The organism is Marinococcus halotolerans DSM 16375 (genome assembly GCF_000420725.1).
Classification (GTDB): Bacteria; Bacillota; Bacilli; order Bacillales; family Marinococcaceae; genus Marinococcus; species Marinococcus halotolerans.
This window is the reverse complement of the sequence record NZ_ATVM01000021.1, coordinates 1-50,457: the sequence shown is the minus strand read 5'-3', so window position 1 is coordinate 50,457 and position 50,457 is coordinate 1. Positions and strand designations below refer to the sequence as shown.

The window sequence follows — 50,457 nt, the reverse complement described above, 5'->3', positions numbered from 1 at the left end:
CTGCACCAGCTTCCGCAGCCGGTCGGTTTCACTGTCCTGCGGGCTAGCTCCGTAGATATTCGGACGGCCAATGGGCTGGTCGAGGCGATGCTCCTCGCCGTTCTGGACCCACTTGGCCCATTGCTTGATTTGGGACACATTCTTGATGCCGAAGGTATCCATAAGGGCCCGGTTGCTCCACCCTTCCTCCCACTTGAGCCGAAGGACTTCCCGTTTCACTTCTGCTGGATAACGTCGTTTCTTTTCTCCCATAAGAAAAACACCTCCATTTGTCGATCTTACTACGAATACGACGTGGGAGGTGCTTTTATCTGTCTCATTTATTTAGGTCACTTCAATGTAGTATTAACGATGATCTGGAGGTGTTTTTTTGACGGGAACCAATCGATTTTGTCCGGAAGATGTGAAGCGCGAAGTCATTCGCTTGAAATTGGAGGGGCAAACCTCCAACCAGGAACTCATGAAGCAGTTTGGGATTAAAAATGAATCCCAGATTAAAACATGGGTCCGGTGGTATAAACAGGGAGCCTTCCACCGCCTGGCCCAGCCGCCGGGAAAACAATATACCTTCGGTAAAGGGCCTGACGAGGGAACAGAAATCGAGCAGCTGCGAAAGAAAGTGGCATATTACGAAATGAGAGATGATCTGATGGGAAAGGCCAATGCCATCGAAAGGAGGTGGTTCCGGAAGTCATCGTCGAAGTGATGGAGACGAATAAACATCTCTATGGCGTGCAGGCGATGTGTGATGCCTTCGGCATTTCACGGGCCACCTACTACCGGTGGAAAAAACGTTCCCGTGAGATTCCTGCCCTCCACCAAATCATTATGGATATCTGCCGACGGTATCGCTATTGGCTGGGGCACCGCAAGGTGGCGGCTCTTCTCCGAAAAGACTATGGGATCAGGATCAATCGGAAAACCGCCCAACGCGTGATGCAGAAGTATCAGCTCCAATGCCAGGTCAAGCCGAAGAAACGGACCCGGCCGACGGGAGAAACCCATCAGACGGTGCCGAACCTCCTTCAGCAGGAATTTACAGCTGATCGTCCCAACCAAAAATGGGTTACGGACATTACGTACCTGCCATATGGAGAGAAGATGTGGTATTTATCTACGATCATGGATGTATACAATAATGAATTAGTGGCGTATCAGCTACGGGATACGCAAGAGACGAGTCTGGTGCTGGATACGTTGGAAGCGGCCTGTCGGGGCCGGGAGACCTACGGTCTCCTCCTGCACAGTGATCAGGGTTCCCAGTATACCTCACGCGCGTTTCAGCAAGCAGCCAAAGAAAAAGGCATTATCACAAGCATGTCCCGGAAAGGAAACTGCTTTGATAATGCCATGATCGAATCCTTCCATTCCTCGCTAAAGTCGGAAGAATTCAGCATCCGCGTACGGATGCCCCTTACATCTTCTATTATAGTCGAAAAAGTCGATTCGTACATGTATTATTATAATTACATACGACCATTTACCAAATTAAACGACCACAGTCCGGTGGAATTCCGGACGACGGCCGCATAGGTGTTTTTTTCTTGTCTCATTTCTTTGGGTCAGTTCAAATGAATGAACCTGCTTTTTATTATGAAGAGGACTGAGTATTTTCAGCACTCTGCAGCTGGTCTGAGCCGCTGTTTGAAGAACTGCTTTCAATAGCCGTGCTTTCTTCTTTTAATTCTTTTAATTCGCCGGTAGTTTCAAGCGTCGTCGTTTTTGCTTTCATCAACGTTTCTTTCAGGCTGTTCACCCGGTTGACGATTTCCTGGATATCTGTGCTTGCCGACTGGAGGAGCTCAGAATAATAATTTGATGTCTCTCTTAATGTAGAAATAATCGATTCCCTGTTCTCTGAAAGAAACTGGGATGTGCTGTTCAATGTAGAAGCTGTTTGTTTCGTTCCGCCTACAATAGGAGAACGGGTTTTACGGGTGCTGAGTAAAACAATAACGGAGACGACGCCTCCAAGGATTAAACCAATTTTGAGTGCTGTGTTTCCATTTTCCTCTGCCATCACTATCCATCCTTTCGGCTTTGCATATATTATTACCTATACCACATTTTACATGAATTTATTCTTTTTTACTTTATCTTATCAAAAAAAATCTACCTGTCTGAAAGCTATTGTGTTTTTTATCACATTTTCATAATTTTATGGTTTGTCAAACGAGTAATATAGGGTAAACTAATTGTCAGCAGGAGTATAACAGAAAGAAAGGGAGATGTTCGCATGAGAAAACCACAGAGACTTTCATTTGAAGACTTGATGGAAGCAAATAAAAATGAACTCAAGGGCAATAAGCAGGCACTTGATTCAATAGACCGCAGACTTGATGAAAAAAAATCCAAGGAAGTATATGTCCGCCCGGGCACTAAAAAACGAGCCAACTAATAGAGCTGCAGGGATGGCTGCCATCCGGATATGTCCATGCCATCCTTATATATTTCCTCTGTTAATTTTTTGAACTTTCTGTCAAATAAATCCAAAGGTATATCTCTATACAATAAAAAAACCGCCTTTCGGCGGCTTTTTTTCTCTATCTTACAGATCAGAATCTTCGAGAATGCGTTCAATTTGTTCTTTATGACCGGTCTCATCAGAAATAAGGTCTTCAAGTTTGTTTTGAAGCTCGATCATGTTCAGCTCTTCTGCCTGCTGGGCGCGTTTTGTATAGCGCTCAATCGTGTCTGCTTCAGCGTCACGGGCAGCTTCAAGCATTTCACGTACCTGGAACGTCTGCTTCACATCAGCAGGTTTTGTGGTTGGTGTGCCACCAAGCGTACGGATTTTAGAAGCAAGGTATTGAGCGTGGCCCTGCTCGTCACCGATTTCATCTTCAAACAATGGTTTGAGCATTGGTGTGTGAATGCCGGAAACCACAGCTGCATAGTTTGTATACATGATAGCTGCTGCATATTCGTGTGCTAAGTCGACGTTTAGGCCGTCGATTAATTCCTGTACTTTAGGATCGTTTTCTCTTACGCGTTCCATGAATAAATTCCTCCTGTCGTCTGTTTAGTGCAATTGATGTTTTCTCATAGTTGCAGCCTTCCAAAGTATAATTTACCCTTTTTCAGGCTGAAAAAACCTCTTTTTTATTTGAACAGGTACAGATATTCGCTGTAACCCTGCTCTTCAAGCTCATTGACCGGGATAAATTTAAGAGCGGCCGAATTGATACAATACCGTAAACCTGTTGGTTCAGGCCCATCCGGAAATACGTGTCCAAGGTGGGAATCTGCTTCGTCGCTGCGGACTTCTGTTCTCCTCATCCCTAAAGAATCATCAAAGTTTTCTTTAACTTCGCTTTCCTTTAATGGCATGGTAAAGCTCGGCCACCCACAGTTGGAATCAAATTTATCCTTTGAACTGAACAAAGGCTCTCCGGAGACCACGTCTACATACAGGCCTTCCTCTTTATGGTTCCAGTATTCATTTTCAAACGGGCGCTCAGTGGCGTCATTTTGAGTTACTTCATACTGCATCGGGGTTAAACGCTGTTTCAGTTCTTCTGTACTGTATTTTTTATTGGTGCTCATTCTGCTCACTCCAGTAATTGTTTATAAATCCTTCGCGGCCGGAGCCCTTCCGGTACATCATATAGTGAAAACGATTTTTGTGATGATAATCCTGATGATATTCCTCGGCCGGATAGAACACCCCGGCTTCCCTGATTCTCGTTACTACCGGCTTTTCAAACGGACCGTTCTCATCAAGCTCCTGTTTGGAGGCTTCTGCAAGCCTGTGCTGTTCTTCATCGTGGTAAAAGATATTCGTCGTATATGATTCCCCGCGGTCATTAAACTGACCACCCGGGTCTGTAGGGTCAATCTGGCGCCAAAATATTTCAAGCAGCCGTTCATAGGATACCACCGATGGGTCATATTTCATCTGGATAGCTTCTACGTGACCGGTAGTTTCTGAACACACTTCCCGGTACGTCGGATTTTCTGTATGACCGCCGGTATATCCCGACATAATGTCGTAGACACCCTCCTCCTGTTCAAAAGGGCCTACCATACACCAGAAGCACCCTCCGGCAAAGGTGGCAAGCTTCGTGTTTTGTTCTTCTGCCATGTTATTCACCCCAATCTCTCATGTACTGTTAATTATAACATTTCTTCATACGATTTCCTGTTTATGTGCTCACCCTGGACCTTCATTTGCTAATCTCATTCAATAAGAAAAGGCCAGCTTTCCAGCCGGCCTTTCGGTCTTATTTTGCTAGTTGTTTCAGCGATTCACGGTTAAAGGCCGGGATATCATCGGGTTGACGGCTTGTAACCAGGTTGTTGCAAACGACTACTTCTTCATCATGAAGCTTTGCCTTGGCATACTCCATGTCCGTCTGGATGGACTTAAATCCTGTCGCGTTACGGCCTTCCAGCGCTTTAGCTGTAATAAGCAACTGCGGGCCGTGGCAGATCGCAAATACCGGCTTGTCATGATCCATAAAGTATTTGGCAAAATCTACGAAACGCTGATCGCCGCGAAGCTGATCCGGAGAAAATCCTCCTGGAATAAGGAGAGCATCAAAGTCTTCCGGCTTCACATCTTCAATAGAAGCGTCAACGGTCACTTTCGCTTCTCCCTGTTTACCGGTTACTGTTTTGCCTTTTTCATTTTCGATGACGGTAAGTTCATGACCTTCTTTTTCGAATGCTTCTTTCGGGTCTGTGAATTCCACATCTTCAAAAAGATCTGTAAGGACTACTGCTATTTTACTCATCATATATCACCTTTCCTGGATATAATCTTTGATCACACAGATAAGTTTACCCAAGTCGCGGCTCATTCTAAACCTGACGGCTGTTTATTTTAAACCGGTCGGCAACCCTTTGCATCGAAGCGGCCTTTTCTTCAAATGACGGAGTAAATCCTACAGTCATAATTTCTTCAGCGCCGTAAGCTTTTTCAAGCCATTTGAGCTTTTCTTCCACCTGGTCTATCGTTCCAACCGCGTTATGATACCGGTTCTTTTGAAACATATCTTTTTCTTCGTCCATGTACGTAACGTCTTTAATCATTTCATACGACGGTATGCCGAGCAGACCAAGGCCTTTAGCCGTTACTGAAGAAACATAATCACTGACCGCTCTCCATTCTTCCGCCTGCTGTTCGGACTCTGCTGCAAGTGCCCAGACCGCCAGCATAAAATAGGGAGCCGGGCAGATGTCCGACGGCTGAAAATGTTCGTGGTAATAATCAGCTGCCTGAAAGCCTTCATCCGGGTTAATGAAGTGCGCAAAGCAGAACGGCAGTCCGTTTTCCGCTGCTGTTTTCGCACTGTCCCGGCTTGAGCCGAGAATCCAGACTGCCGGCTTCACCTGAGCACGTGGCGTTACCGGAGCGTAATCATACAGCCCTTCGTATTTATTTCCTTCCGGGGACAAAAAAGTAAGCAGCTCTTTCAGCTGTCCGGGATACCTGGCTGCATTTCTTGAGCCTCCTTCATGCAGCGCCCGGGTAACGTTCGGCATAGCTCCCGGCGCTCTGCCGAGGCCCAGATCAATACGACCTTTGTAAAGAGAAGCCAGCACCTCAAATACTTCAGCCACTTTAAACGCGCTGTAGTGCGGAAGCAGCACTGCACCTGATCCAATTTTCATTCGTGTGGTGCGGGCAGCCAGGTGGGCAATTAATACTTCCGGGGCGCTTCCGGCTATGTGCTTAGTTCCGTGGTGCTCAGAGACCCAGAATCGGTGGTACCCTAGTTCTTCAGCGATACGGGCATATTCTCCGGTCCAGACGAATGTGCTTTCCGGCGACTCTCCGTAGGGCATGATGGATTGATCAAGTATACTCAGTTTCATGGTTTCCCCTCTTTCTTTACTTGCGCTGATAATCCGCTTTAATTTCTCCCCAGTTATTTGTATCCCATTTATAAATCGGGTTGTCCCACGTATGCTCCCGCAGCCAGTTTTCCGCCCGGCGGATCTCTTCCCAAATTTCCCGGCTGTCCGCGTCTTCCACCAGCGTCGAATTTGCTTTTTTCTTTTCGACCCAGCCGATGGCTGTCGCTGAATCTGAATACACAGGCATTCCGCTTTCCTTGTCTTTTAAGTACCGGAGTGCATGCACGATCCCAAGGAATTCCGCTATATTGTTTGTGCCCTTTTTAAACCCGGGATGTGCGAACACAATCTCTTCTGTTTTCGTGTAGACGCCCCGGTATTCTACCGGTCCCGGGTTGCCGTGGGAACCGGCGTCTACAGAAATACTCTCTGTTATGTAGCTGCCATTTTCAGCTTCAGGTTTTGCAGCGGAATTGTTAAAAGCCGTCTCTGCTTCTTCATACGAAGAAAACGACTTAAACCTCGCTCCTTTGAACCCCTTGACCTGCTTTTCACATTCAGCCCAGGTGCTGTAAATGCCCGGCTTTTTTCCTTTCCATACTACATACCATTTCTTTTTCGCCATTTGTCTCTCTCCCTGAGGAAAAAAGAACGCCTCCCGCTCAGCAGAGACGTCCATTTCCTTATTCTTCTTTTGCAGAAAAACGCTGGAATACCGTATCCTTCTGCACCGGATAGCGCTCAAAGCCGCAAAGGTTATTGATGATGGTTTGATTTCTTACGACGGATAAAGATAAGTTCGTCGCAGCTGTGCCGTGTGAGTGATCGATATTTGTGAGCATGTATATGTGATTGTCACGCCCGTCCTTGAACTGAAGACGGTAATAATCATCAATCATATAATGGTCCGCGTCTTCCTTTTCCACGAGCTCTCCGTATTCCTGAATCCACTCCGGGACACTCGGCTGAAACCCGGTGGCAAGCACGACTTTATCCGAAAAACAGCGGAACGTTTTATCCTGCTGCCATTGACGGAGCTTCAGCTGATAGCCTCCCTCCACTGACTGAATATCTGACAGCTCCGTGGCGGCCTGAAGCACGACGTTTGGATCTTCACGTTCGATAGAACGATGATAAAGAAGATCGTATATTTTTTCAAGCGTGGGCTGCTCAATGCCCTTTCTCGCATGATCAAGCTCCGGCAGAGTTTCGAGCCTTGTTTTAATGTCAAGTGAACGAAAATATTCGACAAAATCCGTAGAAAAAATCTCGCGGGCGACCTTTGCGTCCTCAGCCTGGAAAAACTGTGGGGAACGGGTAAACCAGTTGAGCTTGTAATGAAAATGCTTCTGGTCCTGCAGGAGGTCATGGAAAATCTCTGCTGCACTCTGGCCGGAGCCAACAACCGTCACCTCGTCCCCGCTCTTCAGCTCCTCTTTGCGAAAGGAATAATCAGCCGCATGATAAATCTCATCATTCTTCTGCCTTTCAATATTAGGAGGAAGCATCGGCGCTGCTCCTGTTCCGACCGCTACATTTTTCGTATAAAAATATTCCTTTTCGCCGCTGCCCGTATTTTCCGTCGTAATTCTGTAGCAGGCATCTCCGTCCCAGCTGCTGTCAGCAACCTCAAGCACCCGCTGGCCGAAAAGACAATAAGGAAGCTGGGCGGCCACCCATTTTCCATAAGAATCGTATTCTCTTCTTGGCACCTTCAGCTGCTTATTAAAAAAGAACTGAAACATGCGGTTATGCTTGTGCAAATAATTTAACAACGTAAAACGGCTCGTCGGATCGGCAAAAGTCACCAAGTCAGCAAGAAAAGAAGAATTCAGCACTGTTCCTTCGAGCAGCATTCCAGGATGCCAGGCAAATTCATCTTTTTCATCTAAAAACACGGCTTCTATATCGTCCACTGGTTCAAGAAGGGCGGCCATGCCAAGATTAAACGGCCCGAGCCCAATTCCTGCTATATCGTAAAGTTTGTTTTCCACCCTGATCACCTCAAAATTAAGTGTTTCCGGCTTCAATCAAAAAGTCCAGCAATACCGCTGGACTTCCGTTCCGTATTGAAAGGCTGCCAGAAACCTTCGACTCTATACGAATTTCCAACTCTGTAATCAAGTTCTATTTTCCCTTCCTTTTTTGTTGTTAATCACCCAATATAATTACAAATAAGTGAAATTACCTTTAGGACGGAAAAACAGCTGAACAAACAGAATCAATGCAGCCGCTGCCGCTGTCCAGGCTACCAGGTTCACTTCCTGCCAGCGCTGTACAAAAATACCGGTAAACGCCCAGACAAACACCAGCGTATATAAAACGTCGCCCGTTTTTCTGTAAAATAAAATCACGGCTGCAGAAGCTGCTGCAATCGCAAGAGCAGTCCACCAGCTGCCGTCGATGATCCATCCGCGCACACCGTTCGCTGTAAGTACAACACCGATGTTCGTAATAGAAGCGACCGTAACCCAGCCAAAATACACACTGATTGGGACCAGCAGAAGCCCGCGCCGGGGACTCGTTTTAATTTTTATATAGATAACTCCCAGGCTGAGCCACAGTCCCAGAATTGCCGCCATGGTTCCGTAAAATATTTCATAATGAAATAAGAACAGCCACAGCACATTAAATATGCAGGACAGGATAAATGTATAGCCGATGCCAGCATATATATGCTCCTCCGTCGGTTTTGCGAAAAAAGCACGCAGCACCCATAAAATCATCAGCAGATAAATAACTCCCCATATCGAAAAAACGTACCCTGCAGGGGTAAATAATACATCGAGGCTGTCCGATATACTGCCGGTTGTCTGGCCGTTTAATGGCAGGGCGTTGGCAAGCCCGTTTACAGTAATGACTATCGCCAGTGCGAAAGCATTCAGAAGCTTAAGCTTCATGGAAGGAATGGAAAACATAAACACCCACCTTTGATTAAAAGACCTGGCCGCAGCTGCTTCAGCTGCATATATACTCTATGTTCATTTAAAAAATCCTCCGGCCGTTTTTGCCCGGAGGATTATTCGGTTTCTCTTTAGTTAATTTCTGCTGGCCTTGGACCCTTGCGGGCACCTTTATCCAGACGGTTAATGGTCGCCATATCTTCATCCTCAAGTGAAAAGTCAAACACATCGATGTTGCTTTCAATGCGTTCTGGCGTGACTGATTTTGGAATGATGATCGTATCATTTTGCAGGTGCCAGCGCAGGACGATCTGGGCAGGATTTTTTCCATGCTTTTCTGCAATTTTTTGAATGTGTTCGTCGTTAAGCACTTCTCCGCCCTGCATGATAGGGCTCCAAGCTTCCACATAAATGTTTTTCTTTTTGCAGTAATCCTTTAATTCATTCTGCGCCAGATAAGGATGACATTCTACCTGGTTTAATACCGGCTTTACTGTGCATTCGTTTAAAATTCTTTCCAGATGCTCCACCTCAAAGTTACTTACGCCGATCGCTTTTACTTTGCCGTCTTCGTAAAGCTTCTCAAGCGCCTGGTACGTTTCTACATAATCGTCATTTGCCGGCGTCGGCCAGTGAATCAGATATAAATCCACATAATCGAGTCCAAGACGTTCCAGGCTGGCGTCAAATGCCTTCAGTGTGTTTTCGTAGCCGTGATCAGAGTTCCATACCTTTGTCGTAATAAAGAGCTCTTCTCTTGGAATCCCGCTTGCTTTAATCGCGCGGCCGACTCCTTCTTCGTTTTTATAGATCATTGCCGTATCGATTGAACGATAGCCGGATTTCAGCGCATGTGTAACAGCCCGCTCAGCTTCATCATCACTTACCTGAAAAACACCGAAGCCAAGCTGAGGCATTTGCAGCTGATTGTTTAAAGTTACGTAATCCATTTTTGTATACCTTCTTTCTGTAAATGCTGTGACTATTACTGTATACCCGCTGTTCTTTAAATTACACCTGCAGGATTCACCGTTTTTTTACAAGACGCTGGAGATAATGCTTCCATTCCTTTACGCTTACCGGCTTATTGCTGCCGCTTGAAATGGAGATCTGTACCCCGTCCTCCATAAACGAAGCCGGAAAAGCTACATTGCCGATTGAAGGATTATCGGCACCGTTTACCAGCTGCCAGGGATGTTTATGCCTCGCAATCATTTGCTGGGCTGCTTTGTCCCCGGAAGCGGAAACAATCAGCCAGGCGCTCTCCAAATCCTCCGGTTCGACCGTTTTTTGCTTCCAGCCCACCTTATTTTCTTCCCACAGCTTTTTCAGCCCCGGGGAAAGCTCCGGTGCCACAATTGTAACGAGAGCTTCTGCCTTTAACAGCTTACCGGCTTTACGTTCTGCCACACTACCGCCGCCGATGATTACGGCTTTTGTTTTGTGCATACTCACAGCTAATGGAAGAAGAAAGTCAGACATGAATGCCTGCGTCTTTCTCAAGTGTTTCAGCGACCCGGGATTCAAGCACAGGGAGCAGCCGCTCATCAAAGCCTAAAAAGTCGCACCTTGTAAAATGCCCGGGTTTAGCTTGATTATAATGGGCTGCTGCTTCGTCCATTTCTTTGATGAGCAGGCCAACAAACATTAAATAGGGGAGAACGTACACGGGACGTTTACCTTCAGCCAGCTCTTTCATTTTCTCCTGAAAACCCGGCTCGGCAGCGGCAAGAAAAGCTGTTTCCACCCTCGAGCGGCCGGTGTGCTTCTCAAGCTCCCCGGCAATACGGTAAAAGTCTTCGATGGCTCCGGGATCTTTTGCCCCTCTTCCTACAAACAGGATGACTGCTTCTTCCTCCGGAACCCAGCCTTTTACACGGAGACGATCCAGAAGAAGATCGTTAATACGGTCATGAACACCAAAAGGGTCTCCGTACTGAATAGTTACTTCAGGGTGCATTTGCTGTACCTTTTCGAGCTCTTCCGGGATATCTTTTTTAATATGACCTGCTGAAAGTAAAAGCACCGGTACAACAGCCAGGGTCTCCGCTCCGTTTTCAATGCATTCCACAGCACTTGTGACAATATCCGGCTCTGCCAATTCCAGAAAGCAGGTCTTCTGCTCGTATTCCGGGAAAGCGGCTCCCGCTTTTTTTGTAAAAGCTTTTACCTGTTCATTACCTTCAGGGACTCTCGTTCCGTGTCCCACAAACAAAATAGCCTTCATTATGGTTCCTCCTTAAAGAATAGGGCTGAAGCACTTTTGAATAGAAGCGGTCACTGCCTGCGCTGAAGCCCCCGCTGTCATATCCACATGGATTCCATATTTTTCAGCTTGTTCTTTCGTGCGTTCACCAATGCAAACCACCGTTTTTTGTGACCACCATCGTCCAGCGTCTCCATTATACAGGCGGTTGATTTTTTCCACCGCAGTCGTGACAGCTTTTCTACATGGGAAAATCACTGTGTTAATGGAGTCATCCACCAACAGCCGCTCAAGTGTATGATCTGAAGAAGCGGCACTCTTTAACACATGCCCAATATCACTGCTGCCCTGAGGGGCGATCTCTTCTATCCACGCCTTACTTCCAATAGCATGAACATTCTCAGCAGATTTCCATTCCTCTTTCTGGCGCAGTTCGGGAAGAACACCATAGTCCTTCCATTTTTCTTCTGCCCGGTGGGTTGCAGCTGTAAGAATGCAGTTCACCTGTCTCAGGTCCAGACGCCAGTACTTTAGCTGGGCTATAAAAGCTTCAACGTCACTGGCTGTTTCAAATACAATTTCATCATAGGGAAGATCCTTTTGTAAGTGGATAAGCTCCGGCAGTGTTTCTTCCCATACAGGCCCCTCATACACCTCTGCACCCTGACTTTTCCATTCGCTGCTCCATTTGCTTGAGCCCGGTGTTGTCCGCACATGCCACATGTACCGGCCAAACAACGGGAGCTCTTCAAACCAGGTCGAGACCGGCCCTGCCTTAACGACATTGCCAACCAGCGTAATCGAAGGATTTTCAATCGCATGCTTCTGCACAATATCATTGATATCTGCCAGGGTGCCCTTAACTGTCCGCTGCTTTGAATAAGTGCCCCACTCGACTACCATCACAGCTGTATCCTCAGGCTTCCCTGCTTCTATGAGCCGTTTCGTAATAAAAGGAAGGTTTTTGACCCCCATGTAAAAGGCGACTGTATCAATGCTTTTCGCAAGCGGCTCCCAGTCCAGGTCCGGCTCTCCTGTTTCCTTCTTCGTATGGGCCGTAATTGCTGCAAAGCTTCCCGAATAATCCCGGTGAGTCACAGGTACACCGGCATAAAGCGGGGCTGCTATACCGGAGGTGATGCCGGGGACGATTTCGTAATCGATATCGTTTTCCTCCATGACGGCTGCTTCTTCCCCAACTCTTCCAAATACGCCGGGGTCGCCGCCTTTAAGGCGTACTACCCGTTTTCCCTCCCGGCTTTTTTCCACCATCATTTTCTGAATCACTTCCTGCCGGAGAATATGCTTTTGCGGCAGTTTTCCACAGTATATACGTTCCGCTCCAATCGGAGCCTGTTCCAGAAGAAGCGGGTTGACCAGCCTATCATAAAAGATGACGTCCGCCTGGCGGATGCATTCTGCTCCGCGCACGGTCAGAAGACCTTCATTTCCGGGCCCTGCTCCTACTAAATACACTTTCCCATCTGCCACCCAACTCCTCCTTTCCCTTTATCAAATGGTAAAAAAGGACACGGCTTAACAGCCCGCGCCCTCTACGTATCTTTCTTTATTGTTCTTCGATGTAATTCCAGTTCACTAAAGCGTCCACCACTTCCTGAGCGGATTCTTCAATGGATTTTTGTTCGGTATTTACCGTAAGCTCCGGGGTTTCCGGCTCTTCATAGGGCGCGTTGATCCCGGTAAAGGAAGGAATTTCTCCGGAACGCGCTTTTTTATACAAGCCCTTCGGGTCCCGTTCTTCACAGGCTTCGAGGCTCGCCTCTACATATACCTCGATAAATTCTCCCTCCGGGAGCAGTTCACGCACCTGGTGGCGGTCCTCCCGGTATGGGGAAATAAAAGCGGTACTGACAATCTGGCCGCTGTCAACGAACAGCTTTGCCACTTCTCCGATGCGGCGGATGTTTTCTGTCCGGTCCTCCGGAGAAAAGCCAAGGTCCTTATTCAGGCCGTGACGTACATTGTCTCCATCGAGTACATAAGTATGGCTCCCGCGCTCAAAAAGCTTCCGGGAGACGGCGTTTGCAAGCGTGGATTTACCGGATCCGGAAAGGCCGGTAAACCAGAGCACAAAGCTTTGATGCTTATTTTTTTCCTGACGTTCTTCTTTGGATACCGAGGCGTCGTGCCAGACGATATCGGTGGATTTAGACCCCATCGTTTTCCTCCTGTCGTTTATGAATTGGAAGTCTGGCTCTGCATGCCGCGGATCAATACTTCCACGACCTCCGGACGGCTGAACTCTTTTGGAGGCATTTCGCCGTTGGTCAGCATGGCACGCACTTTCGTACCGGAAAGAATGACATGATCAGCTTTGTCGTGCGGGCACGTTTTCGCTGTGGCCATGTTTTCACATTTCAGGCAGTAGAAGGAATGCTCAAAGAATCGCAGTTGAATGCCAAGTTCTTCAAACGTAAACTCGGAGAAAATTTCCTGGGCGTCATACGTGCCGTAATAGTCACCGACACCCGCATGGTCACGGCCGACAATAAAGTGGGTGCAGCCGTAATTTTTCCGCACCATGGCATGAAATATCGCTTCTCTCGGTCCTGCATAGCGCATAGCGGCAGGAAATACGGCTAAAAACGTCCGGTTTTCAGGGTAGTATTCGTCGAGAATCGTCTCGTAGCTTTCCATGCGCACATCGGCGGGAATGTCATCCGATTTTGTTGCCCCGACAAGCGGGTTTAAAAACAGGCCGTCCACGGTTTCAAGTGCTGCTTTTTGAATATATTCATGCGCCCGGTGGACAGGGTTTCTCGTTTGAAAACCGACCACGGTGTTCCAGCCGCGGCTTTCAAAGGCGGTGCGCGTTTCCTCCGGGTCCAGATAATAGTTTTCAAACTGCTCATGGCTGATTTCTTTTACCAGCGTAATTTTGCCGGAAGCATACGTGTCCGGCCGGTCGTACATCTTCTTTACGCCAGGGTGGGCTTCTTCTTCGGTGCGGTATACTTCTCGGGCTTCCCGCTTCTTGTCCGGAGTATAGAATCCTTCAAGTTCAATCGTACCGTACGTTTCTCCGTCAAAAACCAGGCGGGCTTCTTCTCCTGCTTTCAATTCCTCTGCTTTTTCCTTTGTGACCGGCAGCGTAATAGGAATACTCCAGACCGTGCCATCCGAAAGGCGCATCGAAGAAACCACCGAGCTGTAGTCGTCTTCGCTCATGAAGCCTTCGAGCGGACTGAACGCGCCGTTTGAAAGCAGCTCAAGGTCGGATAAAGCGACCTCATCAAGCTCAATTTGTTTTTGAATGGATGAAACGTCTTTGGTCAAATCTTTACGATTTACTAATTTTCCACCGTGTGGAGTGCTTAAAGCCATGATCATCGTCCCTTCTTCGTCTTAATTCATCAGCGGTGCAGGCCGCATTCTGTTTTTCCGCTTCCTGTCCACCGGCCGCTGCGGTGGTCTTCGCCTTCAAGCACTTTCGCCGTGCACTGTACACATCCGATACTTGGATAATTCTGCTCATGCAGCTCATTGTAAGGAAGATTGTTGTCTTCGATATAAGCCCAGACATCGTCCCACGTCCAGTGGATCAAAGGGCATATTTTAATGGACTCAAACCGTTTATCCTCGTTAACAAACTGCGTGTTGCGGCGGGTAAGTGACTGTGACCTGCGCAGGCCGGACATCCAGGCCCCGTACTGGCTCAATTCATTTTCGAGCGGCTGCAGCTTGCGGATACCGCAGCACCGGTCCGGATCTGTTTCCCACAGCCTCTCGCCTTCCTGGGCCGCCTGCTGTTTAGGCGACAGCTCCGGCTTCAGCATTTTAATGTTTAATTGCGGGTACCTTTCACGAACTGCGTCAATTACATCATACGTTTCTTTAAAATGAAACTGAGTGTCAAGAAAAGCGATGGTGGCATCTGGTTTCACCTGGCTGATTAAATCAATCAATACAATCCCTTCAGCCCCGAAACTGCATGCATATACTAAATCATCGCCGTATTCGCCGTAGGCCCAGCGAACAACTTCAAGCGCACTTTTTCCTTCCAGCACGTCATTATTCACTTGCTCCAACTCATTTGTCTGCAGGGAATCGTATACTATCATGCGCTTCCATCCCTTTCCCTTTAATATTGTACCTGTTTCTATAAAAAATGAAAATCTTATTTTAAAGTTCATGAAATCCTTAGTAAGTTTATCAGGTTTATTAGCTTATAGTATATTTTAGTGGGTACGTTTTGCAAAGTCAACAATACAAATCGTTTAACTAGGGATTGTTCCCGGCGAAACTCCCTCTTTCATTCTTTTTCCTGTTAGCATTAGCTTTCACATCAGTATATATGGCATAATATAAAAGACTCTTTCTTTTGAAAACAACATTGGTTCAGCGCACAATTTTTAGGAGGTTACGGATGAAATTTATCGATAATGAGGGCATAAATGACCCGAGAATCAATTTAGCCATTGAAGAATTTGCTTTAAAAAACATGGATCTCGACAAAGACGAAATGTATTTGCTTTTTTATGTGAATAACCCTTCCATCATTATTGGGAAAAATCAAAATACAATCGAAGAAATCAACACCGATTACGTAGAGAAGCACAACATTCAGGTAGTACGGCGTCTTTCCGGCGGCGGTGCAGTCTATCATGATTTAGGCAATTTAAATTTCAGCTTTTTAACGAAAGATGACGGGAACAGCTTTCAAAATTTCCAAAAATTCACTCAGCCTATCGTCGATGCTTTGAACAATATCGGGGTTCCGGCCGAAATGTCCGGGCGCAATGATTTACAGGCGAACGGGAAAAAAATTTCGGGTAATGCCCAGTTTGCCACAAAAGGAAGAATGTTCAGCCACGGCACCCTGATGCTCGATTCGGAAATTGAAAACGTCGTAGCTGCGCTGAATGTAAAAGACGAAAAAATCCGATCAAAAGGGATCAAGTCCATTCGGAGCCGTGTGGGAAATATCAATGAGTTTTTGGATGAACCATTGTCTGTAGAAGCCTTCAAACAGCTCATTCTACGTTATATTTTCGGGAGCGACGAAGATATCGAGCAGTACCGCCTTACCGACGAAGACTGGAAGGAAATCCATAAGATATCTAATGAGCGGTACAGCAACTGGGATTGGAACTACGGCAAATCCCCGGCTTTTGATATTCACCGCAGCAAAAAATTCGATGCCGGCATGCTCGACATCCGCTTCAACGTCAAAAAAGGCGTGATTCAGGAAACGAAAATATACGGAGACTTTTTTGGTACCGGGAACGTAGAGGATCTTCAGGAAGCGCTTCAGGGTACGAAGTATGAACGCGAAGCCATCTATGAAACATTATCGCAGTTTGACCTGTATACGTATTTTGGAGCAATTTCCATTGATGAAGTAGTGGACTTAATTTATTAATTCAGCTTCATTTTTTCGTAAAAATGGGAAATTACTCATTTTTTACGTGACCTTAGACCCTCATTTAAGTACCCTGACTCCTCTACAATTAAATACTAGAGACTAATAACCCGGAAAAGGTGAGTAAATAAAATGGCATTAACAGAAATTGGTATTGATCTTGGGACCGCGAATATTCTCGTTTACACGAAAGAAAAAGGCATTATTCTTAACGAGCCTTCGGTTGTAGCACTTCATATCGACACAAAAGAAGTCTACGCTGTAGGTACAGAAGCAAAAGAAATGGTTGGGAAAACTCCGGCTAATATCATCGCGACCCGTCCGATGAAAGAAGGCGTTATTGCAGATTATGACATCACCTCTGCCATGCTATCCCACATAATGAAAAAAATTCAAAAAGAATCAAGCTTTACTCTCCGCAAGCCGAAGGTCGTCGTATGTACGCCGTGTGATTCTACTTCCGTAGAACGCCGGGCCATCCGTGATGCCGTGCTTGGCTGCGGGGCTAAATCTGTTTCCTTAATCGAAGAGCCAATTGCAGCAGCGCTCGGTGCCGATCTCCCTGTTGATGAACCTAAAGCAAACGTCATCGTCGATATTGGCGGGGGCACGACAGAGGTTGGGATTATTTCCTACGGCGGCATTGTTTCCTCCCGGGCAATCCGCCGCGGCGGAGACCATATGGACGAGAGCATTACCCAGCATGTCCGCAAAGAATACAACATGCTGATCGGCGAACGTACTGCTGAAAATATCAAAATGGAAATCGGTTCCGCTATCCCGGACGGTGAAGTCCGTACGATGGAAATCCGGGGCAGAGATCTTGTAAACGGGCTGCCGAAAACCATCACCCTGGAGTCACCGGAAATTCACCGGGCTATCACAGAAACTCTCGATCAGATTTTAGAAACTATTCGTGTTACTCTCGAGCAGTGTCCGCCTGAACTGAGCGGCGACATCGTCGATCAGGGAATTGTTCTCACCGGCGGGGGCGCGCTTTTGAACGACCTTCAGGACTGGCTGAGCCGCCAGATTGTAGTACCGGTTCACCTTGCCTCTTCCCCTCTTGAAGCTGTCGCGATCGGCACCGGTAAATCGTTGGCAATGATCAACAGTCTGCAGAAAGCCTCCATGTAATAAACAAAAATCGTCCTCAGGTTTTTATGCCTGTGGGCGATTTTTTCAGAGTGTTGATTAACTATTATTACCAGAAGCATCTCCAACATAGGCTTCTGGTTCTTTTTATGTAAAATCTGGAGATTTTTTCTTATCTTCGGTATTTATGCATGCAAAGAGTCTTATGCTGCTTCAGTTTTTGCCCGGTGGAGTGCAATTTTCTTCAAATTTTAAATGCTTGCGGTGAGGTGAGATTGAATTTGGACATACTTCTCTCCACGAAACTTCGCATATCGATAGCCATGGAGTTCTTTCGCGTCCGCAAAACTCCGTTCCACCGTCGTGTTACGAAGGCGAAACACTATTTGTCCTTCCGGCGTCCGACGATTCTTTGCCACATGTTCTTTATGTTCCTCCCAAATGTGGCGGGTGATTACACACGGGTCGGACTCGACTTGGATAGGCAAGATTCGCGTAGAGGACACTCTTTACAATCCTGTATACAAGATCGATACTGTTGATAACCGTTCCGATCCGTCGTGCGGTACGTAAGCATACAGCCCATGGGACAGATATACATATTTCTTTCCGGTACATACCTAAACTTCCGTTTCGGAAGTGCTTTGGACGTTGGCGAGGGGCGACGATAGGAAATAACCGCAAACAAAGCTTTTTCTCTCAACTTTTTGCATAGGTACCCGGTGTAATATCCCGCATCCGGAAAAGCACGAGGGGAGGACTAGATGGCCGACCCATGGTCGGCGAATAATGAGGTAGAGAAATCTATTCAATAAAAGAAAAATCAATCTTCGTGTCTACAGTTCGCAGGAAGTGATCTTTAGGAACGAGCTCCTCAACAGTCGTGACAGTGGAAACATGTCGTCGGTTCTGCCATTGGCCCATCAATGAAATCGACTCCTTTTTTCTTTTATCATACGACGATTTCGGAAGAAATCAAGAAAAAAAGCCGCCTAATGGCGACTTTATCAACAGCCTGATTTGTAATTATACAGCGTGATATGTGTGTTTCACTTAATTTTACGTTGTCGCGCCAAAAATGAACCGGCTTCCAGCCCAGCAGTTCTTTTGCTTTATCGCTGTTCAGTAAACTTTCAAATTCGCCGAGATTTTCTTTGATCGGCACGTTTGGAAATTCTGCTTTCATTAAATCACGGCTGGGAATATCCATACTTGTGTCGTCACCGGCAAGATTCAGCTCAACTGCACCAAGTCCCTGCTTCTCTACCGCCAGGCGGCATGCTGCAGCAGCATCTCTTGTATCAATGTAACTCCAAAGAATACGGTCCCGCTGGGAAGCATCATGGATAAAGGAAGGGAAATTCTGATACATAGGAGGAACAATCACGTTTCCAAGACGGAAACTCACTACCTGCATGCCAGTGCGGCGATGCATCATTTTGGCTGTTTCTTCATTCACTATCTTAGAAAGACCATAAGAATCCTCCGGAAGCTGCGGATGCGCCTCGTCAATAGGCACATATTGCGGATCGAATCGTTCTTTCGCAAAGCATATGCCGTAAGAAGATTCACTGGAAGCCAGAACCGCATTTTTTATCCCGAGCCCTGCTGCTGCTTCCAGCACGTTATAGGTGGCCAAGGTATTGTTGCGGAACGTTACTTCATTTGGATGCGAATAGGCGACTGGAATTGCTGCAAGATGCACCACTGCGTCAGCACCTTGAAGCGCCCCGTATACTTCCCCGAGATCGGTCAGATCTACGATTACCGTATCACAGATATTTTCCTCCGGGTTTTTCACGTCCGCATTCAGTACTTGATAGCCATGAGATACAAATTCTTTTAACACCCATGTGCCGAGCAGGCCGCTTCCACCTGTTACTACAACTTTTTTCATCACTATTCCTCATTTCTTTAAAAAAATTAAAGCGCTTACACAAGCAGTGCTATTATAACAGATAAATGAATCAGCTACTTCATAGAATCAATTTCATGCTTATAAGAATTCAGAGTGTTGATTAAGTAAATAAGCATATTTATTCTATTCCTTGTATTTTCTCCTTCGTTTACCGGCGGAAGCCTGCATGCTCGTCTTCAGCTGTTTCCCATGCCTGCTGTATAGGTACAGCAGGCATGGGCCTGGGTTTCCTCATGCTCTCAGGGCCTGTCCAGAAAGTCATTGGACTGGCCCTGAGATACTGCGCTTCGATCCCACCGGTGTCACTGCCGGACACTGCAGAAAAAATAAACTTTTTTATTGGAAAACCTTTCGTGCTCTTATGTTTCGTAAATAAGCGTTTCCCTATGTTATAAGATGCTGGAGCTGTAGAAGGGGCGACTCCGGGAGGAGATAGAACGATTCCTACTGCTTCCCAAACGATCTTATTGGGAAGCAGTAGGAAGCATGAGCGGAGCCAGCCAGGGTGTTACAATTCTTGAAAAGCGTTCTTTGCTTTCCAAGAATTTGGCTGCGCGAAGCCATGCTCTCCTTGTAAGAAGGGCAGGTTAGCGGAGAGAGTTCCCTCCGGAAAGCGACCCTTCGAAGACGGAAGCAGCTAACTGCATACTTCTTCAGAAATAATCACTTTATAAACAGCCTGGAAAAATCGCCCACAGGTTTTATGCCTGTGGGCGATTTTTTATATCCGACATTAATTTTTCCAATGCTTACTACTGTATCTGTTTTTGCAGCCAGGGATGCAGGTGGTCCAGCAGTTCATGGGACAGGTTGTCATTCTGCTGCTTTAAGTACCTGCGCTTCGTTTTCATGATCGAGAACTCTTCTGGCTGATGCCTGAGAATGTGGTTCATCTCTTCGACTACATAAACTTCGACCGGCCCGCTCGTATGCTGGGCAATCGCACTGACGTCTTCTGCCTTCACCTGGGCGTCTTTGCCTCCATTTACGGCGATCACAGGAATACGCATGCGGTGAAAGGCTTCTCTAGGGTCATAGTCAGCGTGCTCCTGAAACCATTTCACATTCACATTTTTATATTTTTTTGATGCTTCTTCATCGAGCAGTTCCTTAAGCACTTTATGCTGCTTTTTGATTATCCGCTTATTTACTTTTCCCGTCTTTAGTGCACGGTAAAAGATCCCTTTGCCCTCACTTATTTCCCTTTCCACCGATTCTCCCTGTTCAAGTAAAATATCAAACAGCGGCTTAGGCGACGAGGCTAGTGTCATCAGCCCCTGGACCTTTTCTTTTTCTGCCACCTTTGGCGCAATCGCCCCGCCTTCGCTGTGGCCGAGAATGAAAATTTTATCTTCATCGATTTCCGGAATCATTTTCAAAAGACGCACTGCAGCAGCAGCGTCTTCGATTAAATCCTGCAGCCCCGTTTCACGAAAATCCCCTTCACTGCTCCCAGTACCTCTCTTGTCATAACGCAGCGCCGCTATGCCCTGCTTTTCAAGCCAGGCGGCCAGTTGATTATAAATATTTAATTTCATCCTCGGTGCGTTTCCGTCGCGGTCTACAGGCCCGCTTCCTCCAATTATCAGCACACCGGGAATTTTTTCATGCCTGTTATCAGGCACGGTGAGCGTTCCATGTAATGTTTCTGCTTGATCAATTGTTATAAGCTGTTCCATGCTTTCACGCTCCATTAAAGGGTTTTGTATTAGTATTCCTATTTTTCGTTTAATAAAAACCTTTTTCGCCATTGATAATTATATTGACTAATTTGTATATACAAGTTAAAGTGAGTTTATAAATTGGTATCGTTTTCAAATGCATTCATTTAAGGAGGAACCATAATGGCAAAAATTACTAAAGAAGCCGTGGAGACGATTGTAGAAGCCGTGGGAGGCAATGAAAACATAGAAACAGTCACCCACTGCGTGACAAGGCTGCGATTTGTTTTATACGACGAAGAAAAGGTAGACAAAGAAAAGCTTACTAACCTCGATCTTGTACGGGGAGCCTTTGCTTCCGGCGGCCAGTACCAGGTTGTAATCGGCCAGGGCACAGTGGACAAAGTTTATAAAGAGTTAATGAGCGTCACGGGCCGTTCCGAAGAAAGCGGCGGGCGTGCAGGAGACGAAGATTCTGAAAGCGGTACCAGTGAAAAACAGAAATCCGGCAAAAAGCAGAACGGATTTCAACGTTTTATTCGCCTGCTCGCTGACATTTTTATTCCAATTCTTCCTGCCATTATCACAGCAGGTCTCCTGCTCGGGTTAAACAACCTGTTGACCGGCCCTGGCATATTTTTCGACGAAGCTGTAATCGAAGTGTATCCACAGTGGACCAGCTTTTCTGAAATTATTTTCATCATTGCAAACGCTTCATTTAACTTCCTGCCTGTTCTCATAGGGTGGTCGGCGGTCCGGCGGTTTGGCGGAAGCCCGCTGCTTGGTATTGTACTCGGGCTGATTTTCGTTCACCCGGAGCTTTTAAGCGCGTATGCTTATGGCGATGCAAGTGCCAATAACGAAGTGCCAACCTGGGATTTATTTGGCTGGAACGTTGAGCAGGTCGGCTATCAGGGCCAGGTGCTTCCAGTGCTTGTAGCCTCATATGTTTTAGCGCAAATTGAAATTTTCCTCCGGAAACGAATTGCAGATTCCATTCAGGTGCTGCTGGTTGCACCGATTGCTCTGCTTGTTACCGGATTCTTTACCTTTATTATTATCGGACCGGTTACCTTTGGCCTCGGGAACGCAATTACCGACTTCTTCCTGTGGACCTTTGATCAGTATGCATGGCTTGGCGGCCTGCTTTATGGTCTCCTTTATGCACCGCTCGTTATTACCGGGCTCCACCATACATTCCTTGCGGTGGACCTGCAGCTTACCGCTTCAACTGACGGCACCTTTTTATGGCCGATTCTTGCTCTTTCCAACATCGCCCAGGGCTCTGCTGCTGTTGGGATGATGATTTTAGCCTGGAGAGACCAGAACATGCGGGGACTTGCGGGTTCCGCCGGACTTTCGGCATACCTCGGCGTTACCGAGCCGGCATTATTCGGGGTTAACCTGCAGTATCGGTTCCCATTTTTCTGTGCGCTTATCAGCTCTGCCATCGCAGCAACGTTTATCAGTATTAATAACGTGCTTGCCTTTGCTGTCGGCGTCGGTGGTATTCCCGGCATCTTTTCCATCCGCCCGGGAGACTGGGGAGTATTCTTTATCGGAATGCTGATTGTCATTATCCTCCCGATTGTATTAACCTATCTCTATGGGCGTATTCGCAAAGTGGAAGTTTAACTAATGAATTCAGGCGTCTGCTGGTCTACTTGGCAGGCGCCTTTGCTCCATACAGCATATATGCGAAAGGATGAGCAGAATGGAACCGTGGTGGAAACGCGCAGTTATTTACCAGATTTACCCTAAAAGCTTTAACGATACGACCGGAAACGGGGTCGGCGACCTTCCCGGCATTATCGAAAAACTTGATTATCTGCAGAATCTCGGAATTGATGTTTTATGGCTCAATCCTGTTTATCCTTCGCCACAAAAGGACAACGGGTATGATATCAGTGATTATTATAATATTTACGATGTATATGGAACGATGGAGGACTTCGAACGCCTGTTAAGTGAAGCTCATGCAAAGGGCATGAAAGTCATTATGGATATCGTTATTAACCATACCTCCACAGACCATGCCTGGTTCCAGGCCGCTTCGTCAGATGTCTCAAGTCCTTACCGCGACTATTATATTTGGAAGGACCCCGCAGACGGGGCTGAACCAAACAACTGGGTGTCTAAATTCGGCGGCTCTGCATGGCAGTGGCACGAGCCGACAAACCAGTACTACCTGCATTTGTTTGACGTCAGCCAGGCAGATTTAAACTGGGAAAATGAAGAACTGCGCCGCCAGCTGTACGATATGATGCATTATTGGTTCGCTAAGGGCATCGATGGGTTCCGGCTCGACGTCATTAATTTAATTTCGAAGGATCAGCGTTTTCCAAATGACGATATCGGCGACGGCCGCCGGTTTTATACTGACGGTCCGAGAGTGCACGAGTGGATGCATGAAATGAATCAAAACGTATTTGCCCCGCACGGAGCTATGACAGTCGGAGAGATGTCCTCCACGACGATCGATCACTGCATCAAATATACCCGTCCGGACCGCGAAGAGCTTAGCATGACCTTTAATTTTCACCATTTAAAAGCGGATTACCCCGGAGGAGAGAAATGGGCGCTGCCTGAATTCGATTTTGTGCAGTTAAAAGAAACATTATCAGACTGGCAGCGCGGTATGTATGAAGGCGGAGGCTGGAACGCCCTGTTCTGGTGCAACCATGACCAGCCCCGTATTGTAAGCAGGTACGCCGACGACGGGAAGTACCGCGTAGAATCGGCGAAGATGCTAGCAGCGACTATGCACTGTATGCGCGGCACTCCTTACATCTATCAGGGCGAGGAGCTTGGAATGACGGATCCTTCCTACAGTTCCATCAACGACTACCGTGACGTGGAAACCATCAACTATTATAATATTATGCAAAAGCAGGGAAAAAGTCCGGAGGAAGCATTCGTTGTTATTCAGGCCCGTTCCCGGGACAACGCCCGTACACCGATGCAGTGGGACAGCTCGAAAAATGCCGGCTTCAGTGACTCCGAGCCGTGGCTGCCGGTCCCGGAAAATTATACGCTCATTAACGCCAAAGAGGCGGTAAGCGATCCCGATTCTGTGTATCATTTTTACAAAAAATTAATTCAGCTCCGCAAGGATTACAAAATCCTGACAACTGGAGACTATCAGCTCTACCTGCCGGACCACTCCTCACTTTTTGCCTACACACGCGAGGACGAAGATGAAGCATTACTTATCATAAGTAATTTCTCGTCTGATACGATTCAAGCCGGCAGTCTGGATCTTCCCGGCAAAGAAGCGGCAGGCACTGTCTTTGTCACCAACTATAAACGGGATAGCTTTTCCCTCGAAGCTGACAGCCTTCAGCCGTATGAAACAATCGTTCTGCATTACCAAAAATAGCTGCCTGAGGTGTAACGAGCATGAGTACAAAAAGAAAATATCTAGACATCTATGAAGAAATAGCGCGCGGCATCCGAAATGAGCAGTTTCAGCCTCATGCTCTGCTTCCTTCCGAGCATGAGCTCACTTCTATGTACGAAACGTCACGGGAAACCATCCGCAAAGCGCTGAATCTTCTCTCCGAACATGGGTACATTCAAAAAATTCAGGGCAAGGGCTCTGTGGTGCTTGAAACCGGCCGGTTTGATTTTCCTGTCTCCGGGCTCGTCAGCTTTAAAGAACTCGCGGAACAGACCGGCAGCAACAGTAAAACCTATGTGCATTCCTTGACCCTCTCTACTGTGCCTCCGGCCCTCCAGCACGCGCTCGAGGTTCAGGAAACGGAGCAGGTCTGGGAAGTAAAACGGCAGCGGAAAATGGATGGCGAAAACATTGTGCTCGACATTGACTACCTGCTTGAGCGCTGGATTCCCGGCCTTACTGAAGACATTTGTGCTGATTCTATTTATGACTACGTAGAGAAAAAACTAAAGCTTGTGATCAGCTTTGCGCGGAAAGAAATTACTATTGAAAAGCCGACGGAAGAAGACAGGCAGCTTCTCGATCTTTACCCGGATTCGAGTATTGCGGTCGTTCGAAACTATGTGTATCTTGATAATGCAGAATTATTTCAATACACCGAGTCCAGGCACCGTTCGGATAAGTTCCGTTTTATCGACTTTGCCCGCCGTCACCGTTAAAATGGTATCAGGAGCATGATAAAGACAAATCGAAGGAGTGATTTCTCCTGTTTACTATAAGGGACTATCCGGAGTTTTCCTGGTCGCTGTCGAGACATAAAACGCTGCTTCAATGCGAACGGCAGTATGCCCATCAGTATTACTCCTCACACAACGGCTGGCTGCGCAATGCAGACCCTTTTGCGCGTCACGTTTACCGGCTGAAAAATCTAACCAATCTTGAAATGCTGTTTGGGTCTATTGTGCACGACCTGGTAGAAGAAACACTGAAAAAATATTTAAACGACGGCCACCTTCCGACAAAGGATACGTTGAAAGAAACGATCCGCACCCGTCTGAATGCAGGGTTTATCGATTCTACGCAAAACGTAGAACAGTGGCGTAAAAAACCGAAACATACGACGATGCTCCATGAAATTTACTACGGTGAAGAAAAAAAGCTGCCCGCAGAGAAAATTAAAAAAATCCAGGACCGGCTCGAGGCTGTAGTGGAGCATATTTTAACCTGTGACACTGTACTCGAGCTCACTTCTGACCGCCCGACCTATTACCTCGAATCGGAAGAGCTCCGCACGATGAATCTTGAAAACACCAAAGTATTTGCCGTTCTCGATTTTCTTTATAAAGATGAAGAAAACAATAAATGGGTCATCGTGGATTGGAAAACCGGTCTGCAGACAGAGGAAGATCCGTACCAGCTGGCTTTGTATGCGCAGTACGTCCTTGACTATTACCCGGAAACAGCGCTTGAGGATATCGTCGTTCGAAATGAATATCTGCTCGAAGGCACAAGTGTCGAACATAAGCTCGACCACTCCACCCTTCAGGAAGTCAGAGAGCTCCTCGTCCAGAGCGTCGAGCGTATGGCAGGCTTTCTCGAGGATAAGGAAGCCAACAAGCCTCTTCCACTCGAATATTTTAAAAAAACAACCAACACCTTCGCCTGTAAGAGGTGCAACTTTTATGAGCTTTGCTTCCCGCAGCAGTAAATAAGCTTTGCCCTGAGGCTAAACGTAAAAAGTACCAGAGTCCGCAATACAGACCCTGGTACTTTTTTTATTTGGGAGGCATACGAAGCGCGCCGTCCAAACGAATCGTTTCTCCGTTTAACATCGTGTTATGAATAATTTCTTTTACAAGCGAGGCGTACTCATTTGGAAAGCCGAGCCTTCTTGGAAAAGGAACGTTCTGTCCCAGCGTCTGCCTTGCTTTTTCCGGAAAGGACATATAAAAAGGAGTTTCGAACAGGCCCGGAGCGATAGCCATAACCCGTATGCCAAAGTCTGAAAGCTCTCTGGCTGCCGGCGCCGTCAGACTCCAGATGCCCCCCTTGGAAGCACTGTAGGCAGCCTGACCGACCTGGCCTTCATAGGCCGCGATCGAAGATGTATTAATAATGATGCCTCTTTCTCCCTGTTCGTTTGGTTCATTATGTCTCATCGCATCTGCACCGAGCCGAAGCATATTAAACGTTCCAACAAGGTTCGTCTGAATAACACGAGTGAAATGCTCGAGGGAGTGCGAATCCTTTTTATTTAAAATCTTCTCTGCAAGCCCCAGTGCTGCGCAGTTAACTACTCCGTCGATGCGTCCAAACGTTTCTATCGTCTTATCGATAGTTTCTTTTCCTTTTTCGTCCGAAGTGACGTCCATCTCAATAAAAATGGCGCTGTCTCCAAGCTCTTTTGCTCTTTTTCTCCCGGGCCTCACCTCAAAATCGGCGATAACGACCTTGGCACCGTTCTCTACCAGCATATTCGCTGTAGCACCGCCAAGTCCGGATGCACCGCCGGGCAGCAAAAAAACTTTTCCGTTAATATCCATACTGCTTCCTCCCCTGTCTGTTCCTAAAGTAAAAGTTACTACTCCCATTCTACCTTATAATTACCCTAAAGAACTATTCATCAAAAGTATATATCCCTCTCTTTTCAGGAATATTTTTAAAAAACGTGTAGATTCTTTTTTGCAGCGGGAAGGTTATAATAAGAAAAGATGGATAGCATGTCCGCCAAAGGAAAGGAATGGAATGGACCATGAAACAAACAACCGGCTGGATGATCCTTCGTTTTGTCATCGTTATAGTAGCCGCTTTCGCGCTCGCATGGGCGATTGGCAAGATTTTTTCCTATACGTACCCGTTTTGGATCGCTGCTTTTTTCGCGTGGATGCTTATGCCGCTTACGAGGTGGCTTCATTATAAACTGCGTCTGCCAAATGGGATAGCCGCCCTTGTTGGCCTCCTGCTAACTTTAAGCATCGTCGGGGGCATTGTTACCGGCCTGATCTTTCTTTCAATTGAACTATTCAATGTAATCGCTGAAAAGGGACCCGCCTGGATGGAGAGCACCTTTTTGCAAATGCAGAATTTTTACAATGAAAACATCCTCCCCTTCTGGGAAAGAGCCACAGGAGCCGCTTCCGGCATTGGCGGCCAGTCTTCTGTGGATCAGGGGATAGCTCAGCTTGGAAGTCAGCTCGGCTCTGGTCTTGGATCAGTCGCTCAGACTACTGCTGACGCTTTGACCCAATTAATTTTAGGTATTCCCACGCTTTTGATTGTCCTGTTATTTATTGTATTAGCTATTTATTTCATTGGAAAAGACTGGAACCGATATGCCGGGAAAATGAAACTGGCCCTCCCTCCCTTCGTCATCGAGCGGCTGAAGGCTTTTTATCAGGCCATGTGGGCGAGAGTATTCGGCTACATTCGGGCCCAGCTGATTCTTATGCTTGTAACAGGCGTTATCGTGTTAATCGGCCTTCTTATCATGAGAGTCGACGGGGCTTACTGGCTTGCGGCTGTCGTTGGTGTCGCTGAATTTCTTCCTTATTTAGGGACCGGCACTATTTTAATTCCGTGGGGAGTGTATCTGATCATCACAGGCAACTTCGGCCTCGGGCTTGGCCTTTTGATTCTTTATACTATTACAATGATTGTCCGGCAGATTATCGAGCCAAAGGTGCTCTCTTCGAGCATGAATCTGAACCCACTCGCCGTTTTGATTTCCCTGTTTGCCGGCCTGCAGATGTTTGGAGCCGTTGGTCTGCTGGCGGGACCCGCCATTCTGGTTCTATTTATCATTCTTTGGGATATCGGCGTCGCGAAAGATATCTCGCGTTTTATCCGGTACGGCTTCGATAAATAAAGTATGCTCACGCTACGGAAAAGAAGCCTCGTGCCTTCCGGGACGACCACGGCTTCTTTTCCGTCACTTCTGTTATGATTACTTCCAATTAGGGAACGGGGTACTATACTTATTATTATGATTTAGAAAGGGTGTCAACATTGGAAACAACAACCGTTCATTCATCTAATGAAGAAGAAATACAGGCTGCCTGGCAAAAGGCTGATGAGGCTTTCACTCCCTGGGCTTCTCTATCCATAGAAAAAAGGCTGAGCTACATACAGCTGCTTCGCTTTACTATTAGCGAGCTCCGGGAAGAGATTGCCGACATTATCTCCTCCGCTACAGGAAAACCTCCTATTGAAGCGCTGGGGTCTGAAGTCATTCCGGTGCTTGAAGCGCTGCGCCACATTGAAAAAGAAGCCCCAGGTCTTTTTAACCGGGAGCGTGTCAGAACCCCGATGATTTTCATGGGTAAAAATTCATCAATTATACGGAAGCCCCGCGGAAAAATTGCTATTATCTCTCCATGGAATTTTCCGTTTCAGCTTTCTCTTATTCCTGTGGTTGAAGCGCTGACTGCAGGAAACTGCGTGCTTTTAAAGCCTTCCGCAGAGACGCCGCTCGCGAGCCTTCTTCTTGAAAAAATTTCGGAACTGTTCCCTGACGGGGTGTTTCAGGTGCTCCATGGCGGAGCTGAAACTGGACGCTTAATAATTGAACAGCAGCCGGACTATATTCATTTTACGGGATCGGTCGCAACAGGAAAGGTTATCCAAAAGCAGGCCGCCGAGCATCTAATCCCCACCACTCTCGAACTGGGAGGAAAGGATGCTATGGTCGTTCACGAGGATGCAAACGTGGAACGGGCGGCAAATGCTGCTTCCTGGGGGGCCTTCATGAACAGCGGCCAGGTATGTTTATCTGTCGAACGCGTAATTGTGCACGAAGAGGTTCAGGAAGAATTTTTGAACAGTGTACGCAGTACCATTGCCGGCCTTCGCCGGGACGGCGATAAAGAGTATGAAATCGGGCGTATGACCACAAAAAAGCAGTGGGAGACTGTCTACAGCCAGGTTCAGGAAGCGCTTGACCAGGGCGCCGAACAGATAGCCGGGAAGCCGCCCAAACAGTGGGACGAACAAACCCTCTCGATCGAACCCGTGGTTTTGACCGGAGTAACCGAAGAAATGCGGATATGGAAGGAAGAGACTTTCGGTCCTGTATTTGCAGTACGGACTTATTCTACAATAGACGAGGCGCTCGAGCTGTTTAACGATACAATCTACGGTCTGAGCGGGTCCATTTTCACTGCTGATCAGGAGCTTGCGGCGAACTTTACTGCGAAGGTCCGCACGGGCAACTTCATGATCAATGATGTAATTTCCCATGCTGCCAATCATTACCTTCCTTATGGAGGCGCAAAACAGAGCGGCATTGGATCCTATCACTCCACCGCAGGCATGCGTTCGTTCAGTATTGAAACTTCCGTTATGAGCGCACGGGGGAGTATGAACAGTGAAATTTTATGGTATCCTTATGAAGGAAAGTTCGAATCACTTTCGCAGATCATCGACTATTACTATGGCAGAAACCGTAACTGGAAATCATTTTTGCAGACGTTTATGGGCCTTGCACGCCGGCCGTAACGCTGATGTTTTCCACCTGCCCTTAGGAGTATGAAAAATGGGAAGTACATCAAAATGGAAACGATTCGCCCCGAAGCAGCTGTGGAGCCGTGTTAAGCAGACACTGCAGCCTGCTTCTGCGAACGGAGAAAAATCAAACAGCAGGCTGGACCGGCGGCGGCAGCATAAAGAACGTCAAAAGGATACCCGCCTGTATAAAACATCGCTTTATGCGTTTTATACCATGTGTGTCCTGCTGATGCTCATGCCATTTGTGTATTTTCTTCCGTGGCCGTCCATTGCCACCTGGCTGGTGGTGCTGATTCTGCTTACGCTCGGAACAACAACGACCCTCGCTGCAGTTACAATAAAAAAGCAGTCACATCACGTGCCGCTTTTATACATGTGGTTTATTCTGCTCATGTCTGCAGTATTATTAATTATCTACCTGGGCATACTTATTTATTTCCGTTTTTTTCTGCTTTAACGGCTCGGGCCTACTGTTCATCAAGGTATGGATCGAGCTTTTTATCCTGAAGCGGTTTATAATGCAGCTCGTAGGTTGTTTCGGGCGCTGGAAGGAGGCCGGCATTTTCGGCCTCCTTTGCTGTTTTTGCCGTGTATACTACCGGGATACCGCTCCAATTAATGGCAGCTTCACACATCGGGCACGGTTCCCCGCTCGTATAAAGCTCGCAGTCACTTAAGTCCTGGGTTTTTAAGAATCGTGAAGCGGTCCTTACTGCTTCCAGCTCGGCATGAGTCGTCGGGTCAAAGGTTTTAAAGCCTTTATTCCCTTCCTCGGCTACTACTTCACCACCCCGGACAATTACACAACCAAAAGGGTCCCCTTCTCCTTCTTTTTTTACCTTCTGTGCCAGCTGAACCGCCCGTTTCATCATAGCTTCATTATACATAACCGTACCCCTTATACTTTAGACTGGTATTCATTTACAAAGGCGCTGTACAGATGCTGCGAATACTCCAGATCCTCTCCGTGACAGATTGATAATTTTTCGGGAGCCACTTTCTGTATGGTTTTCGTACTCCGCATCGCCCGGTCCATATTAGCAGTAAACTGTTTCATCGGAGGACCTATACGTCCATTTTTAGAAGTAATCATGTCGCCAGTGATCAGAACGTCATCCTTTTTATGATAATAAGCGGTATGACCCGGCGAGTGCCCAGGCGTAAAATACGGATCAATCCCCATCATGGAATGAAAAACGCCGCGGCTGTCCCCCGGCAGCTGCTTCACAGAAAATCCTTTCGTATAATCCGTCGGTTTTTTACGGTTAGGATAAGGTTTCTCCCCTGTTATGTAAGGAATCTCGAGCCCATGGATATAAACAGGTGCATTAACTCTGTCCTGAATATAAGCGAGTCCGCCTACATGATCCGGATGACCGTGAGTTAATAAAATCATCTGAACCCGTCCAAAACGTGCTGCTTCTTTTAAAATTCTCGGTGCCATTGGCCGGATGCCCGTGTCGATAATAATTGATCCGTTCTCATGCTTCACGACCCAGGCACTGATGGTAATGCCTACTTTCATGTGCACCTTAATAATATTTTCACTCACCTGGCTGACTTTCACCATCTGCGATCCACTCCTTTCTTCCTTTCTCCTTCCCTTCCTGCTTCCGGTTAACGCTTTATTTTTTCGGGAAAGAGAATAACGCTGATTTAATTCTAATCATCTGTTTACAGTGTACACAATGTTGTATATAAAATTCTACCGCGAAAGGATGTTATTTATGCTTTCTCCCTGCCCTGACAGCCCAAATTGTGTTTCCACCATGAGCTCTCCGGAGGATAAACGTCATTACATGGAGCCTATACACTATTCAGGCAGCCCGGAAACAGCGAAAAGCACTATTCGCAATATTATTCGGCAGCAGACACATGCGGAAATTGTTCATGAAGACGATAACTATATTTCGACTGTATTTACGACACCGGTGCTTAAATTCAAGGATGACGTTGTTTTTTATTTCGGGGATCAGGGGCACGTTCATTTTCGTTCGGCTTCAAGAATAGGCAAGGGGGATATGGGAAAAAACAAAAATAGAATGAAAGAAATCACGGCCCGGTTTTATGACCAGAATAATGAATAAAAATTAAGAAATTTTTTTGATACTCATTGAATTTCTACCCCTTTTATAGTAAAGTCGGATTTGTTGATATTGATAATCTTTTTCAATTAGGGGGATATACATATGAATAAAAAGATTTTTATAACTTTTTTAACAATACCGGCTTTATCGCTTTCACTTGCCGCATGCAGCTCCTCAGATGACAGCGGCGGTTCTGGGGAGTCCGGGAGTGACTCTGAAAACAGCGAATCGGTAACGGTAACCGATGGCTATGACAATGAAGTGACTCTCGACGAAACACCGGAAGATGTAGTCGCCCTTGAATGGGTGTACGCAGAGGATTTGCTCGCCCTGGGCATGCAGCCTGCCGGTATCGCTGACCTCGATGGCTATAACGATTACCTGGCTGATATCGAGCCGGCCCCTTCTGAAGACGTTCAGGATGTCGGCACCAGGCAGGAGCCGAGCCTCGAACGCATTGCCGAGCTTGAGCCCGATTTAATTATTACCGCCGGCTACCGCCATGAAGATATCAAAGAGGAGCTTGAAGAAATTGCCCCGACGCTGATGTATAATCCATACCCTGCCGAGGGAGAGGGCAATCAGTATGAAGAAATGGAATCCACCTTCGAAAGCATTGCTAAAGCGGTGGGTGAAGAAGACCAGGCGGACCAGGTTTTAAATGACCTGGATGACACCTACGATGAACTGTCGACTGAAATCGAAGATGCCGGGCGCAGTGACGAGGAAGTGCTGCTTTCCCTTTCCTATCTGGCTAACGAAAACGTAACGTTCCGACTGTTTGCCGACAATTCGCTCGCCGCCCAGACGATGGAACAGATTGGCGTCGAGAACGCCTATGAGTCCGAACAGTTTGAAGAATACGGCTATACAGAAACGAGCGTCGATGCACTCGAAAATTATCAGGACCAGACATTTATAGATATTCCCACACCGGAAGGCGATCGTGATACGATTGAAGAAACACTGAATAATAATGAAGTATGGAATAGTTTATCCTTCGTTCAAAACGATGATGTTCATCGTCTTCCGAGCTCTACATGGCCATACGGCGGCCCGCTTTCATCCGAAGTGTTCGCCGAAGAGGTGGCCGACACTTTAACAAATGAGGAGTAATTATGAATTCATCCCCGTTCGTTTCAAGAGCTGTTCTGCTGTATACTAGCGGAGCAGTTTTTCTCTTGGTACTGGTATATCTGCATCTTGTGCAGAGCACCGGTACTTTTTCGGTGCTCTCCTGGTGGGAGCTTCTGCAGCAAACTGATTCTACAGAAAGCAGTATTTTCCGGACTGTATATCTCCCGAGAATCGTTATTGGGATTCTCTCAGGCATAGCTTTGGCTGCTTCCGGCGTCATTTTTCAAACGATCACAAAAAATCCGCTGGCAGCTCCGAGCACATTAGGAGTTCATGCCGGTGCCTATTTTTTTATTGTAGCTTTTGCTACCATACTGCCGGACTGGCTGGGTCTGAGCGGGTTTATCGCTGCGTTTGTCGGCGGATGTCTGGCCGCCTTAATGGTGTTTACAATGGCCGGCGGCCTTGAAGCTACACCAGTGCGGATGGCTTTAGCCGGGCTCGTACTGTCTATTGCTTTTTCATCATTTACAGCTGTTCTTCAGATATTTTTTGAAGTACAGACCGCCGGCTTGTTTTTATGGGGTAACGGCACCCTTGTACAGCAGGATTGGAGCGGTGTCCGTTTTGTATTCCCTGTACTGATCGTGCTTTTGTTCCTCGTGTTCTTTTACGCCCCCCGTCTCGATATTCTTTTGCTTGGCAAAAATCAGGCGGCGACACTCGGAGAAAACGTACGGGCTACGCAGGCATTTATGTTTTTCCTTGCTGTAGGCCTTACAGCTATTGTGGTAAGTGTTGTTGGTCCCATCGGCTTTATCGGCCTGGTAGCTCCTCATTTGACACGCCTGATGGGCTATCAGCTTCACTCCAATCTTTTGTTTGGGTCCATGCTTTGGGGAGCTGTGCTTCTGATCGGGGCGGACGTACTGGGAAGGGCCGTCGACCCTTCCCTCAGCGAGCTTCCTGTCGGAGCTGTTACATCGATAGTCGGCGCTCCGTTTCTTGTGTGGCTCATTTTAAGACACCGGGGCTCTTTTTTCGGCACGGAGCAGCAAAGTGCTATTGGAGGTGGACGTAAAAGACGTGAACTGAAGTATCCTGTCGTTTTAGCAGGTGCTGTTTTGTTTACGGCGCTCGTTTTTTTTGTGGGACTTGCCGGTGGCTCCACAGGCTTCAGCTTCGCTGACACCTGGCAGGCTCTGTTTACAGAGGAAAGCAGTGGCCAGCGGTTTATCATATTCGACTTAAGGCTCGGGCGGCTTTTAACGGCGCTTACGGCTGGTATGCTGCTTGCACTAAGCGGCATGCTGTATCAGGGCATTCTGCGCAACTCCCTCGCAGATCCTTCAGTGCTCGGGGTGACCTCAGGAGCAGGCGCAGGAGCCCTGTTTGTGCTTTTTCTTTTTAGGGATATTCCCACGGCCTTTATTCCGATTGGAGCCATTGCCGGAGCTTTTGCAGCGGTGGGCGTGATTCTGTTTTTCTCCTGGAAAACCAAATTTCATCCCGCGGTCCTGGCCCTTCTAGGTATCGCACTTTCAGCTGTAGGCGGCGCTTTGTCACAAATTATGATCACCCGATTCAATTTAAACGCTGCCGCTGCTTTAACATGGCTCTCCGGCAGCACCTATGCAACCGGCTACGAAGAGCTTCTGCAGTTTCTGCTGCTTCCACTTGCCGTAAGCGTACCGCTTGCCTGGTATTTAGCTCCTTCCTTGAACGTGCTTGCGCTAGGTGACCAGACAGCGATCGCTCTTGGAGAGCGTTTAACCTTTGCCCGGTGGGCCGCCGTACTGCTTGCCACCTTCTGTGCTGCAATGGCAGTGGCCGCCGTTGGCACAATTGGCTTTATCGGGCTTGTGGCACCTCATTTAGCCCGCATGCTTGTTGGACAGGATTATGTTCGTATTCTCCCCGTAGCCCTGTTCATCGGCGGCTCTCTTCTGGTGTTTTCTGATACCATTGGACGCACCGTGCTTGCCCCTGACGAAATCCCTTCGGGGCTTGTGGCTGCTGTGATTGGCACACCGTTCTTTTTATGGCTGATGCACAGAAGCTCTAAATCATAATAATTATGCAGAAAGAAAGCCAGGAGGCTCCTCACGGAGTTCCTGGCCTTACTTATTTTTATTTTGTTTGTGAGATTTCCGTTGCGGAAGCAGGTGTACGATCGATTAAATCATACGTCATGCATAGCGGTTTGCCGCTTTTGGGATCGGTTACGACGTGGGCATCAATACCAAACACCTGGCGGAGCACGTTTTTACAAATCACATCATTGGGACATCCAATACACTGGACTTCTCCGCTGCACATAGCGATTAAATGATCAGAAAACCGGGCAGCGTGGTTTAAGTCATGAAGCACCATCACAATCGTACGGCTTTCTTTCTCATTCAGCTCCTGAAGAAGCTCCAGCACTTCAAGCTGATGGGCCATATCAAGGTAAGTTGTCGGCTCATCCAAAAGCAGCAGGTCCGTATCCTGTGCCAGTGCCATAGCAATCCAGGCCCGCTGGCGCTGGCCGCCGGACAGAGAATCCAGAGTCCGGCTGGCAAATTCTAAAACGCCAGTATCCGTCATGGCTTTTTGAATAGCCTCGTTATCCTCCGCAGTTAATTTCCGGGTGCGTTTGCGATGCGGGTGCCGGCCGAATGATACCAGCTGTTCCACCGTTAACGTAAGCGGAATATCCGGAGTCTGGGCAAGCATTGCCATGTTTTTAGCCACTTCTTTTGTTTTCATTTCATGAATGGATTTGCCGTCTAAGTAAACGCCGCCTTCTTCAGGGGTCAGTATACGGGACAGTGATTTAAGGATCGTGGATTTACCACAGCCGTTGGGCCCGATAATGGACGTAATTTTTCCTTCCGGTATGTCAACGCTGATATTTTTCAGGACTTGTTTATTTTCGTAGGAAACGTCTACCTGCTCTGCTTGAAGTCTTGCCACCGTCGCAAGCCCCTTTCTTTTCTACAATCTTAGTTTTATCCTATGCCGTTCATAAAATTGATAATGATTTTCATTTAAAATTATAACGATTTTGCGTTAAAATAGCAAACAGATGTACAAATTTATTATGGAGGCGGATCCTGCTATGACTCTTCGCGAACTTGACCACCAGCTGGCCATGTTAAAATCAGATTATGTACGCATACAGGGAGATCTGGAAAAACTCGAATCTTTCGGAGGTAATACTGACGGTATTATGCGCGAGCTCGACATTCTTGAAAAAGAAATGCATGACATTAATACACAAATCCGGGAATACAATAAATAAGCGGGCCAGTCGCGGCCCGCTTTCCTGTGCCGATGTACCTACTGACGTGGTGCACCCTTCCTTCTAAACAGCCAAGCAATTCTTATTTTTCACTTTTAAAATTTCAGTCAGTTTCCCAATGCTGAAAACGGGAATGACATGGGAGAGAAAACGATGAAGTTATAGGAGGAGTAGTATGGCACAAGTAAAAGAAACCTTGTTTAACCAGCAGCATATAAGCAACCACATTTTTAAAAATAAGCTGATCGTCGCTCCGATGACACGGATTAGCGCAGATGATGACGGTACGCCAAACGACCGGATGCGCAGATACTATGAGCGTTATGCTCTCGGTGGTTTTTCCGCTGTTATTTCGGAGGGAATTTACACCGATGAAATTTACAGCCAGGGCTACGCCAATCAGCCGGGACTCGCCAATGAAAAGCATCAGCAGGGATGGGAGCCGATCACAAAAGCAGTTAAAGAGCACGGAAGCAAAATGATCGCCCAGCTTATGCATGCCGGCGCTCAGTCCCAGTACAATCAGTACACAAGCGAAACAGCTTCCGCTTCTTCTGTGCAGCCTCCTGCTGAAAAAGTATCTTCCTACGGCGGCCAGGGAGCTTTCCCAGTCCCAAAAGCCATGAACGAGGATGATATGGAGACTGCTAAGCAGGGATTTATTCAGGCTGCTCTTCATGCATTAGAAGCGGGATTCGACGGTGTAGAGCTTCACGGAGCGAATGGATATCTGCTTGATCAGTTTTTATCCGCTTCCACCAACAAGCGTACAGACCAGTACGGGGGTCCCGTGGAAAACCGTGTACGCTTTCTCACCGAAGTAATTGAAGCCGTGCGCGAAGCCATCGGCCCTGTCCCTATTCTGGGCATTCGTATTTCGCAGGCCAAAGTAACAGATGGCTCTTATCGCTGGCCGGGCGGAGAGGCAGATGCTGCAGTTATTTTCTCCGAGCTAGGGAAGACGCCGCTCGATTATATTCATACTACGGACGGTGACGGCCTCGGTGACGGCTTTGGAAATGACACACTCAGCATGGCCCAGGCGGCTAAAGAATACAGCGGGCTCCCGGTCATTGCCAACGGAGACCTTGGAGACCCGGAAAAATCGTCCCACGCCATCGATGAAAGTGCTGCTGATTTTGTGTCTCTTGGCAGAACCGCTCTGGCCAATCCCGATGCCCCCCACCGCATTCTCCATGGCCAGTCGCTGAACAGCTTCGATCCTTCTCTTATTATGCAGCCGCTTGCTAATGTGAAAGATGCAGAGCTTGAACAAAATATCTTCAAAGAATAAAAATAAGGAGAGGCCGGCTTGGCCTCTCCTATTCTGCAGGGGTTCCGGAAACGAGAAACCGTACTTTTTTCTCCCCTAAATTGATTTTTACAGGCGTTTCGGTATAAACTTCTCCATCCGTGTCTGCCTGTTTTACCGGATCTGTAGTCAACTCGATATTTTTGCCGAGCACGTGCTCAATGGGGCTGTTTTCATTATCAATTTCCTTAGTCCCCATCGTTGCAAAAAATTCTCTCATTAAGCTGTTGCCGCCCTCTGGAACAATAAAAATCTCGAACTGCTCGTCCTGCATTGAGGTGTCTCCTACCGGCACCTGGTTTGTACCGATGGAGTGGCCGTTCATGATCAGAATCATTACCGCTTCCCCGGTGTAGCTTTCTCCGTCAATTTTCATTTGATAAGAAAATACTTCCGGATTTTGAACAGTTTGCAGCGTGCTGATAAAATAACTTAGCTTTCCGATCGCGCCCTTTAAGTTTTCATCAATATTTTCCGACGTTTCCACAATCAAACCTATTCCGTAAAAGTTAGCGAAGAAACGATCATTCATGGAACCGATATCGATTTCTTTCGTGTTTTTTTCAAGCATATCTGTCATAGCCCGCTTTGGATTCTGCGCCAAACCGAGAGATCTTGAGAAATCATTACAGGTGCCGTATGGAAGCACACCTACATCAGGGGCATACGGGGACTCCATCAATCCATTGATGCTTTCATGAATGGTCCCGTCGCCGCCGGCAATAAATACTGCCTCTACCTGTTCATCTATCGAAGCACACGTTTTACGTACATCTTCTTTGGACTGCGCCTGCCTGATGACAAGCTCCACAATAGAAGTTCCCCATACCTGGATAAATGTATTTAACTGCTTTTGTTTTTCATTAACGTCTTTGTTTCCGTTAATAATAAGTAAAGCTTTTTGATACATATGAACGTCTCCCCTATCCTGTCAAATACACGGCTTCCTGTTTAGAAGACGCTAACCGTATATTCCCATTTCCTTAGAGTAAAAAACAAGGGAGATGCTTTCTATTCGCAGTGCAGAATCATTCTTTTGGAACCAGTGTATAAATTAGACCAGTACATACGCTCTGCGCCGGTCGGGCAGGGCTTGCGCCTCCATACTGATTTCATGCTTGCGCTTTCTGTATATGTCAAAACGTGCACTTCCTTTGGGTTTTTCCCGGTAAACCAGGCCCCGCCTTTTTCTAGCGAAATAAATTGTGCTCCCCGCAGTGTTTTTATGTTCCGGTAAGCCTTCAGGCTTTCATCCATCAAAGCTGCGTACAGCACAACCTTTTGCGACTCCTGTTCCGGCGAAGAAACACCGATTGTTTTCCAGTGTTTTTTTACACACTTTACTACATCCAGCTGACTCTCAATACTTGCTCCTGTCAGTTCTTTCATTACATTCTGAATAATAGAAATAAACAAATCATCAATTTCAGGCATTATTCTTTTCGCATGATGCTGCTTTTTCACCCTTATACCGCTCCTTCATTAATTACATTTTTGAAGCATTGGACATTTCGCACACACTTCATCACTATTACTCAATGCTTTATAAATAGAACACCAGGACCGTTTCGCATAGCAGATCGGTACGTTTTGATTTTTGGCCCGTTCCTTTAATTTGGCAGAAACATTGTGATTGATGAAATCAGTAAGCACAAGCACCAGATCAATATTTGGCGGAATTTCCTTTTGTACCATTTTTACTTTACGCCCGGTGACATGCTTGATGTCCTGAAAGCCTAATTCTTTTAACCGGTCGGGTATGGCCCCCAGTCTGTCTGCTCCAATGATCATCAATCCGTCCATGTTTATCCTCCTATTTGAAAATAATTCTCATTTGTTATGTATAGTTTATTGAAAACGATTCTCAATGTCAATATTTATTCCTGAACCTGAAGTTTTTATTCTTCCTCTATGTGGAATATACTTGATAGAGTATGCTGTCAGTCAGTCAAAAAGGGAGGCACTTGTATGAAAAGCCGCGAAGAAGTTCATATAGAAACATTTACCGTGGGAGACGACGGTAAGATACCTAATCATCCGAGTTTTCCTGCGCTCGTTTATAGACAGACTGTAACCGGCTCTGAGGATGTTAAAGAACTTTTTAATTCAAATAACTGGCTGGGAGCATGGAAAGGAAGTGTATTTAAATACCATCATTATCACAGTAATTCGCATGAGGTGCTCGGATGCGTAAGTGGTTCCGCCCTTTTGCACATAGGCGGCGAACAGGGCCCACAGCTTAATGTAAAACACGGCGACGTATTGATTCTGCCGGCTGGATACGGCCATAAACTCATTGAGCAGAGTGAAGACTTTGCAGTTATTGGTGCTTATCCAGGCGGTTCGGATTATGATATGTGCACCGGGGACCCTTCCGAGCGCCCGGAAAAGATAAACAATATTTACCGCGTTCCTCTTCCCGATTACGATCCCGTTTTCGGCTCAGATGGACCACTTTTTACTTATTGGACAAATTTTTCATAAACGAAAGGAAGCAGCATATAAAATGGCAACGAAAACGAGACAAATACTCCTGCACGAAAGACCAAAAGGCCTGCCCGATAAAAATACCTTCGCATTTAAACACGTAGAAATCGACGAACCAGCAGAGGGAGAAGCTCTTCTGCAAATGATCTATATCTCTGTTGACCCTTATATGAGAGGACGAATGGACGACCGCGAATCATATGTTCCTCCTTTTCCGCTTCATAAACCAATTGCCGGCGGGGCCATTGCAAAGGTGCTTAAAAGCCGCGACGATTCTTTAAACGAAGGCGACTACGTGACCGGTAATCTGCCGTGGCAGCAATACGTTAACGTGAGCGCTTCGGATGTACGGAAGGTCCAGGCGGAAGCAGCTCCGGTTTCTGCTTATTTAAGCGCTGTCGGCATGCCTGGTCTCACCGCCTATTTCGGCACCCTCAGCATCGGCCAGCCTAAAGAGGGAGAAACATTCGTTATTTCCGGCGGCGCCGGAGCTGTCGGTTCACTTGCCGGGCAGATTGCTAAAATGCAGGGCGCACGTGTAGTCGGCATTGCGGGTACCGATGAAAAGCTCGATTACATGAAAAGCATTGGCTTCGACGAAGTAATCAATTACAAAACAGAGGATTTAACAAAAGCCATCAAGCGGACATGCCCGGACAAAGTAGACGTGTACTTTGACAACGTCGGGGGTGAAATGAGCGATATTGTGCTTGATCATTTAAATAAATTTGCCCGTGTAGTTCAGTGCGGGGCAATTTCTACTTATAACGATCCGGACAATTACGGACCGAGAGTCCAATTCAAGCTCATTAAATCAAGCGCATTGATGAAAGGCTTTATCGTAGGCGATTACGCTGATGAATTTGATGAAGCAACCAAACAGCTTGCAGCCTGGGTAGCTTCCGGGGACCTGCAGTATGAAGAAACAATTCTCACCGGATTCGACCGCATTCCGGAAGCATTCATCGGCTTGTTCACCGGCCGGAACACGGGCAAGCTGCTCGTGGATGTTTCCCAATAACACCAGCATTCCAATGCGCACTACAAATAAAAAAAGCCGCCTGACCATAAAATTGGTCAGGCGGCTTTTTTATACTTTCATTAATTTAAGGAAGGTCCCGAAGGCTTACGAGCACTCTGCTTTTCTCTTGACTGTTCCTTTAGTTCTTCTTTCTTTTTTACCTCCTGGTTGCTTGGCGGACTCAGGCTGAGAATTTTGTCTCCTGCCTCAGGCTTTATTGCATTATCAAGAGCAAAGAACTCCAGGCGCCCAGTCGGTTTTTGGATGCCGATCAGTACTACATCCTCCGCCCGGTCATTTAAATATGACTGGTATGAATATTCTTTTGTTAAAGACGTTAATTTAAATACGTAACCCGCATCTACTTTCCAGTTCAGCTCTTCAAACGTCGCGCCTTTTTCAAACAGTACGCGGCCGCCGACTTTTCTCATCAGTTCATCGGGTTCATTCCGGTCTGATTGATGCCAGCTGAGCTGAAACAGATCCTTCCTTCCGAATTCGGGGACAAAGGTGGTACAAACCAGCGAATTATAAGAATCCCGGTCGGTAGCCGCGATAATCTTATTATATGGGGTCATGTCCAGTGAATACTCCGACTGCTCGGAGAGAATCTCTCCCCGGTAGTAAGCAATTCCCGCTTTGCGGGCATTAAACAAATGTTCAAACGAAGAGTCGGCAATCAGAACCGGCACATTCATTTCCTTCAGCTTTTGAGCAAGATTTGTCGTAAAGGAACTTCCTCCTACAAACAGAACTCCCGGAAGTCCCTCTTTTGAAAGATTTAACTTTCTGGCAAGCGGCCCGATAGTAAACCCATGGAAGCATACAGTCGCAAACACGAGCGCAAACGTAAGCGGAGTGATAATAGAAGCCCCGGCATAGTTGTATTCTTCAAGCACATTTGCAAAATACCCTGCTACTGTTAAAGCTACAATCCCCCGGGGAGCGATCCAGCCGACCAGCGCTTTTTCCCCAAATGTTAAATCGGTCCCTATGGTCGATAGCCATATTGAAAGCGGACGAACTAAAAACAGCATCAAAAGGACGTAGGCGATAATTTGCGGGTCGAAAATCTGCATCAGCGTAGCCCGGTCGAGTGATGCTGTCAGCATAATAAATATACCCGAAATCAGCAGCACGGAAATATTTTCTTTAAAGTGCTGCATATCGCTGATCGAGCTGATACGCAGGTTCGCAATTGTCATTCCCATCGCAGTAACGGCCAACAGTCCCGTTTCATGCATGACTACGTCCGAAATGACAAAGCTTGCAATCACCATCGACAGAACGACCGGAGATTTCAGAAACTCCGGCACATGACCCCGTTCAAAGGTCCAACCGATAATTCTTCCGAACAGAATCCCCAGAAAGACAGCAAACAACGAAGCCATAAAGAAATTAACGAGTGATACGAAAGCCGACTCTTCGGAAGTGAAAGTGCGGATAATTTCAAACGCAAATACTGCTAGAAGAGCGCCAAACGGGTCAACGACAATTCCTTCCCACTTAAGTATTCTGGCCGGCCTCGGCTTCAGCTTTGCCTGCCGGAGAAGCGGCAGAATGACGGTAGGTCCCGTGACGATCAGCAAACCACCGATAATAAAGGATACTTCCCACGATAAGCCTGCCACAAAGTGGGCTGTTAATGAGCCCAGTATCCAGGCCAGCAAAGCTCCTATCGTGATGATACGGTACACAGGCTTCTGAAGCCCCTGAAGCCCTCTGAAATCAAGATTCAGGCTTCCTTCAAACAAAATTATAGCTACGGCAATCGATACGATGGGACCATACAGATCGCCAAATGCTTCGGAAGGATTAATCAGTCCAAATATCGGCCCGATCAAAAGCCCGGCCACAGACATAACGACTATGGCCGGCAGCCTAGAGAACCAGGCAATCCACTGGGAGCCGATCCCGACGGCACCGATCAGCATTAGTTGAAACAATAGAGAGTCCAGCATACTATTTTCCCTTCTTTCCACTCCCGTTTTTTTCTCTTTGGGTTTAATCTTGTATGTAATTCGTATTCCTTTCACTTTTTAATCACTTGAAATAAAAAGATACTATACTAAACCCTATTGTTTCAATCAAAGCAGTTTATAAATATATATTTTTTCATAAAAAAGCACGCTTTTACACAAAGCATGCTTTTCGTTATCTTTCCTTTATTTCTTCCTGCACAGCCTCTCCGAGATGACGTCCCGGCTCATCGAGTCTGCAGTAGATCCGGTCTCCGGGCCGGCAGTCTTTCAAAGCCATCGGCTCATATTGGTCCGTCATTAAATAAACGCTGTCCGCCCACTGCAACGTGGCGGACAGGTGCGTATCCCCTGCGCGGACCTTGACTCTCACGAGTTCGCGTTTTTCAATTTTCACTCTCCCTACCGGCACCTGACGCGAAGCTTTGCCTTCGTATACGGTCACCGGCTCATCATGCTCTACTTCTGCGAGATATCTCGTTTTTTCCTCTTCAAAAATGTATTGGTGCACAGCTCCGGCGTTGATACGAAACACGCGGGCCGGGTACGTGCTGGTCGTACGGTTTTCCGAGAGCGTATAAATGTACCCGTGCCCTGTGTCCCCGACAAGCAGACCTTCAGCTGGAGACAAAATATCTGCTGCGTCTATACAGACACGTGACCCTTCCCCCATCGGCTCTATTGCTTCCACAATACCCAGCTTCCATACCTCATTTTCCATCATACTCATCAGCACCCACTGCTTCCGGAGGAGCTTTTGCCTTCTTCCTCCATTTTCATTTTGTGTTCTCTCCCCCACTTTTCCAGCTCCCGGAGAAGAGATTCGAGTGACTCCCCGTAGCTTGTAAGAGAGTATTCCACCTTCGGCGGGACCACCGCGTAAGCATGACGTAATACTAATCCGTCATGTTCGAGCTCTTTAAGCTGCTTGATTAATGTCTGATGATTAATCTGCTGCAGCTGCTGTTTAATCTCACTGAAACGGAGCGTTTTCCCAACCAGCTCCATAAGAATGACCGCTTTCCACTTCCCGCATACTTTGTCGAGCGTAATTTTTATATTTTCTCTTTCTTCTATTGTCATTCTTTCACTCCTTTAATCTAAAAAAAGAAACTACTATATATTCGGATATAAGTATGCACAAATATATTACATGTAGGTATTATAGCCTTAAAGACACGTGAATAAACGTATAGAACCTGTTTCTTCAAAAAAAGCAGCAGCCTCTTTTAAGAGACTGCTGGGTTCTACTGTTCTTCTGCTATTTCCGAGAGCTCAGCCCAGCGTGTCATCGCCTGGTCCAGCTTTTCATTGGTTTCCTTTTGGATATTGGACCATTTTTCGATAGCCGCGAGGTCGCTGCCGCTCTGCTCCATCTGTTGCTCTGCTTCCGCCAGTTCATCTTCAAGACGGGCAATACGCTCTTCGATCTGATCCCACTCCTGCTTTTCTTTATAGGACATTTTTTTCTTTTCCCCAGCCGCGCTGCTGACTGCTGCTGGCTCCGGCTTCTTCTCTTTACTGAGCGCCGGACGGGAAGCATCCGCTTCTGAACTCATAAATTCTGAGTAATTCCCTTCGAATAAGGTGACCTGGGAAGACTCATTAAAGACAAACAGCTTTTCAGCTACCCGGTCAAGAAAATAGCGGTCGTGGGAAACGGTAACGACTACGCCTGGGAACTGCTGAAGGTATTCTTCGAGTACGCTGAGTGTCTGTACGTCCAGATCGTTCGTCGGCTCGTCCATAAATAATACGTTCGGCTCGGTCATTAAAATACTGAGCAGGTACACCCTCTTTTTTTCACCACCGGACAAACGTGAAATATACGTCCACTGATCTTCACGTTCGAACAGAAAACGCTCAAGCATTTGCTCAGCCGAAATACTTTCACCGTTAACAGTATATATAACTTCGGCAATATCACGAATATATTCGAGCACACGCTTGGATTCATCCAATTCTTCCTGCTGCTGTGAATAGTAGCCAAGCTTTACGGTCGGGCCGTACACGACATCCCCGGCGTCAGGCTCGGTGCGGTTGGCCAGAATGTTTAAAAGCGTCGTTTTTCCAGTACCGTTCGGACCGACAATTCCTATTTTTTCTCCCGGTGTAAACATATAGTTAAACTGGGAAAACATATTCTTCTCTCCGTAGGATTTTTCCAGATCCTCCGCTTCTATTACTTTCTTTCCAAGCCTCGTAGAGCCTACCGGAACCTGCAGCTCTTCTTTCTTTGGCGGCCCCTCCTGCTGTTTTAAAGATTCTGCCCGTTCTTTCCGGGCTTTTTGTTTTGTACCGCGAGCCTTCGGCTGCTTCTGAAGCCAGGCCAGCTCACGCTTTAATGTGTTCTGCCGTTTGGCTTCGGCATGCGCTTCATTTGCTTCACGCTCTGCACGTTTTTCCAGAAACAATTCATAGTTGCCGTCATACTCATAAAGCCGGCCGCGTTCCAATTCAAAGATTTTATTCGTTACTCGGTTTAAGAAATAACGATCGTGCGTGACTAAAATTAAAGCTCCGTTGTAGTTGGACAAATATTTTTCAAGCCAGTTAATCGACTCATCGTCGAGATGGTTCGTCGGCTCGTCAAGAATAAGAATGTCGCAGTCCTGAATAAGCGCCCGGGCAATGGAAGCTCTTTTACGCTGACCCCCGGAGAGTTCATTAATTTTTTGGTTATAAACCGTCAGCCCCAGTCTGTTTAATACCTGCTGGGCTACAGTGCCTGCTTCCCATGCTCCGAGCTGATCCATCTTCTGCTGGGCCTTCATCCACTGTTCCTGTGCAGCTTCACTTTCGGGCTCCTGTTCTAAACGTGCCTGGGCTTTTTCATAACCTTTCACTGCTTTCATAATATCGGAAGAGCCTTCATACAAATAATCAATCAGGTTTTCTTCCTCCGGCAGCTCCGGATCCTGTGGCAGGTATTCAATCCTCAGCTGTTTGGAATGCTGAAGCTTCCCCTTCTCCGAGGAATCAATTTCAGAAATCACGCGGAGAAGCGAAGATTTCCCTGTTCCGTTAACACCGATCAACCCGATACGGTCTCCAGGCTCGATCGTAAATGAAATATGGTCAAAAAGCACCTTTGTGCCGGTTGTCTGGTATAAATTTTCTGCTACAAGCAGACTCATGCTCTCACCGTTCCTTTCTCGTCCTTTCCTATCTTAGCATACTTGCTCGCGCTCCTGAAAAACCCTGGGCTATTTAAAGTCCGGAAAACAAAAAAGCACTTCCCATCAGGCTGGGAAAGTGCTCTTATGCGAAAAATTAGAATTAGGAAAGATCCATTCTTTTCTTTTTGTTTCTTGGCGGCCGGCTGTTTTTACTGGAGCCGTGCCCCTGCCCCTGAGGACGCTTTTGCTTATATTTCGAAGACGGCTTGCCCTGGCCTTTAGAGCCCTTATTACGAATCGGCGCTTCCGAAGTAAGTTTTACCGGTTCTTCTTTCACTTCGCGTGCGTTCATTTTCAGCGCCGCTGCTACGATTTCTTTTGCATCGTATTCATTCAGCAGCTCTTCTGCTGTACGCTCCCAGTATTCGTTATCGTCGACTTCCATCGATCCGACCAGTTTTTGTACGGCCTGCTGGGCACGGCCTTCAACTGCATCGTTTCTCGTCGGCTTTGGTGCTTTTTTCAATTTGGCCTGAACCGTTTTTTCGATAAGACGCAGGTGCGTCATTTCTCTTGACGGTACGAAGCTGTATGCTACGCCTTCGTTTCCTGCCCGTCCTGTACGGCCGATCCGGTGCACATAGCTTTCCGGGTCCTGTGGAAGGTCAAAGTTGTATACGTGTGTGACACCGCTCACGTCAATGCCGCGGGCAGCTACGTCAGTAGCAATCAATAGCTCAATCGTACCTTTTTTGAATTTCTGAAGCACTTTATCTCTTTGAGCCTGCTTCATGTCGCCATGAATTCCTTCTGCTGCATAACCGCGTCTTGATAATGCCTCTGCGAGTTCATCTACGCGGCGCTTCGTACGTCCGAAGACAATCGCAAGCTCCGGCGGAGTATAATCGAGCATATTACAAAGCGTCTCGAACTTTTCCTGTTCGTTCACTTCGATATAATACTGATCGATTTTCGCTACTGTCATGCTCTTGTTTTTTACTTGAACCTGCTCAGGATTAGTCATGAATTTATCTGCTACACGCTTCAGCTTTGGAGGCATAGTAGCTGAGAATAAAAGCATTTGTCTCGGCTCCGGGATATCCTTTAAGATTTCTTCAATGTCATCCACAAATCCCATGCTGAGCATTTCGTCTGCTTCATCGAGAACAACCGTATTCATTTTTCCAAGGTCGATCGTTTTTCTCCGCACATGATCCATTAAACGCCCCGGCGTTGCTACAATGATTTGCGGTTTTCTTTTCAGCGCTTTGATTTGGCGCTGAATATCCTGTCCTCCGTAAACGGCTACTGCTGTAACACGTTTATGCTTTCCGAGGCGGTTTAATTCTTCGGATACCTGCACAGCAAGCTCTCTAGTAGGGGCAAGTACAATGCCCTGCGGAGCGTTAGCTGTTTTATCGGCTGCTTCAAGAAGCGGTATGCCGAAAGCTGCAGTTTTTCCTGTACCAGTTTGTGCCTGGCCAATAATATCCGTTCCGTTCTTCGCTTTTGGAATAACTTCCGATTGTATGGGTGTTGCTTCTTCAAATCCCATTTCTTCAATAGCTTGAAGAATAGGTGATTCCAATCTTAGTTCTGAAAATAAAGTCAAGTATATATTCCCCTTTTATGCTTATTCGATCATTTCGTATGAACTAATTAACATTACCATATTCATGAAAAGAAATCCATCTAATTTTCATATTCCATAGAAATTAACTACAAATTCACACTGATCATTTAATTGTAATGAAAACGTAACATAAACTGCATTGAACAGTGTATATATATGACGATATAATTAAATTACAAAATTTTCATTTAATTACGCATATAAACTATGTAAGGAGGACGGGTAAATGGCTGTGGAAAACAAATTCGCATATTTTGTTGACCGTTCTGGAAGGCAAGTCACGGTGGGAACACTCAAAGATATCGAGCAAATGGACTTAGGCCGTGGACAGATTTATTATTGCGATTCTGAACAGGCGCTCCTCCAGGGTGTTAAAGAGTATTACCATAAAGAGTGTATCATCACTCTCCGTTCTCCAATGAACAATTTTAAAGAAAACCTTTCACGTTAAACTCTTCCCTGCTTTCTCTGAAAGCAGCGGTATACATATAAAGAGGGTCCGCTTTTCACTGCGGGCCCTCTTTACGTCTTTAATTCACTTCAGATTGAACCTTTACTTCAATGTTGTTTCGTGTAGCTTTGGAATAAGGGCAGTACTGGTGGGCAAGATCCACTAATTCATCTGCTTCCTCTTTTGAAACACCGCTGATTTCTACTGTGAGTTCAGCAGCCAATTGGAACATGCCGTCGGATTCGTCTTTTTGCAGACTAACGGCTGCAGTTGTTTTAGAAGAAACGTCTTTATTTTTCTTGCTTGCCTGAAGGTTCAGCATGCCATCAAAGCAGGCTGCATAACCTGACGCAAAGAGTTGTTCCGGATTGGACCCTGATTTGGAAGAACCTGAACCTGGCTGTTCCAGATTCACATCAATCATTCCATCTTCAGAACGAACATGACCTTCACGACCGCCTTCTACAGTAGCTTTTGAAGTAAATATTGTTTCTGCCATACATAACTCCTCCATTCAACTTAATAACGATTGATTCCAATAGTTACTATACACTTTTACTCCACTTTTTAAACATCCATCTTTCCAATGTAATTTATTGGATTGCTTTTCACATAAGCTGAAGAAATAGTAAATACGGCAGTTGCCCGGGAAGGGCCGCTGTTATAAAATCATTGAAGATTAAGTGAAAATGACTGCCTGAAGACCTTTTACTTTGAAAACAATTCCCCGATTAAGGAGTGGCCGAAATCATGAATCAGGACTTCCCATTAAAAACCCCAACTAATTCTTTACTGCTCACAGCCGTTGATCATACCCGTGTCGGAGTCATCATTACTGATCCGGATATAGAAGACAATCCCATCATTTATACGAATAGCGGTTTTTGCAATTTAACCGGATATTCTGCCGGGGAGATTCTTGGAAGCAACTGTCGTTTTCTCCAGGGACCAGAGAGCGATATTCATACTATTGATCGCATGAGAGAAGCGTTGAAAAAATATGAACCAATTTCGATCGAAATTACTAACTACCGGAAAGACGGCACTAAGTTTTGGAACGAGCTTCATATTGATCCTGTATATGAACCGGAAGAAGATAAATATTATTTTATTGGAGTGCAAAAAAATATTACGAAACAAAAAAATGCAGAAAAAGAGGCTTTAGAGTATTTCAATGAAATTAACCTTCTTTCCACTCCTATCGTTCCAATCATTAATAGTGTGTACGCGATGCCACTAATCGGTAACGTCGATGAGCAGAGACTGAAGATTATTTTCACAAATATTACTGATGTAATTCATCACTCCAAAGTAGAAACACTCATTGTCGACCTTTCCGGTCTTTCTACACTAAATGACGATATTATGAAAGGAATATTTACTCTAAATGATCTTTTGAAATTGCTCGGCACAGAACTGATTGTAACCGGCATTTCTCCAAGTCTCGCGGTAAGGTCCAAAGATATGGATTTTGATTTTTCCGCTTTTCAGACCTTTGGGACAGTTAAAGATGCAATTCGTTTCAAGCAGCGTAACAGTTGATATTGATGCCATTAAAATTCGTTCGCAAAATGTATTGCTATTGTTTGGAGCACATGATATGATGAGATTACTATTTTGATCCGTTAGTCAGAACAAGGTTAGGGTTTTAGCTTCTGAACTTGGTACTATGCGGTTTGCAAGATAAGTAACATTTGTGCCATGAGGCACGCAGGAGGATTATTTTTATGGAACAAGGTACAGTTAAGTGGTTTAACGCAGAAAAAGGTTTTGGCTTCATCGAACGCGAAGGTGCAGACGACGTTTTCGTTCACTTCTCCGCTATCCAGGAAGAAGGCTTTAAAACCTTAGAAGAAGGACAAACGGTAGAATTCGAAATAGTAGAAGGCGACCGCGGCCCACAAGCTGCAAACGTCACTAAAAACTAATTAAACCATATAAAGCCGCTCTCTTTTGGGAGAGTGGTTTTTTCTTTTTAAAAAGCTTACTTATTCTTTAATATTTAACTATTAAAGTCTGTTGCTATAATTTGGTTAACATGATACAATGAGATTACTATTTTGATCCGTTAGTTTGAACAAGGTTAGGGTTTTAGCTTCTGAACTTGGAACTATGCGGTTTGCAAGATAAGTATTATT

The 50,457-nt window shown here is 46.5% G+C and carries 54 protein-coding genes; 21 read left to right on the top strand and 33 right to left on the bottom strand.

What is annotated here, in order from left to right:
• On the bottom strand, positions 1–252 hold a 252-nt coding region (locus G548_RS0113445), incomplete at its 3' end, for an IS3 family transposase (protein WP_022794674.1).
• Positions 253–370: 118 nt separating this feature from the next.
• On the opposite strand from G548_RS0113445, the gene G548_RS0113435 reads away from it, so the two are divergent.
• Positions 371–1,533, top strand: a protein-coding gene (locus G548_RS0113435) for an IS3 family transposase (protein ID WP_156847946.1) whose coding sequence is annotated in 2 segments (ribosomal slippage) — positions 371–665 and positions 665–1,533 — 1,164 coding nt in all. Because the reading frame shifts where the segments join, the coding sequence is not laid out codon by codon here.
• A 58-nt stretch (positions 1,534–1,591) separates the two neighbouring features.
• On the opposite strand, the gene G548_RS0113430 is transcribed toward G548_RS0113435, so the two are convergent.
• Positions 1,592–2,020, bottom strand: a complete 429-nt coding sequence (locus tag G548_RS0113430) for a hypothetical protein (protein WP_022794671.1) — start codon at positions 2,018–2,020, stop codon at positions 1,592–1,594.
• Positions 2,021–2,236: 216 nt separating this feature from the next.
• On the opposite strand from G548_RS0113430, the gene G548_RS19050 reads away from it, so the two are divergent.
• Entirely contained in the window at positions 2,237–2,398 is a 162-nt protein-coding gene (locus G548_RS19050; protein ID WP_022794670.1) for an FbpB family small basic protein, read from the top strand.
• A gap of 150 nt (positions 2,399–2,548) precedes the next feature.
• Here the strand turns inward: G548_RS19050 and G548_RS0113415 are convergent, their stop codons facing one another.
• From G548_RS0113415 to G548_RS0113345, 15 genes are all read right to left on the bottom strand, one after another.
• Complete coding sequence (locus G548_RS0113415) at positions 2,549–2,998, bottom strand: ferritin-like domain-containing protein (RefSeq protein WP_022794668.1); 450 nt, start codon at positions 2,996–2,998, stop codon at positions 2,549–2,551.
• A 104-nt stretch (positions 2,999–3,102) separates the two neighbouring features.
• A complete protein-coding gene (msrB, locus tag G548_RS19695; RefSeq protein ID WP_027847418.1) occupies positions 3,103–3,546 on the bottom strand; it encodes a peptide-methionine (R)-S-oxide reductase MsrB in 444 nt (147 codons plus the stop codon).
• Positions 3,533–4,084, bottom strand: coding sequence for a peptide-methionine (S)-S-oxide reductase MsrA (gene msrA, locus G548_RS19690; RefSeq protein ID WP_027847417.1), 552 nt, complete (start codon positions 4,082–4,084; stop codon positions 3,533–3,535). The genes msrB and msrA overlap by 14 nt, the downstream gene beginning before the upstream one ends.
• A 139-nt stretch (positions 4,085–4,223) precedes the next feature.
• Entirely contained in the window at positions 4,224–4,739 is a 516-nt protein-coding gene (locus tag G548_RS0113400; protein ID WP_022794667.1) for a type 1 glutamine amidotransferase domain-containing protein, read from the bottom strand.
• A 64-nt stretch (positions 4,740–4,803) separates the two neighbouring features.
• On the bottom strand, positions 4,804–5,820 hold the full coding sequence (locus G548_RS0113395; protein WP_022794666.1) for an LLM class flavin-dependent oxidoreductase: 1,017 nt from the start codon (positions 5,818–5,820) through the stop codon (positions 4,804–4,806).
• A gap of 16 nt (positions 5,821–5,836) precedes the next feature.
• Positions 5,837–6,427 carry a ribonuclease H1 domain-containing protein gene (locus tag G548_RS0113390; RefSeq protein ID WP_027847416.1) on the bottom strand — a complete coding sequence of 197 codons (591 nt, stop codon included), beginning with the start codon at positions 6,425–6,427 and terminating at the stop codon, positions 5,837–5,839.
• Positions 6,428–6,485: 58 nt separating this feature from the next.
• Positions 6,486–7,796: a lysine N(6)-hydroxylase/L-ornithine N(5)-oxygenase family protein gene (locus G548_RS0113385; protein ID WP_027847415.1), complete on the bottom strand. Its 1,311-nt coding sequence runs from the start codon at positions 7,794–7,796 to the stop codon at positions 6,486–6,488.
• 174 nt (positions 7,797–7,970) lie between these two features.
• A complete protein-coding gene (locus G548_RS0113380; protein ID WP_022794663.1) occupies positions 7,971–8,720 on the bottom strand; it encodes a TspO/MBR family protein in 750 nt (249 codons plus the stop codon).
• A gap of 116 nt (positions 8,721–8,836) precedes the next feature.
• Positions 8,837–9,655, bottom strand: coding sequence for an aldo/keto reductase (locus G548_RS0113375; protein WP_027847413.1), 819 nt, complete (start codon positions 9,653–9,655; stop codon positions 8,837–8,839).
• Positions 9,656–9,731: 76 nt separating this feature from the next.
• Positions 9,732–10,187, bottom strand: coding sequence for a precorrin-2 dehydrogenase/sirohydrochlorin ferrochelatase family protein (locus G548_RS18240; RefSeq protein ID WP_022794662.1), 456 nt, complete (start codon positions 10,185–10,187; stop codon positions 9,732–9,734).
• Entirely contained in the window at positions 10,180–10,932 is a 753-nt protein-coding gene (locus G548_RS18235) for a sirohydrochlorin chelatase (protein WP_022794661.1), read from the bottom strand. The genes G548_RS18240 and G548_RS18235 overlap by 8 nt, the downstream gene beginning before the upstream one ends.
• Positions 10,933–10,944: 12 nt before the next feature.
• Positions 10,945–12,402: a uroporphyrinogen-III C-methyltransferase gene (cobA, locus tag G548_RS18230; RefSeq protein ID WP_022794660.1), complete on the bottom strand. Its 1,458-nt coding sequence runs from the start codon at positions 12,400–12,402 to the stop codon at positions 10,945–10,947.
• A gap of 76 nt (positions 12,403–12,478) precedes the next feature.
• Positions 12,479–13,090, bottom strand: a complete 612-nt coding sequence (gene cysC / locus G548_RS0113355) for an adenylyl-sulfate kinase (RefSeq protein WP_022794659.1) — start codon at positions 13,088–13,090, stop codon at positions 12,479–12,481.
• 17 nt (positions 13,091–13,107) lie between these two features.
• Positions 13,108–14,256 carry a sulfate adenylyltransferase gene (sat, locus tag G548_RS0113350; protein WP_022794658.1) on the bottom strand — a complete coding sequence of 383 codons (1,149 nt, stop codon included), beginning with the start codon at positions 14,254–14,256 and terminating at the stop codon, positions 13,108–13,110.
• A gap of 29 nt (positions 14,257–14,285) precedes the next feature.
• Entirely contained in the window at positions 14,286–14,993 is a 708-nt protein-coding gene (locus G548_RS0113345; RefSeq protein ID WP_022794657.1) for a phosphoadenylyl-sulfate reductase, read from the bottom strand.
• A 305-nt stretch (positions 14,994–15,298) separates the two neighbouring features.
• On the opposite strand from G548_RS0113345, the gene lplA reads away from it, so the two are divergent.
• Both lplA and mreBH read left to right on the top strand, forming a co-directional pair.
• Positions 15,299–16,294, top strand: a complete 996-nt coding sequence (gene lplA, locus G548_RS0113340) for a lipoate--protein ligase (protein WP_022794656.1) — start codon at positions 15,299–15,301, stop codon at positions 16,292–16,294.
• 132 nt (positions 16,295–16,426) lie between these two features.
• Positions 16,427–17,431 carry a rod-share determining protein MreBH gene (mreBH, locus tag G548_RS0113335; RefSeq protein WP_022794655.1) on the top strand — a complete coding sequence of 335 codons (1,005 nt, stop codon included), beginning with the start codon at positions 16,427–16,429 and terminating at the stop codon, positions 17,429–17,431.
• A gap of 209 nt (positions 17,432–17,640) precedes the next feature.
• On the opposite strand, the gene G548_RS19715 is transcribed toward mreBH, so the two are convergent.
• The 3 genes from G548_RS19715 to G548_RS0113325 form a co-directional block, all read right to left on the bottom strand.
• Positions 17,641–17,895, bottom strand: coding sequence for a transposase (locus tag G548_RS19715; RefSeq protein ID WP_084687359.1), 255 nt, complete (start codon positions 17,893–17,895; stop codon positions 17,641–17,643).
• Positions 17,896–18,341: 446 nt separating this feature from the next.
• Positions 18,342–19,286 carry an NAD-dependent epimerase/dehydratase family protein gene (locus tag G548_RS18220; RefSeq protein ID WP_022794654.1) on the bottom strand — a complete coding sequence of 315 codons (945 nt, stop codon included), beginning with the start codon at positions 19,284–19,286 and terminating at the stop codon, positions 18,342–18,344.
• 773 nt (positions 19,287–20,059) lie between these two features.
• Positions 20,060–20,986 carry an alpha/beta hydrolase gene (locus G548_RS0113325; RefSeq protein WP_022794653.1) on the bottom strand — a complete coding sequence of 309 codons (927 nt, stop codon included), beginning with the start codon at positions 20,984–20,986 and terminating at the stop codon, positions 20,060–20,062.
• A gap of 165 nt (positions 20,987–21,151) precedes the next feature.
• On the opposite strand from G548_RS0113325, the gene treP reads away from it, so the two are divergent.
• The 4 genes from treP to G548_RS0113300 all read left to right on the top strand — a co-directional run bounded on the left by treP (position 21,152) and on the right by G548_RS0113300 (position 26,076).
• Positions 21,152–22,603, top strand: coding sequence for a PTS system trehalose-specific EIIBC component (treP, locus tag G548_RS0113320; protein WP_022794652.1), 1,452 nt, complete (start codon positions 21,152–21,154; stop codon positions 22,601–22,603).
• 79 nt (positions 22,604–22,682) lie between these two features.
• Positions 22,683–24,347, top strand: a complete 1,665-nt coding sequence (gene treC / locus G548_RS0113315) for an alpha,alpha-phosphotrehalase (protein WP_022794651.1) — start codon at positions 22,683–22,685, stop codon at positions 24,345–24,347.
• A gap of 20 nt (positions 24,348–24,367) precedes the next feature.
• A complete protein-coding gene (gene treR / locus G548_RS0113310) occupies positions 24,368–25,087 on the top strand; it encodes a trehalose operon repressor (RefSeq protein WP_022794650.1) in 720 nt (239 codons plus the stop codon).
• A gap of 47 nt (positions 25,088–25,134) precedes the next feature.
• Positions 25,135–26,076, top strand: a complete 942-nt coding sequence (locus tag G548_RS0113300; protein ID WP_027847411.1) for a PD-(D/E)XK nuclease family protein — start codon at positions 25,135–25,137, stop codon at positions 26,074–26,076.
• 67 nt (positions 26,077–26,143) lie between these two features.
• Here G548_RS0113300 and G548_RS0113295 read toward each other — a convergent pair whose 3' ends face one another.
• On the bottom strand, positions 26,144–26,911 hold the full coding sequence (locus G548_RS0113295; protein WP_022794647.1) for a 3-hydroxyacyl-CoA dehydrogenase: 768 nt from the start codon (positions 26,909–26,911) through the stop codon (positions 26,144–26,146).
• A gap of 209 nt (positions 26,912–27,120) precedes the next feature.
• Here G548_RS0113295 and ytvI point away from each other — a divergent pair, with 209 nt between their 5' ends.
• From ytvI to G548_RS0113280, 3 genes are all read left to right on the top strand, one after another.
• Positions 27,121–28,233: a sporulation integral membrane protein YtvI gene (ytvI, locus tag G548_RS0113290; protein WP_022794646.1), complete on the top strand. Its 1,113-nt coding sequence runs from the start codon at positions 27,121–27,123 to the stop codon at positions 28,231–28,233.
• 140 nt (positions 28,234–28,373) lie between these two features.
• A complete protein-coding gene (locus tag G548_RS0113285; protein ID WP_022794645.1) occupies positions 28,374–29,861 on the top strand; it encodes an aldehyde dehydrogenase family protein in 1,488 nt (495 codons plus the stop codon).
• A 37-nt stretch (positions 29,862–29,898) separates the two neighbouring features.
• Positions 29,899–30,327, top strand: a complete 429-nt coding sequence (locus G548_RS0113280; RefSeq protein ID WP_022794644.1) for a hypothetical protein — start codon at positions 29,899–29,901, stop codon at positions 30,325–30,327.
• Between the two features lie 10 nt (positions 30,328–30,337).
• Here G548_RS0113280 and G548_RS18215 read toward each other — a convergent pair whose 3' ends face one another.
• Together G548_RS18215 and G548_RS18210 are read right to left on the bottom strand one after the other, a co-directional pair.
• The gene (locus G548_RS18215; RefSeq protein WP_022794643.1) at positions 30,338–30,757 is read right to left on the bottom strand and encodes a nucleoside deaminase; all 420 of its coding nucleotides are present in this window, start codon (positions 30,755–30,757) and stop codon (positions 30,338–30,340) included.
• An 11-nt stretch (positions 30,758–30,768) separates the two neighbouring features.
• On the bottom strand, positions 30,769–31,440 hold the full coding sequence (locus tag G548_RS18210) for an MBL fold metallo-hydrolase (RefSeq protein ID WP_022794642.1): 672 nt from the start codon (positions 31,438–31,440) through the stop codon (positions 30,769–30,771).
• Positions 31,441–31,558: 118 nt separating this feature from the next.
• On the opposite strand from G548_RS18210, the gene G548_RS0113265 reads away from it, so the two are divergent.
• The 3 genes from G548_RS0113265 to G548_RS0113255 all read left to right on the top strand — a co-directional run bounded on the left by G548_RS0113265 (position 31,559) and on the right by G548_RS0113255 (position 35,106).
• A complete protein-coding gene (locus G548_RS0113265; protein WP_342664633.1) occupies positions 31,559–31,957 on the top strand; it encodes a DUF1499 domain-containing protein in 399 nt (132 codons plus the stop codon).
• Positions 31,958–32,059: 102 nt separating this feature from the next.
• Positions 32,060–33,073, top strand: a complete 1,014-nt coding sequence (locus G548_RS0113260; protein ID WP_022794640.1) for an ABC transporter substrate-binding protein — start codon at positions 32,060–32,062, stop codon at positions 33,071–33,073.
• A 65-nt stretch (positions 33,074–33,138) separates the two neighbouring features.
• The gene (locus G548_RS0113255; protein ID WP_169435250.1) at positions 33,139–35,106 is read left to right on the top strand and encodes an iron ABC transporter permease; all 1,968 of its coding nucleotides are present in this window, start codon (positions 33,139–33,141) and stop codon (positions 35,104–35,106) included.
• Positions 35,107–35,164: 58 nt separating this feature from the next.
• Here the strand turns inward: G548_RS0113255 and G548_RS0113250 are convergent, their stop codons facing one another.
• Positions 35,165–35,989 carry an ABC transporter ATP-binding protein gene (locus G548_RS0113250; protein WP_022794638.1) on the bottom strand — a complete coding sequence of 275 codons (825 nt, stop codon included), beginning with the start codon at positions 35,987–35,989 and terminating at the stop codon, positions 35,165–35,167.
• Between the two features lie 145 nt (positions 35,990–36,134).
• On the opposite strand from G548_RS0113250, the gene G548_RS0113245 reads away from it, so the two are divergent.
• Entirely contained in the window at positions 36,135–36,317 is a 183-nt protein-coding gene (locus G548_RS0113245; protein ID WP_022794637.1) for an SE1832 family protein, read from the top strand.
• 175 nt (positions 36,318–36,492) lie between these two features.
• On the top strand, positions 36,493–37,611 hold the full coding sequence (locus G548_RS0113240; protein ID WP_022794636.1) for an oxidoreductase: 1,119 nt from the start codon (positions 36,493–36,495) through the stop codon (positions 37,609–37,611).
• A 28-nt stretch (positions 37,612–37,639) separates the two neighbouring features.
• Here the strand turns inward: G548_RS0113240 and G548_RS0113235 are convergent, their stop codons facing one another.
• The 3 genes from G548_RS0113235 to G548_RS0113225 all read right to left on the bottom strand — a co-directional run bounded on the left by G548_RS0113235 (position 37,640) and on the right by G548_RS0113225 (position 39,432).
• On the bottom strand, positions 37,640–38,539 hold the full coding sequence (locus G548_RS0113235; protein WP_022794635.1) for a diacylglycerol/lipid kinase family protein: 900 nt from the start codon (positions 38,537–38,539) through the stop codon (positions 37,640–37,642).
• A gap of 101 nt (positions 38,540–38,640) precedes the next feature.
• Entirely contained in the window at positions 38,641–39,093 is a 453-nt protein-coding gene (locus tag G548_RS0113230) for a hypothetical protein (RefSeq protein WP_022794634.1), read from the bottom strand.
• Positions 39,094–39,111: 18 nt separating this feature from the next.
• A complete protein-coding gene (locus G548_RS0113225; protein ID WP_022794633.1) occupies positions 39,112–39,432 on the bottom strand; it encodes a DUF2325 domain-containing protein in 321 nt (106 codons plus the stop codon).
• Between the two features lie 165 nt (positions 39,433–39,597).
• On the opposite strand from G548_RS0113225, the gene G548_RS0113220 reads away from it, so the two are divergent.
• Positions 39,598–40,113: a cupin domain-containing protein gene (locus G548_RS0113220; protein ID WP_022794632.1), complete on the top strand. Its 516-nt coding sequence runs from the start codon at positions 39,598–39,600 to the stop codon at positions 40,111–40,113.
• Between the two features lie 22 nt (positions 40,114–40,135).
• Complete coding sequence (locus G548_RS0113215; RefSeq protein ID WP_022794631.1) at positions 40,136–41,137, top strand: NADP-dependent oxidoreductase; 1,002 nt, start codon at positions 40,136–40,138, stop codon at positions 41,135–41,137.
• An 80-nt stretch (positions 41,138–41,217) separates the two neighbouring features.
• Here the strand turns inward: G548_RS0113215 and G548_RS0113210 are convergent, their stop codons facing one another.
• The 5 genes from G548_RS0113210 to cshA all read right to left on the bottom strand — a co-directional run bounded on the left by G548_RS0113210 (position 41,218) and on the right by cshA (position 47,847).
• Positions 41,218–43,098: a cation:proton antiporter gene (locus G548_RS0113210; RefSeq protein WP_022794630.1), complete on the bottom strand. Its 1,881-nt coding sequence runs from the start codon at positions 43,096–43,098 to the stop codon at positions 41,218–41,220.
• 193 nt (positions 43,099–43,291) lie between these two features.
• Positions 43,292–43,846, bottom strand: coding sequence for a 3-dehydroquinate synthase II domain-containing protein (locus G548_RS0113205; protein ID WP_022794629.1), 555 nt, complete (start codon positions 43,844–43,846; stop codon positions 43,292–43,294).
• Positions 43,846–44,199, bottom strand: a complete 354-nt coding sequence (locus G548_RS18205; RefSeq protein ID WP_022794628.1) for a winged helix-turn-helix transcriptional regulator — start codon at positions 44,197–44,199, stop codon at positions 43,846–43,848. Before G548_RS18205 ends, G548_RS0113205 begins: the two co-directional genes overlap by 1 nt.
• Before the next feature lie 164 nt (positions 44,200–44,363).
• Positions 44,364–46,253, bottom strand: a complete 1,890-nt coding sequence (locus G548_RS0113195; RefSeq protein WP_022794627.1) for an ABC-F family ATP-binding cassette domain-containing protein — start codon at positions 46,251–46,253, stop codon at positions 44,364–44,366.
• A 142-nt stretch (positions 46,254–46,395) separates the two neighbouring features.
• Entirely contained in the window at positions 46,396–47,847 is a 1,452-nt protein-coding gene (cshA, locus tag G548_RS18200; protein WP_022794626.1) for a degradosome RNA helicase CshA, read from the bottom strand.
• A 247-nt stretch (positions 47,848–48,094) separates the two neighbouring features.
• On the opposite strand from cshA, the gene G548_RS0113185 reads away from it, so the two are divergent.
• On the top strand, positions 48,095–48,319 hold the full coding sequence (locus tag G548_RS0113185; RefSeq protein WP_022794625.1) for a hypothetical protein: 225 nt from the start codon (positions 48,095–48,097) through the stop codon (positions 48,317–48,319).
• 79 nt (positions 48,320–48,398) lie between these two features.
• Here the strand turns inward: G548_RS0113185 and G548_RS0113180 are convergent, their stop codons facing one another.
• Positions 48,399–48,818, bottom strand: a complete 420-nt coding sequence (locus G548_RS0113180; protein WP_022794624.1) for an organic hydroperoxide resistance protein — start codon at positions 48,816–48,818, stop codon at positions 48,399–48,401.
• A 251-nt stretch (positions 48,819–49,069) separates the two neighbouring features.
• On the opposite strand from G548_RS0113180, the gene ytvA reads away from it, so the two are divergent.
• Together ytvA and G548_RS0113170 are read left to right on the top strand one after the other, a co-directional pair.
• On the top strand, positions 49,070–49,861 hold the full coding sequence (gene ytvA / locus G548_RS0113175; RefSeq protein WP_022794623.1) for a YtvA family blue-light photoreceptor: 792 nt from the start codon (positions 49,070–49,072) through the stop codon (positions 49,859–49,861).
• A gap of 185 nt (positions 49,862–50,046) precedes the next feature.
• Positions 50,047–50,247: a cold-shock protein gene (locus tag G548_RS0113170; protein WP_027847408.1), complete on the top strand. Its 201-nt coding sequence runs from the start codon at positions 50,047–50,049 to the stop codon at positions 50,245–50,247.
• The last annotated feature ends 210 nt before the right edge of the window (positions 50,248–50,457 follow it).

Bases quoted from the DNA above. Each gene is read 5' to 3' on its own strand.
- G548_RS0113430 (WP_022794671.1), bottom strand. From the start codon at position 2,020: ATGGCAGAGGAAAATGGAAACACAGCACTCAAAATTGGTTTAATCCTT.
- G548_RS19050 (WP_022794670.1), top strand. From the start codon at position 2,237: ATGAGAAAACCACAGAGACTTTCATTTGAAGACTTGATGGAAGCAAAT.
- G548_RS0113415 (WP_022794668.1), bottom strand. From the start codon at position 2,998: ATGGAACGCGTAAGAGAAAACGATCCTAAAGTACAGGAATTAATCGAC.
- msrB (WP_027847418.1), bottom strand. From the start codon at position 3,546: ATGAGCACCAATAAAAAATACAGTACAGAAGAACTGAAACAGCGTTTA.
- msrA (WP_027847417.1), bottom strand. From the start codon at position 4,084: ATGGCAGAAGAACAAAACACGAAGCTTGCCACCTTTGCCGGAGGGTGC.
- G548_RS0113400 (WP_022794667.1), bottom strand. From the start codon at position 4,739: ATGATGAGTAAAATAGCAGTAGTCCTTACAGATCTTTTTGAAGATGTG.
- G548_RS0113395 (WP_022794666.1), bottom strand. From the start codon at position 5,820: ATGAAACTGAGTATACTTGATCAATCCATCATGCCCTACGGAGAGTCG.
- G548_RS0113390 (WP_027847416.1), bottom strand. From the start codon at position 6,427: ATGGCGAAAAAGAAATGGTATGTAGTATGGAAAGGAAAAAAGCCGGGC.
- G548_RS0113380 (WP_022794663.1), bottom strand. From the start codon at position 8,720: ATGTTTTCCATTCCTTCCATGAAGCTTAAGCTTCTGAATGCTTTCGCA.
- G548_RS0113375 (WP_027847413.1), bottom strand. From the start codon at position 9,655: ATGGATTACGTAACTTTAAACAATCAGCTGCAAATGCCTCAGCTTGGC.
- G548_RS18240 (WP_022794662.1), bottom strand. From the start codon at position 10,187: ATGTCTGACTTTCTTCTTCCATTAGCTGTGAGTATGCACAAAACAAAA.
- G548_RS18235 (WP_022794661.1), bottom strand. From the start codon at position 10,932: ATGAAGGCTATTTTGTTTGTGGGACACGGAACGAGAGTCCCTGAAGGT.
- cysC (WP_022794659.1), bottom strand. From the start codon at position 13,090: ATGGGGTCTAAATCCACCGATATCGTCTGGCACGACGCCTCGGTATCC.
- sat (WP_022794658.1), bottom strand. From the start codon at position 14,256: ATGGCTTTAAGCACTCCACACGGTGGAAAATTAGTAAATCGTAAAGAT.
- G548_RS0113345 (WP_022794657.1), bottom strand. From the start codon at position 14,993: ATGATAGTATACGATTCCCTGCAGACAAATGAGTTGGAGCAAGTGAAT.
- lplA (WP_022794656.1), top strand. From the start codon at position 15,299: ATGAAATTTATCGATAATGAGGGCATAAATGACCCGAGAATCAATTTA.
- mreBH (WP_022794655.1), top strand. From the start codon at position 16,427: ATGGCATTAACAGAAATTGGTATTGATCTTGGGACCGCGAATATTCTC.
- G548_RS18220 (WP_022794654.1), bottom strand. From the start codon at position 19,286: ATGAAAAAAGTTGTAGTAACAGGTGGAAGCGGCCTGCTCGGCACATGG.
- G548_RS0113325 (WP_022794653.1), bottom strand. From the start codon at position 20,986: ATGGAACAGCTTATAACAATTGATCAAGCAGAAACATTACATGGAACG.
- treP (WP_022794652.1), top strand. From the start codon at position 21,152: ATGGCAAAAATTACTAAAGAAGCCGTGGAGACGATTGTAGAAGCCGTG.
- treC (WP_022794651.1), top strand. From the start codon at position 22,683: ATGGAACCGTGGTGGAAACGCGCAGTTATTTACCAGATTTACCCTAAA.
- treR (WP_022794650.1), top strand. From the start codon at position 24,368: ATGAGTACAAAAAGAAAATATCTAGACATCTATGAAGAAATAGCGCGC.
- G548_RS0113295 (WP_022794647.1), bottom strand. From the start codon at position 26,911: ATGGATATTAACGGAAAAGTTTTTTTGCTGCCCGGCGGTGCATCCGGA.
- ytvI (WP_022794646.1), top strand. From the start codon at position 27,121: ATGAAACAAACAACCGGCTGGATGATCCTTCGTTTTGTCATCGTTATA.
- G548_RS0113280 (WP_022794644.1), top strand. From the start codon at position 29,899: ATGGGAAGTACATCAAAATGGAAACGATTCGCCCCGAAGCAGCTGTGG.
- G548_RS18215 (WP_022794643.1), bottom strand. From the start codon at position 30,757: ATGTATAATGAAGCTATGATGAAACGGGCGGTTCAGCTGGCACAGAAG.
- G548_RS18210 (WP_022794642.1), bottom strand. From the start codon at position 31,440: ATGGTGAAAGTCAGCCAGGTGAGTGAAAATATTATTAAGGTGCACATG.
- G548_RS0113265 (WP_342664633.1), top strand. From the start codon at position 31,559: ATGTTGTATATAAAATTCTACCGCGAAAGGATGTTATTTATGCTTTCT.
- G548_RS0113260 (WP_022794640.1), top strand. From the start codon at position 32,060: ATGAATAAAAAGATTTTTATAACTTTTTTAACAATACCGGCTTTATCG.
- G548_RS0113245 (WP_022794637.1), top strand. From the start codon at position 36,135: ATGACTCTTCGCGAACTTGACCACCAGCTGGCCATGTTAAAATCAGAT.
- G548_RS0113240 (WP_022794636.1), top strand. From the start codon at position 36,493: ATGGCACAAGTAAAAGAAACCTTGTTTAACCAGCAGCATATAAGCAAC.
- G548_RS0113235 (WP_022794635.1), bottom strand. From the start codon at position 38,539: ATGTATCAAAAAGCTTTACTTATTATTAACGGAAACAAAGACGTTAAT.
- G548_RS0113225 (WP_022794633.1), bottom strand. From the start codon at position 39,432: ATGGACGGATTGATGATCATTGGAGCAGACAGACTGGGGGCCATACCC.
- G548_RS0113220 (WP_022794632.1), top strand. From the start codon at position 39,598: ATGAAAAGCCGCGAAGAAGTTCATATAGAAACATTTACCGTGGGAGAC.
- G548_RS0113215 (WP_022794631.1), top strand. From the start codon at position 40,136: ATGGCAACGAAAACGAGACAAATACTCCTGCACGAAAGACCAAAAGGC.
- G548_RS0113210 (WP_022794630.1), bottom strand. From the start codon at position 43,098: ATGCTGGACTCTCTATTGTTTCAACTAATGCTGATCGGTGCCGTCGGG.
- G548_RS0113205 (WP_022794629.1), bottom strand. From the start codon at position 43,846: ATGAGTATGATGGAAAATGAGGTATGGAAGCTGGGTATTGTGGAAGCA.
- G548_RS18205 (WP_022794628.1), bottom strand. From the start codon at position 44,199: ATGACAATAGAAGAAAGAGAAAATATAAAAATTACGCTCGACAAAGTA.
- G548_RS0113195 (WP_022794627.1), bottom strand. From the start codon at position 46,253: ATGAGTCTGCTTGTAGCAGAAAATTTATACCAGACAACCGGCACAAAG.
- G548_RS0113185 (WP_022794625.1), top strand. From the start codon at position 48,095: ATGGCTGTGGAAAACAAATTCGCATATTTTGTTGACCGTTCTGGAAGG.
- G548_RS0113180 (WP_022794624.1), bottom strand. From the start codon at position 48,818: ATGGCAGAAACAATATTTACTTCAAAAGCTACTGTAGAAGGCGGTCGT.
- ytvA (WP_022794623.1), top strand. From the start codon at position 49,070: ATGAATCAGGACTTCCCATTAAAAACCCCAACTAATTCTTTACTGCTC.
- G548_RS0113170 (WP_027847408.1), top strand. From the start codon at position 50,047: ATGGAACAAGGTACAGTTAAGTGGTTTAACGCAGAAAAAGGTTTTGGC.